The organism is Arthrobacter sp. NPDC080086 (assembly GCF_040702285.1).
In genome coordinates, this window is record NZ_JBFBKP010000035.1 from 1 (window position 1) to 43415 (window position 43415).

Genomic DNA, 43415 nt, shown 5'->3' on the forward strand with positions numbered 1-43415 from the left:
GCCGCCGGCCCGGCGAACTCTCCGGCGGCCAGGCCCAGCGGGTGGCGGTGGCGCGCGCGCTCGCGGCCGACCCGGGCCTGCTGCTGCTGGACGAGCCGATGGCCGCCCTGGATGTCCACGCCGCGCCCCTGCTGCGGCGCCTGCTGAAACGGGTCCTGACCGGCCGCCGCGCCATCATCGTCACCCACGACGTCCTGGACGCCTACATGCTCGCGGACACGGTCGTGGTGCTCGAGGCAGGCCGGATCGTGGAGCAGGGGCCCACCCGCGAGGTGCTCACGCGGCCACGGAGCAGGTTCGCCGCCGGACTGGCCGGGCTCAACCTCATCCCCGGCACCGTGACGGCCGCCGGACTGCTGCCGGACCCGGCCGGCGGAGGGCCGGGAGGCCCGGGTGCCCAGGGTTCCCCGGTGACAGAGCTTGCTGGCCGGCACGAGGACACCCCGATCCCGGGCCAGGCAGGCGTGGCGGCGTTCCCGCCGTCGGCCGTCTCCGTCTTCCCGGACCAGCCGCACGGCAGCCCGCGCAACGCCTTCGCCGTCACCGTCACGGACCTGGAGCCGCACGGTGACCAGATCAGGGTCAGGGCGGGCGACCTCGCCGCGGACATCACCCCCGCCGCGTCGGCGGACCTGTCCCTGGCGCCGGGGGTGCGGGCCTACTTCGTGGTCAAGGCGGCGGCGGTCTCGATCTATCCGGCCTAGGGTGGAGGGAGCCCCACCCGCAACCAGGAGGAATACCGTGCAGCACTCTGAAACAGGCCAAGGACAGACCGCGCTGGTGGTCGGCGCCAGCGGGATCGCCGGATCGGCCCTGGTCGACCTCCTCGCCGGCACCGGCTGGGACGTCCTGGCCCTGACCCGCAGCGGTGCCGTCCTCCCCGGTGCCCGCTCCATCGCGGCGGACCTCGGCTCCCCGGAAAGCCTTGCCGCGGCCATGGGCGGCGAGCGGCCCACCCACGTGTTCTTCACCGCCTGGTCCAGGCAGGACACGGAACAGGACAACATCCGAGTCAACACCGCGCTGCTGGGGAACCTGCTGGGCGCCGTCTCCCACAGTCCCGTCCGCCACGTTGCCCTCATGACCGGCCTGAAGCACTACCTCGGCCCGTTCGAGGCCTACGGCGAGGGCGAGATGCCGGACACGCCGTTCCACGAGGAGGAGCCCCGGCTGCCTGTCGCCAACTTCTACTACAACCAGGAGGACGAGCTCTGGACCGCCGCGGAGCGGCAGGGCTTCACCTGGTCCGTGCACCGGGCCCACACCGTGATCGGCCACGCCGTGGGCAACGCGATGAACATGGGCCTCACCCTCGCCGTGCAGGCCTCGCTCTGCAAGGAACTCGGCAGGCCGTTCATCTTCCCGGGCTCCGAAACGCAGTGGAACAGCCTGACGGACATGACGGACAGCGGCCTGCTGGCCGAGCACATGGTCTGGGCGGCGACCGACGACGGCGCGGCGAACCAGGCGTACAACGTGGTCAACGGCGACGTCTTCCGCTGGCGCTGGATGTGGCCGCGGCTGGCCGCCTACTTCGGCGTCGAACCCGTCGGCTTCGAGGGCGCACCCCGGCCGCTGGAAATCCAGATGCAGGGCATGGAGCAGACCTGGGCGGACCTCGCGGCCCGGAACGTCCTTGCGGAGCCGGACCTGGGCCGGGTCTCGTCCTGGTGGCACACCGACGGCGACCTCGGCCGCAATATCGAGGTGCTGGCGGATATGAGTAAGAGCCGGGTGGCCGGGTTCACCGGGTACCGCCGCACCCTCGACTCGTTCACGGATCTGTTCGACAGGTTCCGGGCGGACCGGCTGATTCCCTAGCGGGCGCGGACCGGGTGCTGGCTGACGATCGAGACCCGGTTGAAGGCGTTCATGGCGATTGCCAGCCAGCTGATCGCGGAGAACTCCGCCTCGCTCAGCTGCTGCCGGGCCGCCCAGCCCTCGTGTTCCCGGGCCGCCTGGTCCGAAATGTCGGTGATCGCCTCGGCGAGGGTCAGGGCGGCCCGCTCCTTGGCGCTGAACAGATCCGTGTCCCGCCAGGCCGGCAGGACCGCCAGGCGCTGAGCGGTTTCACCGTTCTTGACGGCGTCGTGGACGTGCAGGTCCAGGCAGAACGCACAGCCGTTGATCTGCGAGATCCGCACGTTCAACAGTTCGATCAGCGCCTGGTCCAGGCCGGCCTCGGTCGCGGCCTCCTTGGCCTTCAGGCCCAGGCCGTTGAGGGCCCGCCACGCGGCGGGGTGCTCCTTGTCCAGAAACAGGCGGCCGGGGGAACTGTTGCGATCGCCGTGCTCTGCGGCGGAAGTCTCTTTCATGACCCCAGCGTACCGACACGCCAGACGGACCCGCAGAGCAGCATGTGACAACTTTGTCATATGTGTGACACACTCTGTGTGTAGCACTTATCCGATCCGGTCGTCGGTTCCTTGGGGGAACCGACAGCCGGATCGTTTGCTATGCGGGGGTGGACGGGGATACGCCAGTCTGCGGGGCGCCCGCCGAACCGGCCCTGACCAGTGACGCCCCGGCCGCCACGAGGTCCTTGCCGGTGCTGGCGACCGTGATCCCGGCGAAGTTCTCCGCGTAGGCACCCAGGTCCTCGTGGAGGGAGCCGACGACGGCGTGGACCGGGGTGGCGCCGCTCCGGGCCAGGATGGCGGCGATGATCTTGCCCTGCCCGGTCTGGGAGTCCAGCCGGCCCTCGCCGACCACCACCGCCTCGCTGGCGGCGGCCAGGGCGTCGAAGCCGAGCAGGTCAAGGACATGGTCCGCGCCGGAGACCAGCCGGGCCCCGTACCGCGCCCACATTCCGCCAGAGAATCCCCCGGCGGCGCCCGTGCGGTCCACGGCCCGCGGGTCGCGGCCCAGGTCCCGGGAGAACCGGTCCGCCAGGGCCTCGAGCCGCAGAGTCAACGTCTCCACGTCGGCCGGTCCGGCTCCCTTCTGGGGCCCGAAAACCCGGGCCGCGTCGCCGAAACGGGTGGTCACGTCGCTGAGGACCACCACCTCGGCGCCGTTGAGGCCGCCGCGGTCCTCGATCGCCGCGATGGCCCCGGCGCCGCCGTCGGTGGTGGCGGAGCCCCCGGCGGCCACCAGCAGGCGCCGCGCCCCGTGCCGGACGGCCTCGGCCATCATCACCCCGGTCCCGTACGTGCTGGCCCGGACGGGATCCCGGTCGCCGGCGGTGGGCAGGTTCAATCCGCTGGCGAACGCGAGTTCGACGACGGCGGTGCCGTCGGAGGCCAGCGCAAAGACCGTCTCGACGTCGTCGCCCCAGGGACCCACGGTGCGGACCCGGACCGGCCGGGCGTCCAGGCCGCGGGCCAGCACCTCGAAGGTTCCCTCGCCGCCGTCGGCCACCGGCAGCTCTACGGCGGTTCCTCCCGCTGAACGGATTCCGGCGGCGATGTGGGCGGCGACCTCGCCGGCGTCGAAGGTGCCCTTGAAGCTGTCCGGGGCGACGAGGATGGCCACGGCCCTAGAATCCGACCTGGTCACGGCCCTTGAGCTGCAGCATCTCACGGGCTTCGTCCGGGGTCGCCACCTCGAAGTTGAGCGCCTCCAGGATCGTGCGGATCCGGGTGACCTGCTCGGCGTTGGAGGCGGCGAGCTGGCCGGGGCCGATCCACAGCGAGTCCTCCAGGCCGACGCGGACGTGGGATCCCATGGCCGCGCCGATCGTGGCAAGCGGCATCTGGTTCTTGCCGGCGCCCAGGATGGACCACTGGTAGTCCTCGCCCAGGAGTCGGTCCGCAGTGCGGCGCATGTGCATCAGGTCCTCGGGGTGAGCCCCGATGCCGCCGAGCAGGCCGAAGACGGACTGCACGAACAGCGGTCCGCGGGCCAGCCCGCGGGCGTGGAAGTGGGCCAGGTTGTTCAGGTGCGAGATGTCGTAGCACTCGAATTCGAACCGGGTGCCGTTGTCGTTGCCGATGCCGAGGATGGTCTCGATGTCCTGGAAGGTGTTCTTGAAGACCAGGTCGCGGCTCTTCTCAAGACCCTCCCGTTCCCACTCGTGGCCGAACTCGGTGAAACGGTCCAGCATCGGGTAGAGGCCGAAGTTCATCGACCCCATGTTCAGCGAGGCGAGTTCCGGCTTAAACAGCGCGGCCGGCTGCATCCGCTCCTCCACGCTCATGTGGGGCGAGCCGCCGGTGGTGATGTTGATGACGGCGTCGGTGTTGCGCTTGAGCTTGTCCAGGATTGGCGCGAAGTGCTCCGGGTCCTGGGAGGGCCGGCCGTCCTTCGGGTCGCGGGCGTGCATGTGCACGATCGCGGCGCCGGCCGCCGCGGCGCCGATCGCGGCGTCGGCGATCTCGTCCGGGGTGACCGGCAGGTGCGGGGACATGGAGGGGGTGTGGATGGCGCCGGTGACGGCGCTGGTGATGATGACTTTGCGTGCAGCAGCCATGGGAATCGCTCCTTCGGGACTCAGTACAGCTTCTCGGTGTTGCCGTCGACCGCGAGGGCCTGGCCGTTGACGTTGCGGGCCAGGTTGCTCGCGGCGAAGGCGGCCATGTTGGCGATGTCCTCGGCCTCGATCAGCCGTCCCAGCGAGGACTGGTTGTGGTACAGCTCGGAGACCTGTTCCTCGGGCAGGTCGAGCATCTGCGCCTTGGCGGCGATGACGGCGTCGATCCGGGGGCCGTTGACGGCGCCCGGGCAGATGGCGTTGACCCGGATCCGGTCCGGGCCCAGCTCGATCGCGAGGGTCTTGGTCAGCCCTACGACGGCCCACTTGGACGCCGAATACGCGCTGCGGCCGGCCATGCCGAGCCGGCCGGCGGCGGAGGAGAGGTTCACGATCGAGGCGTCGGTGCCCTGCCGGAGCAGCGGAAGCGCGTGCTTGATGCAGTAGAACTGGCCGTGGATGTTGACGTCGAAGGTGGCCTTCCAGGCGCCGGCGTCGAGGGTCTCCAGCGGGCCGGTGGGCCCGGCGATCCCGGCGTTGTTGACCAGCACGTCCAGGCCGCCGAGTTCCGCGGCCACCGTGTCCATGAGTTCGCGGACCTGCGCTTCGTCGGAGACGTCGCTGACGGCGGCCGAGAGCCCGTTGACCTGCGCTTTCTCGACGGCGTCGGGGTCAATGTCGGTGACGAAGACGCTGGCTCCGAGGTCCTTGAACTTGGTGGCGATGGCCAGGCCGATGCCGTTGGCACCGGCGGTGACCAAAACGCGTTTGGCGGTGAAATCCATGACTTTTTCCTTGCGGTGGGGAGTGGGACCGTTCCGCCGGCCCTTGGGGGCGGTACCGGCGGAACGGAGTGTGGGAGGCCGGCTAGTGGGCGGCGGGGACGGTGTCCGGGGTTTCGGTGCCCCGCTTGAGCAGCAGGGACAGCAGTGCCCCGACGATGCACACGGCCACGATGAACCACAGGCCCGAGAGCTTGGAGCCGGTGGCGTCCTGCATGAAGCCCATGACGTAGGGGCCGAGGAACCCGCCGAGCAGGCCGATGGTGTTGACGAAGGCGATGCCGCCGGCCAGGGCGGAGCCGCTGAGGCGCGTTGCCGGGTAGGTGAAGAGGATCGGCTGCAGGGCGAAGAAGTTGAATGCGGCCAGGCAGAAGCCGATCATGCCCAGCAGCGGACCGCCCACGGCGCCGAGGGCAAAGCCGGCGATGATGCCGGTCATGGTTCCGGTGACCAGGAGCCGGGAACGCTTGGCGTCGGTGGCGAACCGGGGCAGCAGCAGGGCTCCGGCGGCGGAGAAGATCCACGGAATGGACGTCAGCAGGCCGATCTGCAGCGGGTTGAGCTTTCCGTAGGTGCCGATGATGGACGGCAGGAAATAGGACAGGGCGTAGACGGCGATCTGGTGGGCGAAGTAGACGCCGACGACCAGCAGGATCTGCTTGTCCTTCATGGCGTCGAGGAGCCGGTGGTTGCCGGAGGCTTCCGCGCCGGCCTTCTCCTCGGCTGCGATCCGGGCCTCGAGGTCGGCGGCTTCTTCGGCGGTGAGGAAGGTGGATTTGCTGGGCCGGTCCGGCAGCTTCTTCCAGACGACGTAGGCGAGGACGCAGGCGGGAAGGCCCTCCACCAGGAACATCCACTGCCAGCCGTGCAGGCCGGCGAAGCCGTCCATGGTCAGGAGCAGGCCGCCGAGCGGGGCGCCCACGATGTTGGCGATCGAGACGCCGAGCAGGAACATGCCGTTGGCCTTGGCGCGGTCCTTGACCACGAACCACTGGGTGAGGAAGTACATGACGCCGGGGAAGAGCCCGGCCTCGGCGATGCCGAGCAGCATCCGCATGATGTAGAACGACCATTCGCCTTGGACGAAGGCCATTCCGGCGGAGATCAGGCCCCAGGTGATCATGATCCGCATGATCCAGAAGCGTGCGCCAACCTTGTGCATGATGAGGTTGGACGGAATCTCGGAGAGGGCGTAGGTCAGGAAGAACAGGCCCGCTCCGATGCCGTACGCGGTAGCGGAGATCCCGAGATCGATCTCGAGGCGGTCCTTGGCCATGCCGATGTTGGTGCGGTCCAGGAACGCCATGATGTAGGCGCCGATGAGCAGCGGCATGACCCTGCGGAGGATGACGCCGTTGATTTGTTGCGGTGTACGCATCGTCGTTGGTGCGGAAACAACTGACATGGTTCTTCGTCCTTGAATTGGGGTCAGGTTGATGGGACGCCGGGCAGCCGGAGGGCAGCCCGGATACTGGCTGGTGGTGCGGGGTGAACGGGAAGGAAGGTCAGACACCCGCCGGTGGGCAGCCGCAGGTGCGGCCGACGTGGAGCCGGTGGGGGCAGACCAGGGAGGTGTAGCTGCGGGACGGGGCGTCGATGCGCTGCAGCAGCATGGCGAAGGCCTCCTGCGCCATGTCCTGCTGCGGCTGGACGATGCTGGTGAGGTTGATCAGTCCGGAGCGGCTGTGCGGCAGCCCGTCGCAGCCGGCCACCGCCACATCCTCCGGGATGCGCAGGCCGCGTGCCATCGCATACTCCATGACGCCAATGGCGAGTTCGTCGCTGCCGCAGACCACGGCGCGCGGCGGGTTGCCGCCGGCGAAGAGCCGTTCGGCGGCCAGGCGGCCGCCTTCGTTGTTGACGCGGGTGCTGATTTTCCGGTCCCCGCTGATGACGACGCCGGCGGCGGCCGCCGTGCGGACGAACGCCTGCTCCCGGGCCAGCGACGCCGTCGAGACGCGCGGTCCGATCACGGTGGCGATTTCCGTGTAACCGTGGCCCAGCATGTGCTGCATCAGCTCGGTCGCGGCCGCGTCGTCGTCGATGCCGACGAAGTCGGCGTCGAGGAAGTCGGCCCGCCGGGACAGGCAGACGTAGGGGATGCGTGCGGCCCTCAGGGTTCGGAGGGCGCGGGCATCGTCCCGGAGTGAGGCGGCGAGGATGACGCCGTCCACCGCGCGGTTGGCGAGGGTCGCCGTAACCTGGGCCAGGATCTCGGGGTCGTCCTGGGTGGTGGCCACGAAGACTTCATAGCCGGAGTCGGCCGCGGAGGAGATGACCCCCTGGGCCCAGCGCGGGAACATCGGGTTGATGATGTTCGGAAGGATGAGTCCCACCACCCGGCTGCGCTGCAGGTCCGTGGACTGCGAGGACTTACGGGGTCTGAAGCCCAGCTCGTTGGCCACGTGGATGATGTGGCGGCGGGTTTCGGGGGAAACCCCGGCCTTGCCGTTCAAGACGTAGGACACCGACGCGGCGGACACGCCGGCGGCCCTGGCCACCGCCGCCGCGGATACCGGCGAAAGAGGGCGATCCGCGGATGCTGTGAGAGTGCGGTCCTGCATCACGGGCCTCCTTCACTGGTGTTGGCGTGATGTGACGTCAGTTACGCTATTTTGCCGCTTGAGCGTTAAGCAACGTTAAGTTGCCCCCGGCACTCCTCAGCGCCCGGCCTACAAGCCGGGGAGGGTCGTTAGCAGCCCCTCCCGGGCGAAGACCTGCGCACCCTCGGCCGTCAGGCGGATCGAGCGCGGATGGGATCCCCGCCTCAGCCACCCGTGCTCCAGCGCCGTCGTCACCAGGAGGTCGGGCAGGATTCCGGCGGCGTGGTCGAGCCGCTCGGTCCAGTCGAGGCAGGGCCGGACGAGCGGGCGGGACGGGCGTGCCGGGAGTTCGATCCCCAACGAGCGGGCCCACGCGTGTCCGGCGTCCGTGAGATCCCATCCAGTGGGAGTGACCAGCCCCGCGCGCCGCCAGTCCAGGGCCAGCGCAACCCCCAGGGCTCCCGCGAGATGGCCGTAGCAGGTCCGGCCGTGCTGCAGTTCGGCGTCGTTCTTGTGCTCCCGGTAACCCGAGGCGGCCGGGCGGCTCGCCGGGGCCAGGGCGATCAGCGCCTCAATCGACCCGGCGACGGCGGAGTTCTTGAGGCGTACGTAGCGGTGCCTCCCCTGCCGGACCTCCTCGAGCAGGCCGGCGTCCACCAACTGATTGAGGTGCGCCGTGGCCGTGCCCCGGCTGATGCCGGCGCTCGCGGCCATCTCGGCCGCGGTCCGGGCGCGGGTGTCCATCAGGGCCACGAGCATGGTTGCCCGCGACGCGTTTCCCATGGCCTGGGCAATCGACGCGAGATCCTCGGCCCACTGTGACGGCATCCTTCGATCTAATCACGGGCACGGTTTGGCCGGCGGCGAACTGTCCAGCGGTGAGGATTGACCCATGTTCAGCACCATTACGCCCGGCGCCCATTACTTCGGCTCGCTGGTGGCCCTCCTGACCACCGAGAATCCCGACGGCAGCACCAACATCACGCCCATGTCATCGGCGTGGTCGCTGGGGGACCACTTCGTCCTCGGCCTGAGTTCGCTGCACCAGGGGTTCGCCAACCTCATCCGGACGGGCGAGGTGGTTCTGAACCTCCCGGACGAGGCCATGGCCGGCAGCATCGAGCGCATCGCCATGACCACGGGCTCGCCGGAGGTCCCCCGGGAAAAGGCCGGGATGTACCGGTCGGAACCGGATAAGTGGTCCCTGGCAGGGTGGACGCCGATGCCAAGCGAGACAATGGCACCGCAGCGCATCTCCGAAGCCCCCGTCCACATCGAGGCGGGCCTGGAGAACGCCTGGCCGCTGGATGAGGGCCTGCACGCGGTCCAAGTCCGGGTCCGCCGGGTCCATGCCCGGCATGACCTGGTGCTCGATTCCGGCCGCGTCGATGTCGCGGCATGGTCGCCGGTGTTCTATACCTTCCGGCACTACTTCGGGCAGGGCAGACACCTCGGGGAAAACCGCCGGGCCGAGCAGCGGTTTCCCGGCCGGGGCCGCCCCCGCGCGGTAGGCGGGGGTGCGGGGAACCTGCGCCCCTAGACAGCGGTTTCGCCGTGGGCAAACATGGAGCCACAGAGGGTCTGGAAAAAGTTGAGCGGGGTACACTCAACTTAGCAATCAGTCCCACCCGGAAGGAGCTCTCTTTGGACGCCAAATTCACCACCAAGAGCCAGGAGGCTCTTTCGGCTGCAGCCATGAACGCCTCGACGGCCGGCAACCCGCAGCTGGAGCCGGCGCACCTGCTCAAGGCGCTCATGGACCAGCGCGAGGGCGTCGCCGTCGCGCTGCTGCGCGCCACGGGCACGGATCCGGATGCCGTCAGCGTCCAGGCGAGCTCCGCCATCAAGGCCCTCCCGTCCACCTCGGGCAGCTCGGTGCAGCAGGCCCAGCTGTCACGCACCGCCATGCAGGCGATCAAGAACGCCCAGAATGAGGCCGAGCGCCTCGGCGACACCTTCGTCTCCACCGAGCACCTGCTGCTGGGCCTCGCGTCCGGCAACGACGACGTCGGCCGGCTGCTGCGTGAGGCCGGCGCCTCCCACGAGGCGCTGCTCGCCGCGCTGCCCGGGGTCCGCGGCGACCGCAAGGTGGACAACGCGGACCCGGAGAACACCTTCCAGGCCCTGGAGAAGTTCGGCACGGACCTGACCGCCGTCGCCCGCTCCGGCAAGCTGGACCCGGTGATCGGCCGCGACGCCGAGATCCGCCGCATCATCCAGGTCCTCAGCCGCCGCACCAAGAACAACCCCGTGATCATCGGCGAGCCCGGCGTCGGCAAGACCGCCGTCGTCGAGGGCCTCGCCCAGCGCATCGTCGCCGGCGACGTGCCCGAAAGCCTGCGCGGCAAGACCCTGATCGCCCTGGACCTGGCCTCCATGGTGGCCGGGGCCAAGTACCGCGGCGAATTCGAGGAACGGCTGAAGGCGGTCCTGGAGGAGATCAAGAACTCCGAGGGCCAGATCGTCACCTTCATCGACGAACTGCACACCGTGGTGGGCGCCGGCGCCTCCGGTGACAGCTCGATGGACGCCGGCAACATGCTCAAGCCCATGCTGGCCCGCGGCGAACTGCGCCTGATCGGTGCCACCACGCTGGACGAATACCGCGAGAACATCGAGAAGGACCCGGCCCTGGAGCGCCGCTTCCAGCAGGTCTTTGTCGGCGAGCCGAGCGTCGAGGACACCATCGGCATCCTCCGCGGCCTCAAGGAACGCTACGAGGCCCACCACAAGGTCTCCATCGCCGACTCCGCCCTGGTGGCCGCCGCGACCCTCTCCAACCGGTACATCTCCGGCCGCCAGTTGCCGGACAAGGCCATCGACCTGGTGGACGAGGCCGCCTCCCGGCTCCGGATGGAGATCGACTCCGCGCCGGAGGAAATCGACCAGCTGCAGCGCCAGGTGGACCGGCTGACCATGGAGGAACTGGCCCTGACCGGTGAGACCGACCCGGCGTCGGTGGAACGGCTGGAGGCCCTCCGGGCGGACATGGCGGACAAGAAGGAAGAGCTCGCCGGCCTGAACGCGCGGTGGGAGTCGGAGAAGGCCGGCCTGAACCGCGTGGGTGACCTGCGCGCCCGGCTCGATGAGCTGCGGTCCGCCGCGGACAAGGCCCAGCGCGAGGGTGACCTGGAGGCCGCCTCCCGGATCCTCTACGGTGAGATTCCCGCGCTGGAACGGGAACTGACGGCCGCCGCCGAGGCGGAGGCCGCCGTGCCGGACAAGTCCGGGCAGATGGTGGCCGATGAGGTGACCGCCGACGACATCGCCGAGGTCATCTCCGCCTGGACCGGCATCCCCGCCGGCCGCATGCTGCAGGGCGAGAGCCAGAAGCTGCTGGAGATGGAGCATGTCCTGGGCGAGCGGCTGATCGGCCAGGCCAAGGCCGTCACCGCAGTGTCCGACGCCGTCCGCCGCGCCCGCGCCGGCATCAGCGACCCCAATCGGCCCACCGGCTCGTTCCTCTTCCTGGGCCCCACCGGGGTCGGCAAGACCGAGCTGGCCAAATCCCTGGCCGACTTCCTCTTCGATGACGAGCGCGCCATGGTCCGGATTGACATGTCCGAGTACTCGGAGAAGCACTCCGTGGCCCGGCTGGTGGGTGCCCCTCCGGGCTACGTCGGCTACGAGGAAGGCGGCCAGCTGACCGAGGCCGTCCGCCGCCGGCCGTATTCCGTGCTGCTGCTCGACGAGGTGGAGAAGGCCCACCCGGAGGTCTTCGACATCCTCCTGCAGGTGCTCGACGACGGCCGTCTCACCGATGGGCAGGGCCGCACCGTGGACTTCCGCAACGTGATTCTGGTGCTGACGTCCAACCTTGGCAGCCAGTTCCTGGTGGATCCGACCCTGGACGCCGCCGCCAAGCGGGACGCCGTCATGGCCACCGTGCACGCCTCCTTCAAGCCGGAGTTCCTGAACCGGCTTGACGAGGTGGTGCTGTTCGACCCGCTGACCGTGGAGGAACTCGCCCACATCGTGGAACTGCAGGTCAAGGAGCTGGGCGAACGGCTCAAGGGCCGGCGCCTGACCCTGGAGGTCTCCGAGGGGGCCCGCGCCTGGCTGGCCGTCACCGGCTACGATCCGGCCTACGGCGCCCGCCCGCTGCGCCGGCTGGTGCAGCGCGAGATCGGCGACCGGCTGGCCAAGGCCATCCTCGCCGGGGAGATCGCCGACGGCGACACTGTGGTGGTGGACACCGCCCCGGACCTGATGGAGCTCACGATGGGCGGCCCGGACGTCTCGGCCCGGCCCGACGGCGGCGCCTCCACCGGCAGCGGGCTCTCGGTCCGCCGCAAGGACTAGTGTCGTGGGAGCAACCCGGCCGGACCGCTACGGTAGCAGGGACTCCATGATGACGTTCCCGGCGTCCGAGGCGGCGTAGCAGTCCACCCGCCGGTCTCCCGTACCCCAGCTCGATGAGCTGGGGTACGCGAGTTTGTAGCTCAGGGCGTAGTTGCCGGACTTCTCGGTCAGCTGCGCGGCCTTGCAGGCGTCCAGCGCTTTCTGCTTCAGCACGTCCCGGCCGGGGTAGGCGTCCGAGGCGGCGTAGGACTCGACCTGGATCAGCTGCGCCGAATGCGCGGTGTCGCACGCGACCACGGTGGATTTGGCGGCGTTGGCGTCGAAGTCCTTGAAGCAGTCGCCCAGCCGGTAGTCCAGCGGGCTGACGTTCTCCAGCGGCAGCGCTCCCCGCTCGGCGGTGGGGGACGCGGAGCTGCCGGCGGGCGCGGGCGCACCCGAGTCCCGGGAGCCGCCCGCCAGCGCGGCGATCCACCAGATGAGCAGTGCCAGGACGACGACGGCGGCGACGCCGGCGATCAGCTTTGTCCGGCCGGGGCGGCGCACGGCTGCCGTGGCCCGGGCCGCGAGGCCGCGGGCCTTGGCGACGGCGCCCGAGGCGCGGAGCTGGCCCATCCGGTCGGAGAGCAGCTGCCCCACCTGTCCCGTGGGGGAGGTGCGGCGGGTGCGGTTCGTTGCGGTCTGCGGGTCCGGTTCGCCGGAGGGGGAAGCTGCGGCAGGGACCCTGGCGAATGAGGACGTCGGCGGGGCGGCGGGCCGGGGCGGAATGACAGTGCCGAAGGGGGCGCGGGGCGCCTGGGGTGCCCCGCCGCCGTCGGCGTTCACCGGCGGAACCGCGGGGTTACGGGCGTCGCCGTCCCCGGCCGTAGCGTCGCTGTCCGGCTTTTCGCTCACTCGGAACCCACCTTTTCAGTACATCTGGCCAGCCTGACGGTCCGGCTGGGCCCCGCTGGTGGGAGGCCCATCAGGAGACTCTATCGAATATGCCACGAAGGTTACGTTCCGGTAACCTCGCGCGTGCGTGGCGGAGAAGGCCGGGGAAGTGCCCTTAGCCTCCGCCGGCAAGCGGTACCTGCCGAAAGCATGTAATCTAGGTGTACGACAAATTGACCAATCATTCCGGGGCCTCACCGATCGCCAAGGTGACCACCTCCGGTCCAAGTACAAAAGGGGGTCACGCCATGGGGCGCGGCCGTCAAAAGGCAAAAGCTACCAAGCAGGCTCGGGACATCAAGTACTACTCCCCGAACACTGACTATTCCGCCCTGCAGCGCGAGCTGACGGGCCCGGGAAGTCGTCCCTCGAGCCACTTCGCGGATGAACCGGTTGAACCGGATTATTCGGCTTACGTGGATAAGTACGCGGACGATGTGGAAGAAGACGACGACGAGGTTGACACCCGTCGCATCGGCTAGTCGTTCCCTTTCCGGCGCGGTCCTTGAGCGCCGGACGTGATTTTCAGCCCGCCGGGCGCATCCCTACTGGGTGTGCCCGGCGGGCTTTCGCATGCCCTCACCGATTCCCGTTGCCGGGACCGTTTGAAAGGAGCCAGCATGGCGTTTCATAAGGCCTACGCCCCGGGCGAGGTGTGCTGGGCGGATCTCCAGACCCCTGACGTCGCGGCGGCCAAGGAGTTCTATGGCGCGCTGTTCGGCTGGCGCTTCGAGGACCTGCCCACCCCGGACGGCCGCAGCTATGCCAAGGCGTTCCTCGGCGGAGACCTGGTGTCCGTGATTGCCCCGCAGAACCCGGCGCAGGGCCAGTCCGGTACCCCGGCCCAGTGGAACGTGTACTTCGCCGTGGACGACGCCGCCGGGCTCGCCGCGGACGTGCCGCACACCGGAGGTGCGGTGGACTTCGGCCCGGAAGCGGTGGGTGACACCGGCACCATGGTCTTCTTCACCCCTCCCAGCGGAGGCACCACCGGAGCCTGGCAGCCCGGCACGCACATCGGGGCCGCCCGCGCCGGTGAGGCCGGGGCACTGTCCTGGGTGGAGCTCCTCACGCCCGAACCGCAGCGCGCCGTCGGGTGCTTCCAGACGCTCTTCGGCCACGAGGTCACCGAGTACCCGCAGGACGACGGCGGCACCTACACCACCCTGATGGTCGACGGCGTCGAGGTGGCCGGGATCGCCACCGTCCCGGCCGCCGAGAAGCACCTGGACCCGGGCTGGCAGGTGTACTTCGGCGTCGACAGCGTCCCCGCGGCCGTGGAAGCCGCCCGCGCCGCCGGCGCGACCGTCCTGGTCGAACCCGAAGAGGGCGAGGACGCCGGCGCCATCGCGACCATCATGGACCCGCAGGGCGGCGTGATCAGCCTGCTGGAGGTCTAGGCCCCTCCGGACGCGGACCTCACGGCCTCCACGCTTAAACACCACGGGCGCTCCCCACGATGGTGGGAAGCGCCCGGACGGTGGTTCAGTAACTAGCCGGCGTACGCGTTGACCATCCGCACGGCGCCGCCGTCGACGCCCTTGGCGCCCTGGACGTAATCCGGGCCGGACTTGTCGATTGAGTCGGAGTTCTCCCCGACGGTGCCCATGACCCAGGACGGCAGGCCGCGGGCGTTCAGGTGGGCCACGGCGGCGTCGGCGGCTTCGGGGGAGACGATCGCGACCATGCCGACGCCCACGTTGAGGGTCCGTTCGAGGTCGGCCAGCGGGACGTTGCCCAGCTCGGAGACCAGCTTGAAGATGGCCGGCAGCTGCCAGGTGGCGCGGTCCACGGTGGCCAGCAGGCCCTGCGGGAGGACGCGGGCCAGGTTGGCGGCCAGGCCGCCGCCGGTGACGTGGCTGAAGCCGTGGACACCCTTGGGACCGTTGACCGGGAAGGTGCGGGCCAGGTCCAGGCAGTCCGCGGCGTAGACGCGGGTGGGCTCCAGCAGTTCCTCGCCCAGGGTGCGTTCGAACTCGGAGACCTCGCGGTCCAGCGCCCAGCCGGCGTGGTTGATGACGCGGCGGACCAGGGAGTAGCCGTTGGAGTGCAGGCCGGAGGAGGCCATGCCGATCACCACGTCGCCGGAGCGGACGCGGTCCGGGCCCAGCAGGGAATCGGCCTCGACCACGCCGGTCGCGGCACCGGCGACGTCGTACTCGTGCTCGCCCAGCAGGCCCGGGTGCTCCGCGGTTTCGCCACCCACCAGGGCGGTGCCGGCCACCGAGCAGGCGGCGGCGATGCCGCGGACGATGTCCGCGATGCGCTCGGGGACCACCTTGCCGCAGGCGATGTAGTCGGTCATGTAGAGCGGTTCGGCGCCCACCACGACGATGTCGTCCACCACCATGCCCACCAGGTCGAAGCCGATGGTGTCGTGGATGTCCATGGCCTGGGCGATGGCGACCTTGGTGCCGACGCCGTCGGTGGAGGTGGCCAGCAGGGGACGCTGGTAGGTCAGCAGCCGGGAGACATCGAACAGGCCGGCGAAGCCGCCCACCCCGCCGATCACGGAGGAGTTGTGCGTGGCCTTGACGGCGTCCTTCATGAGTTCGACGGCGCGGTCGCCCGCTTCGACGTCGACGCCGGCGGAGGCGTAGGTGATGCCGGGGGTTCCGGCGTCGTTGGTGTCAGCGGCCGGGGAGGCGGAAGTCATACTGGCTCTTTCTTGTCGGCATCAAGCTGGTCGGCGGGGACGCGGTCGGCGTCGGTGAGCAGTCCTTCGAATTCGGCATCCGGGCCCGGGTCGCAGCCGGTGGCGCCGGCCTTCTCCGCCGGGTCCTCGCCGACCGGGATGGCGGCGTCGGCGTCGGCCGTGGCTCCGGAGGTGGCGCCCGGGGTCCCGGGGGTGGCGGCCATGGCGGGCAGGCTCTTGGCTTCCGTGCGCTCGAGCAGGTTCTTGCCGAGCTTCTCCGCGCCGGGGAGCTCGATCGGGTACTTGCCGGTGAAGCAGGCGGTGCAGAGGCGTTCGCGCGGCTGCCGGGTGGCGCCGATCATGCCGTCCTCGGAAATGTAGGCCAGCGAGTCCGCGCCGATGGCCTGGGAAATTTCCTCGATGGTGGCGCCGTTGGCGATCAGCTCGGCCCGGGAGGCGAAGTCGATGCCGTAGAAGCAGGGCCACTTGACCGGCGGGGAGGAGATCTTCACGTGCACGGCGGCGGCGCCGGCCTCGCGGAGCATCCGGACGATCGCGCGCTGGGTGTTGCCGCGGACGATCGAGTCGTCCACCACCACCACGCGCTTGCCGCGGATCACGGACTCAAGGGCGTTGAGCTTGAGCCGGATGCCGAGCTGGCGCAGGGTCTGCGACGGCTGGATGAACGTGCGGCCCACGTAGGCGTTCTTGACGAAGCCGTGCGCGAAGGGGATGCCGGATTCCTCGGCGTAGCCGACGGCGGCGGGGGTACCGGATTCCGGCACCGGGATGACGATGTCCGCTTCCTGGGTGTTCTCGCGGGCCAACTGGCGGCCCATCTCCACACGGGATTCGTAGACCGAGCGGCCGGCAATCGCGGCGTCGGGACGGGCCAGGTAGACGTATTCGAAGACGCAACCTGCCGGCGTCGCCTCAGCGAAGCGCTGGGAGCGGACGCCCTGTTCGTCGATGGCGATGAATTCGCCCGGCTCGATCTCGCGGATGAAGCTCGCACCCACCGTGGCGAGGGCGGACTGCTCGGAGGCGACCACCCAGCCGCGCTCCAGCCGGCCGAGGACCAGCGGGCGGATGCCGTAGGTGTCGCGGGCGGCGTAGAGGGTGCCCTCGTCCATGAAGACGAAGCAGAAGCCGCCCTTGATCTTAGGCAGCAGTTCCAGGGCGGTCTCTTCGAGGGACTTGCCCTCCTCGCCCTCCAGCAGGGCGGTGACCAGGGCGGTGTCCGAGGTGTTGCCCTGCTTCATCTCACCGGTCAGCTGGCCGCCGTTGCGGTCCATGATCATGGCCTTGAGCTCGGCCGTGTTGGTGAGGTTGCCGTTGTGGGCCAGGGCCACCGTGCCGGTGGCCGTCGCACCGAGGGTGGGCTGGGCGTTGGCCCAGTGGCTCGCGCCGGTGGTGGAGTACCGGCAGTGGCCGACGGCGAGGTGCCCGGTCAGGGTGTTCAGCGTGGTCTCGTCGAAGACCTGGGACACGAGGCCCATGTCCTTGTAGACGTTGATCCGCTTGCCGTCGCTGGTCGCAATGCCAGCCGACTCCTGGCCACGGTGCTGCAACGCGTACAGCCCGTAATAGGTGAGTTTTGCTACCTCTTCGCCGGGAGCCCAGACGCCGAAGACGCCACATGCGTCCTGCGGGCCTTTTTCGCCAGAGAGAAGGTCATGAGAAAGTTTTCCGTCGCCGCGTGCCACTGGTCGATTATCTCACGTTGAGTGGGGGTGCCGCTCCGAGGGGATCGAATGTGACCCCTCGGGGGATGAGGGGCCCTTTCGTTGCCTGCCTAGGCGCGGTCTTCGTCATCGGTGTCCGGCACCGAATCGGGGACGGATTCGACGACGGCGCGCTCGGACCGGCGCACGCTGACCCGGTCCAGGATCAGCGCGACGATGGCGCCGACAATCGCTCCGCCGGCGATGCAGAAGGTCAGGAAGAACCCGAAGACGGCGTTGGCGTCGTAGCTCTGGTCGCTGGTGGGGATCCCGTAGGCGATCACCGCGGCCACGACGATGCCCAGCAGGCCGCCCGCGATCAGGAACGGGACGTACTTCGGAGCGCGGCGGACGGTGACGGATCGGCGTTCGGGCGCTACGGGGGTGTCTTCGGGAGCCATGCCTTTAAGCCTACTGTCCTCCGGCCGGTGCGGATCCCGCGCCGATACCGGACCGGCGCGGCCCGGACCCGGGGTGCGCCCGTCCGTTTCGGCAGCGGGAAAAGGGACCCTAGCGTGCGACGGTCCCGGGGAGCAGACTGGTCTGCGGGGGAGGGTGCGGTCCGGACTGTGAGGAAAGCACCATGTCAGTCTCCGCGGAGAACCTCCGGGATCAGCAGCGGGTCATCTGGGACTCCTTCGCCGCCGGTTGGAAGAAGTGGGACGCGGAGGTGCTCGGCTGGCAGGGTCCATTCGGCGACGCCGTCCTCGACGACGCCCGTTTGGGCCCGGACTTTGCGGTGCTGGACGTGGCCGCCGGAACGGGTGAACCCGGCCTGACCGCCGCCTCCCTTGTTCCGCGGGGCACCGTGGCGCTGACGGATATTTCCGCCGGGATGCTGCACGTAGCGGAGGAGAAGGCCGCGGCTGCGCGGCTGGGAAATGTCAGTTTCACGGTCTGCGCCGCGGTGGACCTCCCATTTCCGGATGCCTCGTTCGACGCCGTCCTCTGCCGCTTTGGGTTCCTGTACTTCCCGGACCTTCGGGCAGCCCTGGCCCGGATGGTGCGGACGGCCCGGCCCGGTGCCCGGATCAGCGCGGCGGTGTGGGGCCGGGCAGCGCAGAACCCCTGGGCGACCCTGGTCCTGGGCTCCCTCGCCCAGCATGCCGGCCTGATGCCGCCCCCGGTCTGGATGCCGGGAGTGTTCCGTTGCTCCGCCCCGGGCTTCCTGCCGGCCCTGTTCCGGGATGCAGGGCTGGTGGACGTGACGGAGCGATCTCTCAGCGCCGACCTGATCCACGAGTCACCGGAAAGCTACTGGCAGTTCATGACGGAGATCGCCACCACGGTATGCCTCGGCCTCGCCCAGGCCGACCCGGAAGCGCAGTCCCTGATCCGCTCCGACGTCTTCCAGATGCTGGGCCGCTACGAACACGAGGGCGCCATCCGCCTGCGCTCGACCGCGACCATCGTCTCCGGCACCCGGCCGTAGCCGGCGGGTGCCTGGCACGAGGCAGCTTGGGTGGGTGCCGGGACCGTGGCCGCGGGGTTTTCGGGTTTCCGCTACGGTTCCGGACCGGCGCGTACCGGGTCCGGGGCGCGCCGGTCCGGAATCGGCGCCGCTGTCCGAAACCGCAGCGGATCTGACCCCAGGTTGGCGGGGCCTCATGGGCCGCACGATCTCAGCCTGCGGCGCGGAACCCGTTCTGTGTCGAGGAAGGCTGCAAACCGTTCCGGACTCGCCAGTTCTGTCCAGGTCCAGCGGATGACCCGGCGGCCGGTGGAGCGGATGCGGTCCTCACGCCGCTTCTCCGCGATCACCACCTCCGAGGGGGTCCGGCCCTGCAGGAACTCGGCCCGTTGATACTTCACCGCGCCGTCGAACTCACCGCAGAGGCGCTCCAGCTCCCACTCGAAATCGGTTTAGCCGGCCAATCCGCGGGCGTCCCGGATTTCTGCTTGGAGGACCGGGGCCTGGAAACCCAACCGGTGCATCAGCGCGCGGCTGACCGATTCTCCCGGTGACCCGGCCCCGGCATCCGCGAAGTCCACGGCCGCTCTGATCCTGCGAGCGGCCGCTGCCGAGTAGGAACAGCCAACGCCCGCCAGGAGTTCGTCCTTCGTCAGTGGCGGGAGCTCCGGACGCGGCGAGAGGACGTGGTCGACGACCGTGACTGCCTGTTCGAAGCTCTCGAATGCCGCCAGGTCCAAGACGGTCCGGAGCCGTGAAGTCACCAGCAGCCCGGCCCTCTCCTCGACCTCCAGCCCGTCCGGATCGACGAAATGCCGCCTGACGCCGGCCCGCGAACGGCCGCCGCCGTCGTCGAACGTGCATGCATGTACCAGTGCCGAGCGGCCCAGCAGCGGCAGCCCCCACAGGGCCGCGGCCGACTGACGGCAGAACACGGTCCGGGACTGCAGCGTGCTGGCCGCCGCGAAGATCAGCAGCGGATACCGGTCCCAGAACGGCAGGGCATGCCAAACGGACGCCGGAACATAGACGCCCTGCCGGATCCGCCGGAGCTCACCGGCACTCGCGCGGCGGCAGAGAGTCCGAACATCCCGGCCGAGCCGGGCCGAATCGCTGCTGAGGATGAGGGACGAAGGAGTCATGCGTCCACAGTGCGCCGCCTCCGTCACCGGAGCGACGGAGGCATGCGGCTATGTGGAGAAAGCCGGGGGCGGAAGGCCGCGCCTGGTTTTCGCTATGGTTCCGGACGAGCGCCCGCCGGACCCGGGGTGCGTCCGTCCGGAACCGCAGCGGATATCCGGAACAGCCGCGTAGACCCCAACCCGGCCGCGAGCTGCGCACCGGACCCCGCGAACTGAACCGCACCCGCCCGCTAGACCCCCAGCTCGGCCTTCAGCGCTGCGACGTGGCCGTCGGCCTTGACCTGGTACTGCGCCAGCGTGACCTTGCCCTCCGGGTCCAGGACCACGGTGGAACGGACGATTCCCTCGGTGATCTCGCCGCGGACCAGCTTCTCGCCCCAGGCGCCGTAGGCCAGCGCCACGGCGTGGTCCTCGTCCGAGAGCAGCGGGAAGGTCAGGGCGAAGTCGCCGGTGAAGTGGGCCAGGGCGTCCGGGGCGTCGGGGGAGATGCCCAGGACCTCGTAGCCGGAGCCCTGCAGCGAGGCGAGGTTGTCGCGGAAGTCGCAGGCCTCGGTGGTGCATCCGGGGGTCGCCGCCTGCGGGTAGAAGTACACGATGACGTTCTTGCCGCGGTAATCGGCCAGCGAGACGGGCTTTCCCTCGGCGTCGGGCAGGGTGAATTCGGGGGCCGGGGTTCCGGGCTGAAGCTTGACGGGGGCCTGGCTCATGGGAGCTCCTTTGGTCGGGTGGGCCTGATCTGTGGTGCACAACGCCGGCCGCCGGGACCCTATTCCGCGGGGCCGAACAGCCTCACCGAGCGTGCCGGTCCGCTTGCCGTCGCGCCCAGTCGAAGGCGGATTCGGCGGGGGCCATGTACTCCAGTCCCACCCGGCCGGCGTAGCCGAGTTCGCGGCTGCGGCCGATCCACCGTTCCAGTGGCAGGTCGCCGGTTCCCGGGGCGCCGCGGCCCGGCGCGTCGGCGATCTGGACGTGGCCGAAGTCCGCCGCGTGCGCCTCGATGACGGCGTCGACGTCGTCGCCGTTGACGGCGAGGTGGTAGAAATCGGCCAGCAGCCGGACGTTTTCGGTGCCGGTCTCCCGCTGCACCCGGCCGATCACGTCCACCGCGTCCGCCGCGCGGCGCAGCGGGTAGTGCGGGGCGTTGCTGACCGGTTCGAGCAGCACGGTCCCGCCGATCCGGCCGACCGCCGCGGCCGCCGCGGCGAGGTTCGAGACCGCCAGCTCGTCCTGGGATTCGGGTGTGTGGCCGTCCTGCCGGTTGCCGTACAACGCGTTGAAGAGCGTGCAGCCGAGCCGCGCGCCGATACCGGCGACGACGTCGGCGTTGTCCCGGAATTCCGCCTCCCGGCCCGGCCACGAGACTAGGCCCCGGTCCCCGCCGGGCATGTCCCCGGCGTTGAAGTTCAGTCCGGTCAGCTGCACCCCGGCGTCGGTGATGGCGCGCTCGAACCGGGTCACCTCGGCGTCGCCGGGCACGGACGTGGCGAACGGCCACCAGAATTCGACGGCGTCGAAGCCGGCGGCCCGCGCCGCGGCCGGGCGTTCCAGCAGCGGGAGTTCGGTGAGGAGAATCGAGCAGTTCACGGTGAACGTCATGGCGGTGCTCCTAGCGGCGCTTGCGCGGGTCGCGGCGCGCGGCGAGGCCCACCAGGGCCCCGACGGCGACGCCGATGAGCAGCCCGGTGAAGGGCTTGTCCGCGGTGGCCACCCCGACCGCATAGCCGATGGCCGCACCGATGAGCATCCCGATCCACAGCGACTCGTATTTCACAGGCTCAGGCTAGCAAGCCCGCGGCCGGTCCCCGCCATGTTCCACTGTCGGTGGCCGGGCCTATAGTCGGACCATGGAACAGCGACTCTTGGGCAAGACCGGTAGGAATGTCTCCGTGATCGGGCTGGGGACCTGGCAGCTCGGCGCGGACTGGGGCACCGTGGACGCGGCGGAAGCGCAGGCCATTCTCGGCGCCTCGGCGGAGGCCGGCGTGACGTTCTTCGACACCGCGGACGTCTACGGGGACGGCCGGAGCGAGCAGGCCATCGGCGCCTTCCTCGCCGCGAACCCGGACCTGGACATCACCGTGGCCACCAAGATGGGCCGCCGGGTGGAGCAGCGGCCGGAAAATTACACCCTGGAGAATTTCCGCGCGTGGACGGACCGCTCCCGCCGCAACCTCGGCGTTGACCAGCTGGATCTGGTCCAGCTGCACTGCCCGCCCACGGCCGTCTACAGCAACGCGGAGGTTTACGATGCGCTGGACACGCTCGTGGCGGAGGGCGCCATCCGTCACTACGGCGTCAGCGTGGAGCGGGTGGATGAGGCCATGGAGGCGCTCCGGCACGAGGGCACGGCCACGGTGCAGATCATCCTGAACGCGTTCCGGCTCAAGCCGCTGGACGAGTTGCTGCCGGCGGCGCAGGCGGCGGGCGTAGGCATCATCACCCGCGTGCCGCTCGCCTCCGGGCTGCTCTCGGGCAAGTACACGCCGGAGACCACGTTCGCCCCGGACGATCACCGCAATTACAACCGGAGCGGCTCGGCGTTCGACGTCGGCGAGACGTTCTCCGGCGTGGATTTCGAGGAGGGGCTGAAGGCGGTGGCGGAGTTCGAGCAGTTGGTGCCCGACGGCGTCAGCACCGCCCAGGCGGCGCTCGCCTGGGTGGCGGCGCAGGACGGCGTCAGCACGGTGATCCCGGGTGCCCGCAGCGTGGACCAGGCGCGGGCCAACGCGGAGGCGGCATCCGTCCGGGGCATCGACGCCACGTTCGACGTCGGCGTCCACGAAATCTACGACCGCTACTTCCGGGCGGCGATCCACCCGCGCTGGTAGCGGCTCATCCCGCTGGCACTTCCCATGACGACGCGGCCCCTGACGACGCAGCCCATGGCGACGGCGGCGATGACGACGGCGGCGATGACGACGGCGGCGATCCACGGTTTCGTGCGGCGGCTGGCCGCCGCGGAAACGGGCCCTGCCTGCAACAACTTCTTCGCCGACACCGTTCCCGCGAACGCCGTCCGGCGCCGGAACCTGGAGCTCTACCTGCAGGCGCTGTTGGACCGGCGGCCACCGGTGTTGCTGCTGGGTGAGGCGCCGGGTTTCCGCGGCATGCGGCTCACCGGCGTGCCGTTCACCAACCGTTCGATGTTCACCGGAGCGCCCAACCACTTCGGCCTGTTCGGCAAGGACCAGGGCTACGAAGTCCCGCCGGACGCCGCCGGGGTTGCCGTCGAGCCGACCGCCACCGTGATGTGGGAGGTCCAGGCTGAGCTCGACTTCCTGCCCCTGCTCTGGAGCGCCTGCCCCTGGCACACCCACCGGCCGGGCCAACCGCAGTCCAACCGCACCCCCTCGGCGGCCGAAGCGGCGGCGGGCATCCCCTTCCGGGAGGAACTGATGGCGCTGTTTGGAATCTCCACCGTGGTGGCAGTCGGCAACATCGCCCACCGGAGCCTGCTTCGCAGCGGCGTCCACGCCCCGAAGATCCGTCACCCGGCCCACGGTGGCCGGGCGGAATTCAAGCGCGGGCTGGAGGAACTGTTCGACGCCGGGATGCCCCGGTAACCGCCCGCCCAGGGGCCCACGGGGCTAGGGTGGGGTAAACGCCAGCCGCGGACGAAAGGCACACCATGAGCGACCCGAACCAGCCCGGAACCGAACCCTCCGGCCTGCGTGGCCCCGGCGACCCGGACTCCGCCCCGAAGGAACAGCCGCAGCCGGAAGCAGAAGCCGCCGGGAACATCCGCGAGGAGCAGATGACCCAGGCCGCAGGCACCGTCCCGGCCGCCTACGTCGGCCCGGAAGACGAGCACGCGGGAGGCAAGCCCGAAGACACCGCGGCCGAGGGCACCTGGGACGACGAGGTCTAGCCACGGGGGCATAGCGGGTCCAGGCATCCGGCCCCGTGCTTGGGCTGGAAGCGCCGCCTTGACGGGCGGCCAAGCTCCAGCCGTTTCATAGCTCCGGCATAGCTTCGAGGGCTAGCTTGTTCCCATGGAAAACAGCACGTCCCGGCAGGGCCGCACCACCACATCGGCCCACAGACCCGGGCCGACGCCCTCCCGGACTTTCCGGCGCCGACGGGCTGTTGTCCTCGCGGGCTCGACCCTCTTGCTGGGCGCGCTGCTGACCACCGGTATCCATGCCCTCGCGAACTCCCGCGTGGCGCCGTCGTCGCCCGTGGCGGCTGCCGCTCCCACCGTGAACGCCCCTGCCCCCGCCTCCCCGGCAACTCCGGTGCCCGCCTCCGCCGTCGCCGCCCCTTCAGTCGCTCCCGCAGCAGCCGCTTCCACTGCCACCCCTGCTGGCACGATCGACGCCGGCCTCGACGCGAAGATCAACGCCATCATCGACGCCAACCCGGAGTACCAAATCGGTGTCGCGCTGCAGGACATCACGGCCGGCGACGCGGTGCACCAATACGGCGTGGAAGAGCAGTTCGAAGCCGCCAGCACCGCCAAGGTCTTGGCCGCGGCCGCCTACTACCATCTGGTGGAAACCGGGGAGGCGACCCTGACCGGAACGCTCGGCGCCTACTCCGCCGGCTTCCAGCTCCAGGCCATGGTCCAGCAGAGCGACAACGATTCCTGGTCGCTGATCATGGACGCGATCGGCCACAGCAACCTCTCCGACTACGCGTCCGCCCTGGGAATCCAGTACACCCCGGAGAGCAACACCCTGGCGCCGGCGGACACGGCCCGCATCCTGACCGACCTCTACTCCGGCAAGCTGCTTGACCCCGCGGACACCTCCCAGCTGCTGTCAACTATGCAGGACACCAACGATGAGACCCTCATCCCGGCCGCCGTCCCCGCCGGCATCACCGTGTTTCACAAGTACGGCCTGCTCGGCGGCGAACTGCACGACGCCGGCATCCTCGCCAAGGACGGCCGCGCCTACGCCCTGGTCGTCTACACCAAGGGCGACGACCTGGACAGTGTCCCCGAGCGGACCGACATCATCCACCAGATCACCGGCGCGGTAACCGGCGCCCTGTTCTGACCGCGGTTGTGGTCCCTAACCGCGCCGGAAACGGAAAACCGCGCCGGTTCCGGATCGGCGCACCCCGGGTCAGGGGCGCACCGGTCCGGAATCGGTGCGGAATGCGGGAATCGGCGCGGAAGTTACTTCGCCAGGAAGCCCAGTAGCGCCTCGTTGACCTCGGCGGCGTGGGTCCAGAGCATGCCGTGCGGCGCGCCCTCGATCTCGATGTACTCCGCGCTCGGCAGGGCCTTGGCGAAGCGCCGGCCCGTGGCATCGATCGGCAGGATGTTGTCGGCGGTGCCATGCACAATCAGGGAAGGCACATCGATTTTGGCGACGTCGGCGCGGAAGTCGGTCAGCCAGGTCGGCTGGGCGGCGACGGACGCGGTGGGTCCGGCCGAGCTGGCCAGGTTCCAGCCGGCGCGCATGACCTCCTCGCTGAGCCGCGGGGTGCCCAGGAAGGAGTCGCTGTTGTAGAAGTTCTTGAAGAAGTCGGTGAAAAACGCATACCGGTCCGCGGTGACCGCTTCGAGCAGGCCGTCGAACACGGACTGCGGGACGCCGTCGGGGTTGTCGTCCGCCTGCAGCAGGTAGGGCTCCAGCGAGCCGAGGAAAACGGCCTTCGCCACCCGGGAGGAGCCGTAGCGGCCCAGGTACCGGCCAACCTCGCCGGTGCCCATTGAGAAGCCGACCAGGACGGCATCGTTCAGGTCCAGCCCGTTCATCAGGGTGTCCAGATCGGCAGCGAACGTGTCGTAGTCATAGCCGTCGGTGGGCTTGCTGGACTTGCCGAAGCCGCGGCGGTCGTAGGTGATCACACGGTAGCCTGCGGAGAGCAGCGCAGTGGTCTGCTTCTCCCAGGATGAGCCGTCCAACGGGTAGCCGTGGATCAGGACTACGGGCTGGCCGCTGCCGTGATCCTCGTAGTAAAGCTCGACGTCGGTGGTGTTCTCGGTTCCAACCTTGATGTAAGCCATGGAGCGGTCCTCTCGGTACTGTCGTGTTCTGATCTGTACGGTCTGACGTCTCTGCGGGCAGCTGCGCCGCTGAAGGGAAGCGCCCGCTAAAGGGGAGCAACGACCGGTGGCGGCCGACTGTTCCTGCGGCTTGCAGAAAATACCCCCAGGGGTATACTGAGGCTACGAAGACCTACAACAAGGGAGTAGCGAATGTGCCGTGCAGTGACCTGCAGGAAATGCGGAAAGACCACTTGGGCCGGCTGTGGCCAGCACGTTGACCAGGTGATGCGCGGCGTCAAGGCCGCGGACCGCTGCAAGGGCCACGAGAACGAGCCCAAGACCGGCTTCTTCGCCAAGCTCTTCGGCCGCTGATCCCTCGGCGCGAGCGCCCCTGAACCGGGCGCCCGCAGCATTGTGACGCCGGGGCCGCCCCGCCCCTACCGCCGGAACAGCGCCCCGGTAACCGCCGTCGTCAGTTCGTGGAAGACCTCGATCCGCTCCGGACTGTCGGCGTCGGACCCGCCCCAGGTGTAGATCGCCACGGCGTAGGCGGCGTTCCCGGAGCTGAGCACGGCGGCGTCGTGCACGAATCCCTCCAGCAGCCCGTACTTGTGGCTCACCGTCACGCCCTCCGGGACCGCGGCGGGGATGAGCTCCTCGTCGTTGGTGCGCTGCATGAAGCCCAGCAGTTCCTCGGTGTGCTCGGGGCTGAGCAACTGCCCGGCGTAGAGCTGCTTGAGCAGTGACGCCATCTCGACGGGGGTCAGCAGGTTCTGTTCCGGGTCGTAGCTGATGCCGATCGACGCCGCGTACGTGATCAGCTCCGGGTAGCCGATGTCCTTCATCAGCAGCAACCAGGAGTCGTCGCTGCTGGTGTTGACCATCGCCTGGATCTGGAAGCCGGCGTCGTAGCTGCCCAGCCGGGACTCCAGCGAGCGTTCGCCCCGCTCCACCAGTGCGTAGTACGCCACCGCGGTCAGGATTTTCGCGGTGCTGGCTGCGGTGTAATCGGCGGTGTCGCCGAAGCGCTGCGGCTCGCCGCCCCGGGTGTCCTGCACGACGACGCCGATCCGGTAGTCGGGATTCTCGGCCAGGATCCGTTTGATCTCGCTGGAGAGGTCGACGGCGGCGGGCGGCGGCGTGTTCACCTTGACGTCCCGGGCGGGCAGGGGCTGCAGCTGGCTCTTCAGCGTGGCCCAGAAGTCGGTCTTCGGTTCCGGGCCGGTCCGCACCGTTCCGACCGTGATGGCCCCGGCCAGGACCAGCGCCGTCGTGGACCACACCGCCAAAATCCGGCGCCGTGCCCGGACCCGCGGGCTGACCCGCGGCCCACCGGATGGTGCCATTCCGGCACCCCCGGTGCCGGCCCGTGAGCTCTCCGGTGCGGGCTTGCGGGGGGCGGGGGAGTCCATGGGGCGGGCCTTTCACGTGCTGGCCTGGGCGGCAGGCCGGGGGGATGCCTCGAATGTAGGCCCGGGTGGCGGCGAAGTCCACGCCCCACGCGGCCCGGCCGGACAGGTGTGGGCCAACTCCCAGCTTCCCGCCTGGCGGACGCTGCGGGCCGTGGTCGGACCGTACGGTTAGGCTGGCTGCCATGCCTAGGAAAATCACTGTCTCCCTGCCGGATGCCACCCTGCGCGACTACCTCACCCCGGACCCGGACGTCACGGTCCTGGAGTGGGACCTCTCCGGCGAACCGCCCATGCCGCGGCTCGACATTGTGGTGCCGCCGTACATGGGCGGCCCGGCGGTGCTGCGCGGCCTGGACGGCGTGGAGACGGGGCTGGTGCAGAGCCAGTCGATCGGGTTCGACGGCGTGGCGGAGTTCCTGCCGGACGGTCACGTCTTCGCCAACGCCGCCAGCGTGCACGAGACCTCCACCGCGGAACTGACCCTGGCGCTGATCCTGGCCAGCCAGCGCGAGTTCCCCCGCATCCTGCAGAACCAGCGCGAACGCCGCTGGGAGGGCCGGCCCACCGCCAGCCTGGCGGACCAGCGCGTGCTGATCGTGGGCTACGGCGGCGTGGGCAAGGCCATCGAGGACCGGCTCCTGCCCTTTGAGACCATGGTGACCCGCGTGGCCAGCCGCGCCCGGACCGATAACCGTGGACCCATCCACGGCATCGACGAACTCCACGCCCTGCTGCCGGAACACGACATAGTGATCGTGGGCGTCCCGCTCAGCGACTCCACCCGGCACCTGATCGACGACGCATTCCTCTCCGCAATGCCCGACGGCGCCCTGCTGGTCAACATCGCCCGTGGCCCGGTGGCTGACACCGACGCGCTGGTCAAGCACACCTCCGCCGGCCGTATCCGCGCCGCCGTCGACGTCACCGACCCCGAACCGCTGCCCGCCGACCACCCGCTCTGGGAGATTCCCGGCGTCATCATCACTCCGCACGTGGGCGGCGCCTCCGCCGCGATGCGCCCCCGCATGGGCAGGCTGCTGCAGCGCCAGATCGACCTCATGCTGGCCGGCGAACCGCCCGTCAACGTGGTGCTGAACGGCTAGGCCCCACCGGAAACCATCAGGAGCCCCCTGCCGGGCTAGTCCCGCCCGTGCCCGGGTGATGCAGTCTTCGGCCGGGCGCGGACGTGCATCCGCTCGCCCTGCTGGCCGAACAGGCTGATCAACTCCACGGGCCGGCCGTCGGCGCTGGCAAACCAGTGCGGCGTGTGGGTGTCGAACTCGGCAGCCTCGCCCGGGCGCAGTTCGAAGTCCTTGTCGCCCAGGACCAGGCGCAGCCTGCCGTTGAGGACGTAGAGCCACTCGTAGCCCTCGTGAACGCGCGGATCCGGTTCCTCCCCGCGGGCGTCGCCTTCCAGGACCATCTTGAAGGCCTGCAAACCGCCCGGGCGGCGGGTGAGCGGGACGGCCGTCATCCCGGCGTGGGTAATGGGCTTGAGGTGGATTCTCGGATCCCCGGTGGACGGGGCGTCAACCATGTCATCGAGGGGCACCCCGTAGAGCCGCGCGAGGGGGAGCAGGAGCTCCAGGTTAGGCCGCCGCTGGCCCGCTTCGAGACGTGACAGGGTGCTGGCGGACACCCCGGAGGCGGCGGCAACCTCGGTGAGGGTGAGGTTCCGTTCGACGCGGAGTGCCTTGAGCCGCGGGCCCACTGCTCCGAGGACTGCATCGAGGTCGTTTGTCATGCGCCCATTTTGCCAGAATGGCAAACTTCTTTGCCAGTTTCAGCGCAGGAGTATCAGGCTGTTGCTATGCCCCGCCCGCGGCGGCGGGAGGTTTAGCGACAGATCGAGAGGCTCAGCAGTATGGAAAACACGCGATGTGACGTTGTGATTGTGGGCGGCGGAGCGGCCGGCCTCAGCGCGGCCACCACCCTGGCCCGGGCGCTGCGCTCGGTGGTGGTCATTGATTCCGCTGCACCCCGCAATGCGCCGGCGGCGGGCGTGCACGGGTTCCTCTCCCGGGACGGAATCAGGCCCGGCGAGCTGCTGGCCGCCGGCCGGCGGGAAGTGCTTTCTTACGGGGGAACGCTGATCGACGGCGAGGCGGTCTCGGCCCGGCGCACCCCCGATGGTTTCGATGTGACGACCGGCGACGGGCGCCGGATTTCGGGGCGGCGGCTTCTGGTCACCACCGGCCTGACCGATGAGCTGCCCCCGATTGAGGGGATTCGGGAGCAGTGGGGCAAGGGCGTGGTGCACTGTCCCTACTGTCACGGCTGGGAGATCCGCGGGCAACGGATCGGGGTGCTGGGCACGGGGCCGCTGTCCATGCATCAGGCCTTGCTGTTCCGCCAGTGGTCGACGGAGATCACCTTGTTCCTCAACGACACGGTGGAACCCACCGACGAGGAATGGGAAAAGCTGGCGGCCCGCTCCATCACGGTCGTTGACGGACCGGTGGCCTCGGTCGACGCCGCGGACGGCGTCCTGCGGGGCGTCACCCTCGGCTCGGGGCACTCCTTCGACGTCCAGGCGGTGGCGGTCGCGTCCCGGCTGGAGGCCCGCTCCCACCTTCTTGAGTCCCTTGGACTGACGTCACAGCCGCATCCGTCGGGGGCCGGCCGGTTTGTGGAGGCTGATCCGATGGGTGGCGCCACAGCCGTCCGCGGCGTGTACGCGGCCGGCAACGTCTCGAACCCGATGGCGCAGGTGGTCACCGCGGCAGCCGATGGTGTCATGAGCGGGGCCCGGATCAACGCGGATCTCATCGACCAAGACACCCGCTGGGCCGTGGAGGGGCGCTTCGGCCCCTTCTCCGCCGCCTCGGAGGACGCGGCCTTCAAGGCCGTGCTGGGGCAGCGGCGCTATGGCCTGGAGGTTAGCGACCGGTAGGAAACGGGGACGACGCCGGGAGCCGCCCCTAACGGGGAAGCTACTTCTTCCCGGCCCGGAGGTCGGCCACCACCTTGGCCACGCGGCGGGCTCGGGTCTCCGCCGTCTTTGCGTCGGCCAGCGGCTCCACGTACCGGCGCTGGCTGCTGTAGTTCAGCGTCGCGTAGAACGCCTTCGCCTCCGGGTCCGCCTCCAGCGCGGCGGCCAGGTCCTCCGGGACCTCGACGACGCGCGGCTGGGTGTCCACCTCGACGTCGACCTCCACCGTGTCGCCGCCGGCCACGCCCGTCAGGGCCCGGTTGGCGGCGCTGACGCCGATCATGTTCTGCCCGCCCATCACCGCGATGCTGCTGCGGTAGCTGGCCCCGTTGATGGTCACCACCACGGGCGGTTTCCGGCCGGCGCCCAGTGCGTCGACCACCTCCTGCGGCACGACGATTCCGGTTTTTGTGGCGCTGCCCTGGATGGTGGTGGTGAATTTCATGATCACAGTATGCCCCGGGAGGAGCCCAGCGCCGCCGGAAGCTCCGTCAACGCCGCGACGGTGATGTCCGGCGCCTCGAAATGCGCCGGGTAGCCGTGGCCGGACCGGTTCAGCCAGGCGGTCCGCAGCCCGGCACGGGCCGCGCCGTGGATGTCCCACGGGTGCACGGCCACCAGCAGCATTTCTCCCGGCTCCACGCCTAAGCTATCGGCCGCGTACTCGTAGGACGCCCGCGCAGGCTTCCAGGCGGGCGCATCTTCCACCGAGAGCAGCGCCTCGAACGAATCCCGGATCCCGGCGTCGTCCAGCAGCTTCCCGGCGATCCGGACCGAACCGTTGCTGAGCGTGACCAGCCGGAACCCGGCGGCTGCCAGGGACCGGATCCCGTCCGGGACGTCCGGGTGGACGCCCAGGCTGCCGAAGCCGTCCATCACGTGCTGCACGGCGTCGTCGAGCGGACGGTTCAACTCAGCACCGGCGAACAGCTCCCGGAGGACGGCCGCGCCGATCGCGGCAAAGTCCTGGTTGCTACCGGCCGCGGCCAGCGCGAAGCCGTCCCGCAGCAGGGAGGCGAACCAGAGCGGGGCCAGCTCCACCGGCGCTCCCACCTCCTCGAAGCGGCCGCCCATCGGCGACATGTCGGACAGGGTCTCGTTGACGTCAAAGACGATGACGGAAAGCGGTGCGGTCATGGCTGCTCCTCGGTTGCCGGTGACTCCGTTATACGCCCCGCGGCCCGGCGCTTCGCCGTGGACCGGAACACCGCGGCGGCCTGCTGCGCCGCGGGGCTGAGCCGGCGGTTGGCCAGCTGGGCCAGGAGGATCCGGCGTTTCGGGGCGCCGGCAAGGGGGACGGCGACGACGTCTGGCCGCAGGGCGCTGAGCGCAAGCTGCGGTGCCAGGGCGATCCCGATTCCCGCCGCCACCATGCCCTGGGTCTCCTGGTAGTCGTTGGCGTCGAAGGCGATCCGCGGCTCGAACCCCGCCTCGCGGCAGACCCGCCGGAGCACGTCCGCCACCGGGTGCTCATCCCGGACAATCCACTCCTGGTCCCGCAGCGACTCGATCCGCACCGACTTCTTCCCGGCCAGTGGGTGGTCTCGCTGCACCAGCAGCATGGTGGGGTCATTCATCAACCGGACCAGGGAGAGGTCCTCGTCCGCGATCTCCTGCCAGGGGTAGTCCCAGAGCAGGGTCAGCTCGACGTCGCGCCGGCGCAGCGACTCCAGCAGCCCCTCGCGCCGGGCGCTGATCACTGTCACTGCCACGTCCGGGTACCGGGCCCGGAACGCCAGCACCACATCCGGCATCAGCGAGGCGCCCACCGTGGGGAAGGTGCCCATCCGCAGCTGTCCCCGGCGGAGCCCGGCGAACTCGTCCATTTCCGCCCGGGCCGCCTCAATGGTGCGGTCGATGCTGTCCGCGTAGCCCACGAGCGCCAGCCCTGCCTCGGTCAGGACAACGCCGCGCGGCTGCCGGTCCACCAGGGACACTCCCACCTCGTGTTCGAGCTTCGCGATCTGCTGCGAGACGGCGGAAGTGGTGAAGGACAGGGCCGCCGCCGCGGAGGTCAGGGACCCGGAACGGTGCACTTCGCGGAGCAGGTGGAGCCGGTGAAGATCAAGCTTTGCCATTCCCTGACTTTAGCAAAAGTGAATAGGTGTGGAATTTATCGTGATTGTGCTGAAGCCTCCGCTGCCGGATCGTAGAGAGGGAAGCGCAGGGATGCGCGATGAACCATCTGCACCACATGAAGGAGAACACCGTGGGACTGCGAGGCCACTGGTATCGGGGCGGGACCAGCAAATGCTGGTTGTTTGACGCGAAAGACGTCGCCCCGTTCGCAACCAACCGGGAAGAAATCCGCGAACTGCTCGCCGACGCGTTCGGCGCGGCGGACGCCCGGCAGCTCGACGGCGTCGGCGGCGGCACCTCCACCACCTCCAAGGCCGCCGTCATCTGGGCCACCCCCGGAGAGGACGCGGACCTGGACTACCTGTTCGCCCAGGTGGGGATCGGGGACCGGACCGTGGAGCTCGGCTCCAACTGCGGCAACTGCGCCACGGCTATCGCCCTGTTCGCCGTGCAGACGGGCATCGTCCCCGCCGCGGACGGACTCACCCGGGTCCGGATGCGCAACCTCAACACCGGCGCCGTGCTCAGCGGCACCGTCCCCACCCCGGGCGGCACCGTCCCGAAGTCCGGACTGGCCCGGGTTCCCGGCAGCTCCGCCGTCGGCGTCCCCGTCAGCCTGTCCTTCCACGGCCCCTGGGGCCGCAGCACCGGCGCCGTCCTGCCCACCGACGCCCCGGCGGACAGCATCGACCTCGGTCCACGCTCCGTGGCGGCAACACTGGTGGACGCCGGCGCCCCCGCGGTCCTGATTCCCGCCGACCAGGCCGGCGTGGACCTCTCCGACATGACCGGCAACCTCGCCGGGCAGCTCGGAACCCTGGTGGCGGCCCGGGCCGCGGCGGGCCTGAGGATGGGCCTGCGGAAGCCGGAGGACCCGCCGCAGAACGCCGTACCCAAGGTCGGCGTCGTCGACGAACCGGGCGACTACACCGCCGCGGACGGCACCCTGGTCACCGCGGACTCCCACGACCTGCGGGTCCGCATGCTCTCCATGCTCGCCCCGCACCCGGCCATCGGCCTCACCTCCGCGGTGGCCGTCTCCCTGGCCGCGGCCCTGCCCGGCTCCGTTCCGGCCGGGCTGCTCCGCCAGGCCCCGGAACTCGCCCCGGGCACCTCCCGCCTGCTGCGCATCGGCACCCCCGCCGGCGTGGTCACCACGGAAGTCGTCGCCGGGGACGACGGCTCCATCACCGAAGTCGCGCTGCACCGCGCGGCCCGGCACCTCGCTACGGCCGATATTGACGTCGCCAGGTCATCTGGCATCTCCGCCTAGCACCCGTACCTGTTGCCCTGTCATCATGAGAGGGCCGCATTCAGCAAGGAAGTTGTTCAATGAAGATCAAATCCATCCTCGGGCATCTCTACGTCCAGGTCCTCATCGGCGTCGCCCTCGGCGTCCTGGTGGGCTCCCTCTGGCCGGATCTCGGCGCCGGGCTGAAACCGATCGGCGACGGGTTCGTCAAGCTGGTGAAGTTCATGATCGCCCCGATCGTCTTCTGCACGATCGTCGGCGGCATCACCTCCCTGACGGACACCAAGCAGGTCCGGCCCACACTGCTCCGCTCCCTCGGCCTGTTCTACGCGCTGACCGCGGTGGCCCTGGCCCTGGGACTGGCCGCGGTGATGATCATCCAGCCCGGCACCGGCATGCACATCAACCCGGCGCACCTGGACTCCTCGGTGGCCGCGAAGTACACCAGTCAGCTGCCCAGCAGCAACCCCGTGGACTTCTTCCTGAACATCATCCCCACCACCTTCGTGGGCGCCTTCGCCGACGGTGAGGTGCTGCCCGTCCTGGTCATCGCGATGCTCTGCGGATTCGCCTTCAGCAAGCTCGGCGCCCCCGGCCAGGTGGCCCTGACCGTGGTGAACAGCTTCAACAAGATGCTCTTCGTGGTCTTCGGGTACATCATGAAGGTCGCCCCGCTGGGTGCCTTCGGCGCCATGGCCTTCACCGTCGGAAAGTACGGCGCGCACTCCATCGGCAACCTGGGCATGCTGATCGTGGCCTTCTACGCCGCCTGCATCGTGTTCGTCGTCGTCGGCCTGGGCCTGCTCGCCCGGATCACCGGCTTCAGCCTCTGGCAGACCCTGCGCTACTTCAAGGACGAGTTCTTCATCGTCCTGGCCACCTCCTCCAGCGAGCCCGTCCTGCCGCGGCTGCTCTCCAAGCTGGAGCGCGTCGGCTGCGACCGGAGTGTCGTGGGCCTGGTGGTCCCCACCGGGTACAGCTTCAACCTCTCGGGCACGGCCATCTACCTGACCCTCGCCTCCATGTTCATAGCCCAGGCGTGCGACATCCAGCTCAGCTGGGGCCAGATCCTGGTGATGCTCGGCATGATGCTCCTGACCTCCAAGGGCGCGGCCGGCGTGACCGGCAGCGGCTTCGTGGCCCTGGTGGCGACCCTGACCGTCATGCCCACCCTCCCGGTGGCCGGCGTGGCCCTGATCGTCGGCATCGACCGCTTCATGAGCGAGGCCCGCGCCCTGACCAGCACCGTCTGCAACATCGTCTCCTGCATCGCCGTCGCCAAGTGGCAGAAGTCGCTGGACACCGTGACCCTGCACCGCGAGCTCAAGGCCGGGTTCGTTCCCACGGAGGCCGACGCCGACGCGGCCGCCGCCGGGCACGGCACCGAAGCTCCTGCGGGCGGCAGCGTGGCGGCCGACGCCGGGCACGGCACCGAAGCCCCGGCGGGCGCCGTCGCGACCCCCGGCGCCGGCCAGCCGGCGGAGCCGGTCAAGGCGCCGCAGCCGGCACTGGCTCACTAGGAAAATTCCACCCTGCCCACGCCCAGCCTCCGGTCGTAAACTGACGGACGGGCCTGCGGTTATCGCGGTGCCGGTTGGCCATGACGGCCGGCCGGCACCGCTGCCGTGTGCCCCCGCATGACTGAACGGCCCGGCTCTCCCCACCCGGGCCGCCATCGAGAACTATGGAAAGGCACCCCCATGAAAGCCATCCAGTTTGCAGCCCCCGGCTCCTCCTTCGAAACAGTCGACCGGGAGGTCCCCGAGGTTCCCCGCGGCCACGTCCTGGTCAAGGTCCACGCCAGCGGTATCTGCCACTCCGACGCCATGGCCGCAGCCGGCTTCGCGTCCTCCTACCCCCGCGTCCCCGGCCACGAGGTCGCCGGCACGGTCGAATCCGTGGGCGAGGGCGTCACCCGGTGGGAAGCCGGCCAGCGCGTGGGCGTCGGCTGGTTCGGCGGCGCCTGCTTCGAGTGCGACTCCTGCCGCCGCGGCGACTTCATCACCTGCTCCGTGGGCAAGACCACCGGCCTGAGCGCCGACGGCGGCTACGCCGAGTACCTCGTGGCCCCGGCCGACGCCCTGGCCGCCATCCCGGAGGGGCTGAGCTTCGAGGAGGCCGCGCCCCTGATGTGCGCCGGCGTCACCACCTTCAACGGCCTGCGGCACAGCGGCGCCCGCGCGGGCGACGTCGTCGCCGTCCTCGGCCTGGGCGGCCTGGGCCACCTGGGTGTGCAGTTCGCCGCGAAGATGGGCTTCGAGGTCGTGGCGATCGCCCGCGGTTCGGAGAAGGAATCGTTCGCCAAGGAGCTTGGCGCGCATCACTACATCGACAGCACCTCGTCCGACGTCGCGGAGGAACTGAAGAAGCTCGGCGGCGCCAAGGTGGTCCTCGCCACCGTCACGGACGCCGCGGCGATGTCCGGCACCGTCGGCGGCCTGGCCCCGCGCGGCCGCCTGGTGGTCCTGGGCGTCCCGCACGAAAACCTTGAGGTTTCCGCGGCCAGCCTGGTGATGGGCAGCAGCTCCGTCAACGGCCACGCCTCCGGCACCGCGAAGGACTCCGAGGACACCCTCCGCTTCTCCGCCCTCACCGGGGTCCGCCCGATGATCGAGACCTACCCGCTGGAGAAGGCGGCGGAGGGCTTCGACCACATGATGTCCGGCAAGGCCCGCTTCCGCGTGGTCCTCACCACCAACTAGGACGGGCGTCCCACAGGCTGTCCGCCGTGCCCGGTCTGCGGTGCACGGCGGATAGCCTGAGGGCGGGGAGCGTCAACGCTTCCCCACGAGACTGATGACCGGCCCACCCCGCGAGGGTGGGCATGGCCGGAGACAAGGGAGCGACAATGCTGGAGAAAAGGCCGTTCGGCGATACCGGATTGGATGTCTCCATCGTGGGGCTCGGTGCCGGCCAGATCGGGGAATCCGACGTCACCGAGCGCGACGCCGCTGACGTGCTCAACGGGGCACTGGATCTGGGTGTCACGCTGATCGACACCGCGGCCAGTTACGGGCTGAGCGAGGAGCGCATCGGCCGGCACCTTGGCCACCGGCGGGAGGAGTTCGTCCTCTCCACCAAGGGCGGCCCGAAGATCAACGGCCAACGGGACTGGTCGCCGGGCAGCGTGCGGGAAAGCATCGAACGGTCGTTGCGCCTGACGCAGTCCGAACGCCTAGACATCTTCTACCTGCACTCCTGCCCGCTCGACGTGCTGCGGCGCGGCGACCTGCAGGACACGCTGGACCGGGCCGTCGCCGACGGCAAGATCGGCGTCGCCGGCTATAGCGGGGACAACGAGGCGCTGGCCTTCGCAGCGGAGTCGGGCCGGTTCGGCGCGATCGAAACCAGCGTCAACATCGCCGATCAGTGGAACCTGCGCAACGTCGTGGGCAAGCAACCCGAGCTGGGCGTCATCGCCAAGCGTCCGATCGCAAACGCACCCTGGCGGTTCCCCGAGCGGCCGGTGGGAAACTACGCCGAGCTCTATTGGGAACGGCTCCGGGCCCTCGAGCTGGACCCCGGGGCCCTGGACTGGGCCGAATTCGCCCTGCGGTTCACGGTGTACGCGCCCGGCGTGCACACCGCCATCGCGGGCACGGCCAAGCTGGAGCACCTGCGGCACAACATCGCGGCTGTGGCCGGCGGACCACTGGACGCCGACACCCTGGCGGCCATCGACCGTGCGTGGCTCGCCGTGGGGTCCGACTGGCCGGCTTCAACCTAGGAAGCCCGCCAGACGCAGGCTACAGCGGGTCGGAGAACTGCGCGGCGACCTTGGACGGATCCAGGCCGGGAACGACGACGGCGGTGACGACCTCGGGTTCGGAAAAGAGTGCTGCGTGGGCGGAAGCCGCGGCGGGGGTTTCCAGCGGAGACGGTGTCTGGGTAGAGGTCATGGTCCTCATGTCTACGCCATCGGGGAGGCTGGGTCGAACCGGCGCGCGGTGGAGGTAGTAATCAGGCTGACGATCGGCCGGCCATCGTGACCGTCGCCACAGATTCTGACGCCCGGACCGCGGTCCGGGATGGACAACGCCGCGCCCAGGCCACAGCCTTATCTCCAGGGCCGCACACGCCGTCGGCCGCCACCGCAGCGAAGGAGCACCGTGCCGCCCACCACTTCCCCCGGAACCGTGCCCGGAGACAGCATCCGCGCAACCTTGGCCTCCGAGGTGGCCGCCGCCCGCCGGCTCGGCACCACGGACCGGGACTGGGAAGCGTTTCAGGAGCGGTTCGACGCCGAATTCCCCCGGCTGGAGTCCCTGTTCCGGCGGATCTACGGCCCGGACGGCGACGCCGAACTGCGGCAGCTGGTCCTCGACGCGGCGGCGTCCTGGCAGGACCGGCCAGCTGACCTGAAGGCCCTGGACGCGGCCCGCGCGGCGGACCCGGACTGGTTCCAGTCCAACGGCATGCTGGGCGGGGTCTGCTACGTGGACCTCTACGCCGGGGACCTCTCCGGCCTGCGCGCCCGCATCCCGTACTTCCGGGAGCTGGGCCTGACCTACCTGCACCTGATGCCACTGTTCCGCGCCCCGGAGGAGAACTCGGACGGCGGCTACGCCGTCTCCAGCTACCGCGACGTCAACCCGGACCTGGGCACCATGGCCGAGCTCGCCGCCGTCGCCCGCGAACTCCGGGAGAACGGCATCGCCCTGGTGGTGGATTTCATCTTCAACCACACCTCCAACGAACACGACTGGGCGCGCAAGGCCGTGGCGGGGGAACCCGGCTTCGAGGACTTCTACCTGATCTTCCCGGACCGGACCATGCCTGACGCGTACGAGGAGACCGTCCGGGAGATCTTCCCGGATGACCACCCCGGCTCCTTCATCCAGCTGGAGGACGGGCGCTGGATCTGGGCCACCTTCCACTCCTTCCAGTGGGACCTGAACTACCGCAACCCGCGGGTGTTCCGCGCCATGGCCGGGGAAATGCTCTACCTGGCCAACCAGGGCGTGGACATCGTGCGGATGGACGCGGTGGCGTTCATCTGGAAGCAGCTGGGCACCCCGTGCGAGAGCCTGCCGGAGGCGCACCTGCTGCTGCAGGCGTTCAACGCCGTGTGCAGGCTCGCGGCGCCGTCGCTGTTGTTCAAGTCCGAGGCGATCGTGCACCCGGACGAGGTGGTGCAGTACATCAGCCCGGGGGAGTGCCAGCTCAGCTACAACCCGCTGCAGATGGCCCTGATCTGGAACACGCTGGCCACCCGCGAGGTGAACCTGCTGGCCCAGGCGCTGGAACGCCGCCACCACATCCCGGACGGTACCGCCTGGGTGAACTACGTCCGCAGCCACGACGACATCGGCTGGACCTTCTCCGACGAGGACGCCGCCGAGTTCGGCATAAACGGCCACGACCACCGCAGCTTCCTCAACGCCTTCTTCGTCAACCGGTTCCCGGACAGTTTTGCCCGCGGCGTGCCGTTCCAGGACAACCCGCGCACCGGGGACTGCCGCGTCTCGGGCACGACGGCGTCCCTCGCCGGGCTCGAGGCGGGTGACGGTTCCGCTGTGGCGCGGATCCTGCTGGCGCACTCGATCGTCCTCAGCACCGGCGGCATCCCGCTGCTGTACCTGGGCGACGAGGTGGGGCAGCTGAACGACTACGCCTACCGCCAGGACCCGGCCAAGGCCGAGGACAGCCGCTGGGTGGGACGTCCGGAGTACCCGGCGGAGCGGTACGCCGAACGGACGGACCCGGCAACGGACGCCGGGAAGATCTTCGCCGGGCTGACCCACCTGATCGACGTGCGACGGCGGACCCCCGAGTTCGCGGGCGGCCGCCTGATCCCGTTCCACACCCACAACCCGCACATGCTGGGCTACCAGCGCCCGGGGACTGCCGGCGGCGGGGAATCCACCATCCTGGTGCTCGCCAACTTCGGCGACACCGCCCAGCACCTCGACGCCGCGACGCTCGGCGGGATGCCGGACACGGCCGAGGACCTCATCGGCGGCGGACGGGTCACCCTCCGGGACGGCTTGACCCTGGAGCCGCACGGCCTCCGCTGGCTCCGCGTCTGAGGAGGCGCCCGCATATACTTCGGAGATGCCGACAACGTGCCTGGACAGAGGCTGCCGCGACCTTCCTTCTGACTCTCGACAGCCCGGAAGCGCCCGGTGAGCGGCGGTCTGGTCGCCCTGCTGGACGACATCGCCGCCTTGGCCAGGATCGCCGCCGCCTCGGTGGACGACGTCGCGGCGGGCGCGGCCAAAGCCGGTGCCAAGGCCGCCGGCGTCGTAATTGACGACGCCGCCGTGACCCCGCAGTACGTGTCCGGCGCGGACCCGTCCCGCGAACTGCCGATGATCTGGAAGATTTTCCGGGGTTCGCTGCGCAACAAGCTCCTGATCATCCTGCCGGCCCTGCTGCTCATCAGCGCCTTCATCCCGTGGATCATCCCGTTCATCCTCATGGCCGGCGGTACCTACCTCTGCTACGAGGGCGCCGAGAAGATCTGGCACAAGCTCCGCGGCCAGCACGAGGCGGATGAGGACACCCCGGCGGTGGACCGGGGCCCGGAGGCCGAAGCCAAGGTCACCAAGGGCGCCATCACCACCGACTTCATCCTGTCCTGCGAGATCATGGTCATCGCCATGAACGAGGTGGCGGCCGAATCGCTGTGGGTCCGCGCTGTCGTCCTGGTGGCTGTCGCCATCGCGATCACCGCGGCCGTGTACGGCGCCGTCGCGCTGATCGTCAAGATGGACGACATCGGCCTGCACCTGACGACCAAGGACTCCGCCGGATCGAAGCGCTTCGGGGAGCTCCTGGTCCGGGGAATGCCGAAGGTCCTGACCACCATCACCGTCATCGGAACGGGCGCCATGCTCTGGGTGGGCGGGCACATCATGCTGCAGGGCGCCCACGACCTCGGCTGGCACGGCCCCTACGACCTGGTCCACGCCCTCCAACACCCCGTCGCCGGCGTCGCCGTGGTGGGCGGGTTCCTTGCCTGGCTGGTGAACACCCTGTGCTCGGCCGTCCTGGGACTCGCCTGGGGCCTGGTGGTCATGACCGTCCTGACGCCGCTGCTCAAGGTGCTGCCCTTCGGGAAGAAGAACGACGGCGGCCACGAAGGCCGCGCCGCCACCGACGGACAGCACCCGGCACGGCACGACGCCGACCCCGCCTCCTAGCTGGTACTTCCGGGCGAGCCTTGCGCGCCGCCGGCGCGAAGGCCCTCCACGAAGGCGCGGTCCCGGCTGATCCGCTCCCGCAGTTCCCCGGTTCCGCCCACCGAGCCGTGCCCGGGGATGACGGCATCGACGCCGTCGGCCACGCCGTCGAACAGCTGCAGCGCCGCGAGGTAGTCGGCGATGGGATCCTCGGCGTTGAGGTCGAGGAACGGCGTCAGGACGTCGGAGAGCATGTCGCCGGCAACCAGGACACGGCGGTCCTCGATGAGCAGCGCCGCATGGCCCCGGGCGTGGGCCCGATGCTCGATGATGCGGATGGAGGGGCCGTCCCAGGGAATATGCGACGCGTTGTCGGGCAGACCGGTGATGAGCCCGAACAGCTCCATCGGAATCTCGTCGACGAACTCGGGCGGCAGGACACCGGCCACGCGGTCCTGCCAGTCCCCCGTGGACAGCAAGGCCTGAAGCGAAGCCCCGCACCGGGCCGTGCCGTAGCGGGGCGCGTCGCCTAAGGCCTCGTGCCACAGGACGTGGTCCCAGTGCGGGTGCGTGGCGAAGCCTGCCACGACGGGCTGGCCCAGCTCGCGGACGTCGTGAGCGAGGCCGGCCAGTTCGGTGCGCGTGATGCCGGGGTCGATCAGCAGAACCCCGCCGCGGCCCTGGACGACCACGCAGTTACTCTGAAGGAACTCGCTCACGTGCACCAGAACGCCCTCCGCGACCTGCCTCAGCATGGAATCCCTCCCGTGTGGTGGTGAACCGCTGGTTGGGAGGCTATTCCCGGCCTACGTGGAGCACAAGCACCGAACGCCCGGCGTCTTTCATGGGGGCGACTGCGGCGCCCTGATCCGGCCAGATTCCGCGGTACGTCCGCCCTGAGAGGAACCCGGTTCACGCCCAGCATCCGGACGTAGACTGGCGTTCGAACCAGCAGCGCGTGGGGACGCTGAGAGTGGCGCTTTCAGAAGTGGAGACCGGATGCTCTGGAAACTGCTCGTACAGTACCTGCGGCCGCAGCGCGCGCTGCTGCTCGCCGTCGTCGTCTTCCAGTTGGCCGCCTCCATCGCCTCGCTGTACCTGCCCACCCTGAACGCGGACATCATCGACCAGGGCGTGGCGCGCGGGGACACGGACTACATCCTGCGCACCGGCGGCCAGATGCTGATGATCACGCTGCTGCAGATCGCCTGCACCATCGCAGCCGTCTATTTCGGCGCGAAGGCCGCGATGGCGCTGGGCCGGGACGTGCGCGGGGCGATCTTCACCCGGGTGGCCGAATTCTCCGAGCAGGAGGTTACCCGCTTCGGCGCGCCCAGCCTGATCACCCGCTCCACCAACGACGTCCAGCAGGTTCAGCAACTGGTGCTGATGTCCGCCACCCTGATGGTCACCGCTCCCATGCTTAGCATCGGCGGCGTCATCATGGCCATCCGGCAGGACGTGCAGCTGTCCTGGCTGATCGCGGTCAGCGTCCCGGTGCTGCTGCTGGCGGTGGGCCTGATCGTGAGCCGGATGGTGCCGTTGTTCCGGCTGATGCAGACCCGGATCGACACGGTGAACCGGGTGCTGCGCGAACAGCTCACCGGCATCCGCGTGGTCCGCGCGTTCGTCCGGGAGGACATCGAGACGGAGCGCTTCGGCCGTGCCAACGCGGACGTCACGGACACCGCACTGCGCGCCGGCCGGCTGATGGCGCTGGCGTTCCCGTCGGTGATGCTGGTCCTCAACGTCTCCTCCGTGGCGGTGATCTGGTTCGGCGCGTACCGGATCGAGGACGGGTCCATGCAGGTGGGCACCATGATCGCGTTCCTGAGCTACCTCATGCAGATCCTGATGTCCGTCATGATGGCCACGTTCATGGCGGTCATGATCCCGCGCGCCGCCGTCTCCGCGGACCGGATCGGGCAGGTGCTGGGCACCGAATCCAGCGTCCGCCCGCCCGCGCATCCGGTCAGCCTCGCCGGTGCCGCCCGCGGCGAGCTGGAAATGCGCGACGTCGGATTCGCCTACCCGGGCGCCGAGGCACCGGTCCTCTCCGAAGTCAGCTTCACGGCCCGCGCCGGGCAGACGACGGCGATTATCGGCTCCACCGGTTCGGGCAAGACCACCCTGGTGAACCTGATGCCGCGGCTCTTCGACGCCACCTCCGGCTCGGTCCGGATCGACGGCGTGGACGTCCGCGAGTTGCACCCGGACCTGCTCTGGGGGCACATCGGCCTGGTCCCGCAGAAGCCATACCTGTTCTCCGGCACGGTCCGCAGCAACCTGCTCTACGGCAAGCCCGACGCCACCGAGGACGAACTCTGGCAGGCCCTCGCCATCGCCCAGGCCGAGGACTTCGTCCGCGAGATGGAGGGCGGCCTGGACGCGCCCATCTCGCAGGGCGGCACCAACGTTTCCGGCGGGCAGCGGCAGCGGATCGCGATTGCCCGGGCCCTGGTGAAACGGCCCGAGCTGTACATCTTTGACGACTCGTTCTCCTCGCTGGACACCGCCACGGACGCCCGGCTGCGGCAGGCGCTCAAGCAGCACACCGCCGGGGCGACCCTGGTGATCATCGCCCAGCGGGTCTCCAGCATCGCGGACGCGGACCGGATCCTGGTGCTCGACGACGGCCGAATCGTCGCGCAGGGCACGCATGAGGGGCTGCTGGAGACCTCGGAGACGTACAACGAGATTGTGAACTCCCAGCTCGCGGCGGAGGAGGCGGTATGAGCAAGGTCGAATCGCAGACGCCGACGGCGGGCGGCGGCGCGGGGTCCGGCGGCGGCAAC

44 protein-coding genes are annotated in these 43415 nt (G+C 69.7%); 21 read left to right on the top strand and 23 right to left on the bottom strand.

The window, feature by feature from the left end; all coding sequences use genetic code 11:
* On the top strand, nt 1-704 hold a 704-nt coding region (locus tag AB0305_RS13045; protein ID WP_366173126.1), incomplete at its 5' end, for a TOBE domain-containing protein.
* 37 nt (nt 705-741) lie between these two features.
* Nucleotides 742-1821 carry an SDR family oxidoreductase gene (locus AB0305_RS13050; protein ID WP_364134327.1) on the top strand — a complete coding sequence of 360 codons (1080 nt, stop codon included), beginning with the start codon at nt 742-744 and terminating at the stop codon, nt 1819-1821.
* On the opposite strand, the gene AB0305_RS13055 is transcribed toward AB0305_RS13050, so the two are convergent.
* The 7 genes from AB0305_RS13055 to AB0305_RS13085 form a co-directional block, all read right to left on the bottom strand.
* Nucleotides 1818-2315 (bottom strand): carboxymuconolactone decarboxylase family protein, encoded by a 498-nt coding sequence (locus AB0305_RS13055; RefSeq protein ID WP_364134325.1) that lies wholly within the window; start codon nt 2313-2315, stop codon nt 1818-1820. The two genes, AB0305_RS13050 and AB0305_RS13055, sit on opposite strands and share 4 nt — an antisense overlap.
* A gap of 139 nt (nt 2316-2454) precedes the next feature.
* Nucleotides 2455-3474, bottom strand: a complete 1020-nt coding sequence (locus AB0305_RS13060) for a glycerate kinase (RefSeq protein WP_364134323.1) — start codon at nt 3472-3474, stop codon at nt 2455-2457.
* A gap of 4 nt (nt 3475-3478) precedes the next feature.
* Entirely contained in the window at nt 3479-4411 is a 933-nt protein-coding gene (locus tag AB0305_RS13065; RefSeq protein ID WP_364134321.1) for a 3-keto-5-aminohexanoate cleavage protein, read from the bottom strand.
* 20 nt (nt 4412-4431) lie between these two features.
* Nucleotides 4432-5196: an SDR family oxidoreductase gene (locus tag AB0305_RS13070; RefSeq protein ID WP_364134318.1), complete on the bottom strand. Its 765-nt coding sequence runs from the start codon at nt 5194-5196 to the stop codon at nt 4432-4434.
* 82 nt (nt 5197-5278) lie between these two features.
* Nucleotides 5279-6598, bottom strand: coding sequence for an MFS transporter (locus tag AB0305_RS13075; RefSeq protein WP_290256342.1), 1320 nt, complete (start codon nt 6596-6598; stop codon nt 5279-5281).
* Between the two features lie 100 nt (nt 6599-6698).
* Entirely contained in the window at nt 6699-7757 is a 1059-nt protein-coding gene (locus AB0305_RS13080) for a LacI family DNA-binding transcriptional regulator (protein WP_364134315.1), read from the bottom strand.
* A gap of 108 nt (nt 7758-7865) precedes the next feature.
* Nucleotides 7866-8564 carry a winged helix-turn-helix domain-containing protein gene (locus AB0305_RS13085; protein WP_290256340.1) on the bottom strand — a complete coding sequence of 233 codons (699 nt, stop codon included), beginning with the start codon at nt 8562-8564 and terminating at the stop codon, nt 7866-7868.
* A gap of 64 nt (nt 8565-8628) precedes the next feature.
* Between AB0305_RS13085 and AB0305_RS13090 the strand changes: the two genes are divergently transcribed.
* Nucleotides 8629-9276 carry a flavin reductase gene (locus AB0305_RS13090; RefSeq protein WP_364134312.1) on the top strand — a complete coding sequence of 216 codons (648 nt, stop codon included), beginning with the start codon at nt 8629-8631 and terminating at the stop codon, nt 9274-9276.
* Between the two features lie 104 nt (nt 9277-9380).
* A complete protein-coding gene (gene clpB, locus AB0305_RS13095) occupies nt 9381-12038 on the top strand; it encodes an ATP-dependent chaperone ClpB (RefSeq protein WP_364134309.1) in 2658 nt (885 codons plus the stop codon).
* A gap of 27 nt (nt 12039-12065) precedes the next feature.
* On the opposite strand, the gene AB0305_RS13100 is transcribed toward clpB, so the two are convergent.
* Nucleotides 12066-12929 carry a septum formation family protein gene (locus AB0305_RS13100; RefSeq protein ID WP_364134306.1) on the bottom strand — a complete coding sequence of 288 codons (864 nt, stop codon included), beginning with the start codon at nt 12927-12929 and terminating at the stop codon, nt 12066-12068.
* Nucleotides 12930-13216: 287 nt separating this feature from the next.
* Here AB0305_RS13100 and AB0305_RS13105 point away from each other — a divergent pair, with 287 nt between their 5' ends.
* Nucleotides 13217-13450, top strand: a complete 234-nt coding sequence (locus AB0305_RS13105) for a DUF3073 domain-containing protein (protein ID WP_290256489.1) — start codon at nt 13217-13219, stop codon at nt 13448-13450.
* 138 nt (nt 13451-13588) lie between these two features.
* A complete protein-coding gene (locus tag AB0305_RS13110; RefSeq protein ID WP_364134303.1) occupies nt 13589-14368 on the top strand; it encodes a VOC family protein in 780 nt (259 codons plus the stop codon).
* Between the two features lie 92 nt (nt 14369-14460).
* On the opposite strand, the gene purM is transcribed toward AB0305_RS13110, so the two are convergent.
* The 3 genes from purM to AB0305_RS13125 form a co-directional block, all read right to left on the bottom strand.
* A complete protein-coding gene (purM, locus tag AB0305_RS13115) occupies nt 14461-15624 on the bottom strand; it encodes a phosphoribosylformylglycinamidine cyclo-ligase (protein WP_364134300.1) in 1164 nt (387 codons plus the stop codon).
* Nucleotides 15621-17309, bottom strand: coding sequence for an amidophosphoribosyltransferase (gene purF, locus AB0305_RS13120; RefSeq protein WP_290256334.1), 1689 nt, complete (start codon nt 17307-17309; stop codon nt 15621-15623). The genes purM and purF overlap by 4 nt, the downstream gene beginning before the upstream one ends.
* An 89-nt stretch (nt 17310-17398) precedes the next feature.
* Nucleotides 17399-17728, bottom strand: a complete 330-nt coding sequence (locus AB0305_RS13125) for a hypothetical protein (protein WP_290256333.1) — start codon at nt 17726-17728, stop codon at nt 17399-17401.
* Nucleotides 17729-17910: 182 nt separating this feature from the next.
* Here AB0305_RS13125 and AB0305_RS13130 point away from each other — a divergent pair, with 182 nt between their 5' ends.
* A complete protein-coding gene (locus tag AB0305_RS13130; protein ID WP_364134296.1) occupies nt 17911-18759 on the top strand; it encodes a methyltransferase domain-containing protein in 849 nt (282 codons plus the stop codon).
* Nucleotides 18760-19190: 431 nt separating this feature from the next.
* Here the strand turns inward: AB0305_RS13130 and AB0305_RS13135 are convergent, their stop codons facing one another.
* From AB0305_RS13135 to AB0305_RS13150, 4 genes are all read right to left on the bottom strand, one after another.
* The gene (locus AB0305_RS13135; RefSeq protein ID WP_364134294.1) at nt 19191-19880 is read right to left on the bottom strand and encodes a hypothetical protein; all 690 of its coding nucleotides are present in this window, start codon (nt 19878-19880) and stop codon (nt 19191-19193) included.
* Between the two features lie 230 nt (nt 19881-20110).
* Nucleotides 20111-20587 carry a thioredoxin-dependent thiol peroxidase gene (bcp, locus tag AB0305_RS13140; protein WP_364134291.1) on the bottom strand — a complete coding sequence of 159 codons (477 nt, stop codon included), beginning with the start codon at nt 20585-20587 and terminating at the stop codon, nt 20111-20113.
* Between the two features lie 82 nt (nt 20588-20669).
* The gene (locus AB0305_RS13145) at nt 20670-21476 is read right to left on the bottom strand and encodes a TIM barrel protein (RefSeq protein WP_364134289.1); all 807 of its coding nucleotides are present in this window, start codon (nt 21474-21476) and stop codon (nt 20670-20672) included.
* 10 nt (nt 21477-21486) lie between these two features.
* Entirely contained in the window at nt 21487-21651 is a 165-nt protein-coding gene (locus AB0305_RS13150; protein WP_290256328.1) for a glycine zipper domain-containing protein, read from the bottom strand.
* A gap of 73 nt (nt 21652-21724) precedes the next feature.
* Between AB0305_RS13150 and AB0305_RS13155 the strand changes: the two genes are divergently transcribed.
* The 4 genes from AB0305_RS13155 (at nt 21725) to AB0305_RS13170 (ending at nt 24880) form a co-directional block, all read left to right on the top strand.
* A complete protein-coding gene (locus tag AB0305_RS13155; protein ID WP_290256327.1) occupies nt 21725-22708 on the top strand; it encodes an aldo/keto reductase in 984 nt (327 codons plus the stop codon).
* Nucleotides 22709-22792: 84 nt separating this feature from the next.
* Complete coding sequence (locus tag AB0305_RS13160; RefSeq protein WP_364134693.1) at nt 22793-23443, top strand: uracil-DNA glycosylase; 651 nt, start codon at nt 22793-22795, stop codon at nt 23441-23443.
* A gap of 65 nt (nt 23444-23508) precedes the next feature.
* Complete coding sequence (locus tag AB0305_RS13165) at nt 23509-23748, top strand: hypothetical protein (protein WP_364134286.1); 240 nt, start codon at nt 23509-23511, stop codon at nt 23746-23748.
* Nucleotides 23749-23872: 124 nt separating this feature from the next.
* Nucleotides 23873-24880 carry a serine hydrolase gene (locus AB0305_RS13170; RefSeq protein WP_364134284.1) on the top strand — a complete coding sequence of 336 codons (1008 nt, stop codon included), beginning with the start codon at nt 23873-23875 and terminating at the stop codon, nt 24878-24880.
* 122 nt (nt 24881-25002) lie between these two features.
* On the opposite strand, the gene AB0305_RS13175 is transcribed toward AB0305_RS13170, so the two are convergent.
* Nucleotides 25003-25839, bottom strand: coding sequence for an alpha/beta hydrolase (locus tag AB0305_RS13175; protein WP_364134282.1), 837 nt, complete (start codon nt 25837-25839; stop codon nt 25003-25005).
* A 192-nt stretch (nt 25840-26031) separates the two neighbouring features.
* Here AB0305_RS13175 and AB0305_RS13180 point away from each other — a divergent pair, with 192 nt between their 5' ends.
* Complete coding sequence (locus AB0305_RS13180) at nt 26032-26193, top strand: hypothetical protein (RefSeq protein ID WP_364134280.1); 162 nt, start codon at nt 26032-26034, stop codon at nt 26191-26193.
* A gap of 65 nt (nt 26194-26258) precedes the next feature.
* Here the strand turns inward: AB0305_RS13180 and AB0305_RS13185 are convergent, their stop codons facing one another.
* A complete protein-coding gene (locus tag AB0305_RS13185; protein WP_364134278.1) occupies nt 26259-27233 on the bottom strand; it encodes a serine hydrolase in 975 nt (324 codons plus the stop codon).
* Nucleotides 27234-27415: 182 nt separating this feature from the next.
* Between AB0305_RS13185 and AB0305_RS13190 the strand changes: the two genes are divergently transcribed.
* On the top strand, nt 27416-28336 hold the full coding sequence (locus AB0305_RS13190; RefSeq protein WP_364134275.1) for a 2-hydroxyacid dehydrogenase: 921 nt from the start codon (nt 27416-27418) through the stop codon (nt 28334-28336).
* Between the two features lie 35 nt (nt 28337-28371).
* On the opposite strand, the gene AB0305_RS13195 is transcribed toward AB0305_RS13190, so the two are convergent.
* On the bottom strand, nt 28372-28977 hold the full coding sequence (locus AB0305_RS13195; RefSeq protein WP_364134272.1) for an XRE family transcriptional regulator: 606 nt from the start codon (nt 28975-28977) through the stop codon (nt 28372-28374).
* A gap of 120 nt (nt 28978-29097) precedes the next feature.
* On the opposite strand from AB0305_RS13195, the gene AB0305_RS13200 reads away from it, so the two are divergent.
* The gene (locus tag AB0305_RS13200) at nt 29098-30126 is read left to right on the top strand and encodes an NAD(P)/FAD-dependent oxidoreductase (RefSeq protein ID WP_364134269.1); all 1029 of its coding nucleotides are present in this window, start codon (nt 29098-29100) and stop codon (nt 30124-30126) included.
* A gap of 40 nt (nt 30127-30166) precedes the next feature.
* Here AB0305_RS13200 and AB0305_RS13205 read toward each other — a convergent pair whose 3' ends face one another.
* Genes AB0305_RS13205 through AB0305_RS13215 form a run of 3 tightly spaced genes read right to left on the bottom strand, consistent with a single transcriptional unit; the run spans nt 30167 to nt 32243 of the window.
* Nucleotides 30167-30610 (bottom strand): YdeI/OmpD-associated family protein, encoded by a 444-nt coding sequence (locus AB0305_RS13205; RefSeq protein WP_364134266.1) that lies wholly within the window; start codon nt 30608-30610, stop codon nt 30167-30169.
* A gap of 2 nt (nt 30611-30612) precedes the next feature.
* Nucleotides 30613-31302: a haloacid dehalogenase type II gene (locus tag AB0305_RS13210; protein WP_364134264.1), complete on the bottom strand. Its 690-nt coding sequence runs from the start codon at nt 31300-31302 to the stop codon at nt 30613-30615.
* Nucleotides 31299-32243 carry a LysR family transcriptional regulator gene (locus AB0305_RS13215; protein ID WP_364134262.1) on the bottom strand — a complete coding sequence of 315 codons (945 nt, stop codon included), beginning with the start codon at nt 32241-32243 and terminating at the stop codon, nt 31299-31301. The genes AB0305_RS13210 and AB0305_RS13215 overlap by 4 nt, the downstream gene beginning before the upstream one ends.
* Nucleotides 32244-32341: 98 nt before the next feature.
* On the opposite strand from AB0305_RS13215, the gene AB0305_RS13220 reads away from it, so the two are divergent.
* From AB0305_RS13220 to AB0305_RS13235, 4 genes are all read left to right on the top strand, one after another.
* Entirely contained in the window at nt 32342-33517 is a 1176-nt protein-coding gene (locus AB0305_RS13220) for a PrpF domain-containing protein (protein WP_366173140.1), read from the top strand.
* Between the two features lie 59 nt (nt 33518-33576).
* Nucleotides 33577-35016 (top strand): C4-dicarboxylate transporter DctA, encoded by a 1440-nt coding sequence (gene dctA, locus AB0305_RS13225; RefSeq protein ID WP_364134257.1) that lies wholly within the window; start codon nt 33577-33579, stop codon nt 35014-35016.
* Nucleotides 35017-35196: 180 nt separating this feature from the next.
* Nucleotides 35197-36198, top strand: a complete 1002-nt coding sequence (locus AB0305_RS13230) for an alcohol dehydrogenase (RefSeq protein ID WP_364134254.1) — start codon at nt 35197-35199, stop codon at nt 36196-36198.
* A 146-nt stretch (nt 36199-36344) separates the two neighbouring features.
* Entirely contained in the window at nt 36345-37223 is an 879-nt protein-coding gene (locus AB0305_RS13235; protein WP_364134251.1) for an aldo/keto reductase, read from the top strand.
* A 19-nt stretch (nt 37224-37242) separates the two neighbouring features.
* On the opposite strand, the gene AB0305_RS13240 is transcribed toward AB0305_RS13235, so the two are convergent.
* Nucleotides 37243-37395 (bottom strand): hypothetical protein, encoded by a 153-nt coding sequence (locus AB0305_RS13240; RefSeq protein ID WP_290256312.1) that lies wholly within the window; start codon nt 37393-37395, stop codon nt 37243-37245.
* Nucleotides 37396-37671: 276 nt separating this feature from the next.
* On the opposite strand from AB0305_RS13240, the gene AB0305_RS13245 reads away from it, so the two are divergent.
* Nucleotides 37672-39525, top strand: coding sequence for an amylosucrase (locus AB0305_RS13245; RefSeq protein ID WP_364134690.1), 1854 nt, complete (start codon nt 37672-37674; stop codon nt 39523-39525).
* Nucleotides 39526-39621: 96 nt separating this feature from the next.
* A complete protein-coding gene (locus tag AB0305_RS13250; protein WP_364134248.1) occupies nt 39622-40641 on the top strand; it encodes a DUF808 domain-containing protein in 1020 nt (339 codons plus the stop codon).
* Here the strand turns inward: AB0305_RS13250 and AB0305_RS13255 are convergent.
* A complete protein-coding gene (locus AB0305_RS13255) occupies nt 40638-41375 on the bottom strand; it encodes an MBL fold metallo-hydrolase (RefSeq protein ID WP_364134245.1) in 738 nt (245 codons plus the stop codon). The genes AB0305_RS13250 and AB0305_RS13255 overlap by 4 nt on opposite strands.
* A 244-nt stretch (nt 41376-41619) precedes the next feature.
* Between AB0305_RS13255 and AB0305_RS13260 the strand changes: the two genes are divergently transcribed.
* Nucleotides 41620-43356, top strand: a complete 1737-nt coding sequence (locus AB0305_RS13260; protein ID WP_364134242.1) for an ABC transporter ATP-binding protein — start codon at nt 41620-41622, stop codon at nt 43354-43356.
* The last annotated feature ends 59 nt before the right edge of the window (nt 43357-43415 follow it).

Excerpts from the sequence above, each read along its gene's own strand:
- AB0305_RS13055 (WP_364134325.1), bottom strand. The coding sequence starts at position 2,315 with ATGAAAGAGACTTCCGCCGCAGAGCACGGCGATCGCAACAGTTCCCCC.
- AB0305_RS13065 (WP_364134321.1), bottom strand. The coding sequence starts at position 4,411 with ATGGCTGCTGCACGCAAAGTCATCATCACCAGCGCCGTCACCGGCGCC.
- AB0305_RS13070 (WP_364134318.1), bottom strand. The coding sequence starts at position 5,196 with ATGGATTTCACCGCCAAACGCGTTTTGGTCACCGCCGGTGCCAACGGC.
- AB0305_RS13075 (WP_290256342.1), bottom strand. The coding sequence starts at position 6,598 with ATGTCAGTTGTTTCCGCACCAACGACGATGCGTACACCGCAACAAATC.
- AB0305_RS13080 (WP_364134315.1), bottom strand. The coding sequence starts at position 7,757 with ATGCAGGACCGCACTCTCACAGCATCCGCGGATCGCCCTCTTTCGCCG.
- AB0305_RS13085 (WP_290256340.1), bottom strand. The coding sequence starts at position 8,564 with ATGCCGTCACAGTGGGCCGAGGATCTCGCGTCGATTGCCCAGGCCATG.
- AB0305_RS13090 (WP_364134312.1), top strand. The coding sequence starts at position 8,629 with ATGTTCAGCACCATTACGCCCGGCGCCCATTACTTCGGCTCGCTGGTG.
- AB0305_RS13105 (WP_290256489.1), top strand. The coding sequence starts at position 13,217 with ATGGGGCGCGGCCGTCAAAAGGCAAAAGCTACCAAGCAGGCTCGGGAC.
- AB0305_RS13110 (WP_364134303.1), top strand. The coding sequence starts at position 13,589 with ATGGCGTTTCATAAGGCCTACGCCCCGGGCGAGGTGTGCTGGGCGGAT.
- purM (WP_364134300.1), bottom strand. The coding sequence starts at position 15,624 with ATGACTTCCGCCTCCCCGGCCGCTGACACCAACGACGCCGGAACCCCC.
- AB0305_RS13125 (WP_290256333.1), bottom strand. The coding sequence starts at position 17,728 with ATGGCTCCCGAAGACACCCCCGTAGCGCCCGAACGCCGATCCGTCACC.
- AB0305_RS13130 (WP_364134296.1), top strand. The coding sequence starts at position 17,911 with ATGTCAGTCTCCGCGGAGAACCTCCGGGATCAGCAGCGGGTCATCTGG.
- AB0305_RS13135 (WP_364134294.1), bottom strand. The coding sequence starts at position 19,880 with ATGACTCCTTCGTCCCTCATCCTCAGCAGCGATTCGGCCCGGCTCGGC.
- bcp (WP_364134291.1), bottom strand. The coding sequence starts at position 20,587 with ATGAGCCAGGCCCCCGTCAAGCTTCAGCCCGGAACCCCGGCCCCCGAA.
- AB0305_RS13145 (WP_364134289.1), bottom strand. The coding sequence starts at position 21,476 with ATGACGTTCACCGTGAACTGCTCGATTCTCCTCACCGAACTCCCGCTG.
- AB0305_RS13155 (WP_290256327.1), top strand. The coding sequence starts at position 21,725 with ATGGAACAGCGACTCTTGGGCAAGACCGGTAGGAATGTCTCCGTGATC.
- AB0305_RS13160 (WP_364134693.1), top strand. The coding sequence starts at position 22,793 with ATGACGACGGCGGCGATCCACGGTTTCGTGCGGCGGCTGGCCGCCGCG.
- AB0305_RS13165 (WP_364134286.1), top strand. The coding sequence starts at position 23,509 with ATGAGCGACCCGAACCAGCCCGGAACCGAACCCTCCGGCCTGCGTGGC.
- AB0305_RS13170 (WP_364134284.1), top strand. The coding sequence starts at position 23,873 with ATGGAAAACAGCACGTCCCGGCAGGGCCGCACCACCACATCGGCCCAC.
- AB0305_RS13175 (WP_364134282.1), bottom strand. The coding sequence starts at position 25,839 with ATGGCTTACATCAAGGTTGGAACCGAGAACACCACCGACGTCGAGCTT.
- AB0305_RS13180 (WP_364134280.1), top strand. The coding sequence starts at position 26,032 with ATGTGCCGTGCAGTGACCTGCAGGAAATGCGGAAAGACCACTTGGGCC.
- AB0305_RS13185 (WP_364134278.1), bottom strand. The coding sequence starts at position 27,233 with ATGGACTCCCCCGCCCCCCGCAAGCCCGCACCGGAGAGCTCACGGGCC.
- AB0305_RS13190 (WP_364134275.1), top strand. The coding sequence starts at position 27,416 with ATGCCTAGGAAAATCACTGTCTCCCTGCCGGATGCCACCCTGCGCGAC.
- AB0305_RS13195 (WP_364134272.1), bottom strand. The coding sequence starts at position 28,977 with ATGACAAACGACCTCGATGCAGTCCTCGGAGCAGTGGGCCCGCGGCTC.
- AB0305_RS13200 (WP_364134269.1), top strand. The coding sequence starts at position 29,098 with ATGGAAAACACGCGATGTGACGTTGTGATTGTGGGCGGCGGAGCGGCC.
- AB0305_RS13205 (WP_364134266.1), bottom strand. The coding sequence starts at position 30,610 with ATGAAATTCACCACCACCATCCAGGGCAGCGCCACAAAAACCGGAATC.
- AB0305_RS13210 (WP_364134264.1), bottom strand. The coding sequence starts at position 31,302 with ATGACCGCACCGCTTTCCGTCATCGTCTTTGACGTCAACGAGACCCTG.
- AB0305_RS13215 (WP_364134262.1), bottom strand. The coding sequence starts at position 32,243 with ATGGCAAAGCTTGATCTTCACCGGCTCCACCTGCTCCGCGAAGTGCAC.
- AB0305_RS13220 (WP_366173140.1), top strand. The coding sequence starts at position 32,342 with ATGAACCATCTGCACCACATGAAGGAGAACACCGTGGGACTGCGAGGC.
- dctA (WP_364134257.1), top strand. The coding sequence starts at position 33,577 with ATGAAGATCAAATCCATCCTCGGGCATCTCTACGTCCAGGTCCTCATC.
- AB0305_RS13230 (WP_364134254.1), top strand. The coding sequence starts at position 35,197 with ATGAAAGCCATCCAGTTTGCAGCCCCCGGCTCCTCCTTCGAAACAGTC.
- AB0305_RS13235 (WP_364134251.1), top strand. The coding sequence starts at position 36,345 with ATGCTGGAGAAAAGGCCGTTCGGCGATACCGGATTGGATGTCTCCATC.
- AB0305_RS13240 (WP_290256312.1), bottom strand. The coding sequence starts at position 37,395 with ATGACCTCTACCCAGACACCGTCTCCGCTGGAAACCCCCGCCGCGGCT.
- AB0305_RS13255 (WP_364134245.1), bottom strand. The coding sequence starts at position 41,375 with ATGCTGAGGCAGGTCGCGGAGGGCGTTCTGGTGCACGTGAGCGAGTTC.
- AB0305_RS13260 (WP_364134242.1), top strand. The coding sequence starts at position 41,620 with ATGCTCTGGAAACTGCTCGTACAGTACCTGCGGCCGCAGCGCGCGCTG.